This is a genomic window from Aliiroseovarius sp. B-4 (assembly GCF_056857795.1).
Genome location: NZ_JBSXNV010000037.1, coordinates 57672 through 114537, shown reverse-complemented (window position 1 = coordinate 114537; position 56866 = coordinate 57672). Strand labels below are relative to the sequence as shown.

Genomic DNA, 56866 nt, shown 5'->3' with positions numbered 1-56866 from the left:
CCACGCATTTTCATCTGGATGAAGCGCTTGAATGGATCGACCGCGTCGGTGCAAAACAAGGTGTCCTGACCAATATGCATATCGATCTTGACCATGCCGCGGTCAATGCTGAAACCCCGCCTCATATCACCCCGGCCTATGACGGAATGACCATCAACGTTCGGGTTGAATGAGCACGCTTGTCAATATTGTCCTGCCGGTCTTCCTGGTGATCGGGTTTGGCTATTTTGTGCGTTGGCGGCGGATACTCGACGACGGGGCAGTTGATGGTTTGATGCGCTTTGCGCAATCTGTTGCGATCCCTTGCCTTCTGTTTCTGGCGATTGCCCGGCTGGACCTGAGCGCCGAGTTTGATCTGGCGTTGCTCAGCAGTTTCTATACGGGTGCCGTGTCGGGGTTCTTTGCGGGCCTGTTGGGCGCGCGGCTGTTGTTTGGACGTCCATGGCCAGATGCGGTGGCGTTTGGTTTCGTGACATTGTTTTCAAACTCACTCCTCCTCGGCTTGGTAATCACTGAACGCGCGTTCGGGCCAGGCGCGCTGGCCGGCAACTACGCCATTATCTCGATCCACGCACCGATCTGCTATGGTATCGGGATTTCGGCGATGGAGATCGCCCGCGCCCAAGGCGCCGGACCGCGAGAAACCATTCGTCAGATCGTGCGGGCAATGACACGCAACATACTTGTGCTGGCGATTGCCGCTGGTTTTGTGGTGAACCTTCTTCAAGTTCCGATGCCCGTTGTGCTGGATGATGCCCTGAGCCTGATTGGTCGTGCAGCTTTGCCGACCGCCCTCTTTGCGCTTGGCGGTGTTCTTTATCGTTACCGGCCCGAAGGGGATCTGCGGATCGTCAGCTATCTCTGCCTGATTTCGCTTGTCGTGCATCCCGCGATTACTTGGGGTCTGGGCCGCGCACTCGGCCTGAACGTGGATCAGTTCCGATCGGCGATCATAACGGCGGCATCTGCGCCGGGTATCAATGCCTATATCTTCGCCAATCTCTATGGCGTGGGCAAACGCGTGGCGGCGACCACCGTATTGGTGGCGACCGGATTGTCGGTGCTGACAGTCTGGGCCTGGTTGGCGTTATTGGCTGCCGCGGGGTTCTGAGGTCGGGCTGCGCCATGCGCATCCCGAACACGTTACAGTATCAATCAGGCGATCCACGATCTCGTAACGTATCCTCTTGCTCCGAATCGTCGTCACTCGTATTATCGACCACACGGTCAGCTTTAGTTGAGCGTGCTTTCGGGTCAGGGAGGACCACATGGACGCATTGATTTGCGACGCCGTTCGCACCCCCATCGGGCGCTACGGTGGTGCTTTGTCGCAAGTGCGGGCCGATGATCTGGCCGCGCTGCCCATCGCGGCCCTGTTGGAACGCAACCCTGATGTGAACTGGGCAACCGTGGACGACGTGATCTTCGGATCGGCAAACCAGGCAGGGGAAGACAACCGCAACGTGGCGCGCATGGCGGCCCTTTTGGCGGGACTTCCAGTTGACGTTCCCGGCACGACGATCAACCGCCTGTGTGCTTCGGGCATGGATGCGGTCGGTATGGCCGCACGCGGGATCAGGGCGGGCGACTATGAACTGTGCATCGCCGGCGGCGTTGAAAGCATGAGCCGCGCACCCTTCGTGATGCCGAAGGCCACATCGGCCTTCACCCGCGCCAACGCAGTTTATGACACCACCATCGGCTGGCGTTTCGTGAACCCGAAGATGGACAAGATGCACGGCACCCATTCAATGCCGCAAACGGCTGATAATGTGGCGGAAGACTATGCTGTAAGCCGCGAGGATCAGGATATTTTTGCCGCGCGCAGCCAAGCCCGTTGGGCGGCCGCACACAAGGCTGGAACCTTCGGTGATGAAATCATTCCCGTAACAATCCCGCAGCGCAAGGGCGACCCCGTCGTGGTCGATACAGACGAACACCCGCGACCCGGCACAACTGCCGAAAAGCTGTCGCAGTTAAGCGGCGTGAATGGCCCAGACCTGACGGTGACTGCGGGCAATGCCTCGGGCGTGAATGATGGCGCGGCGGCGATGTTGATCGCATCGGAAGCTGCCGCTGCAACGAACAATCTGACCCCAATGGCGCGCGTTGTCGGAATGGCTGCTGCCGGTGTCGCTCCACGCGTGATGGGTATTGGCCCTGTGCCCGCCTGCCGCAAGGTGTTGGCGAAAGCGGGGCTCACCATCGACGAGATGGATGTGATAGAATTGAACGAAGCCTTCGCAGCCCAAGGTCTTGCCACCTTGCGCGAATTGGGCGTTGCGGATGATGACCCGCGCGTGAACCCCAACGGTGGTGCCATCGCACTTGGCCACCCGCTTGGCATGTCTGGTGCGCGCCTTGTCCTGACAGCCGCTTACCAACTGAAACGCACAAGCGGGCGCTATGCGCTGTGCACCATGTGCGTGGGCGTAGGCCAAGGTGTCGCCCTTATTCTGGAAAGGATCTGACGATGTATGCTCAATTGGTGAAAACCGCAGGCACAGGCGTGAAGAGCCGCGAGGAAATGTCTGACGAAGAACGGAACTTTCAGGATCGCGTTGACCGGGATGAGAAGATCGAACCAAAGGATTGGATGCCGGATGACTACCGCGCGACGCTGATCCGCCAAATCGGACAGCATGCCCATTCCGAGATCGTCGGTCAGCTGCCCGAAGGCAACTGGATCACCCGCGCACCGACCCTGGAGCGCAAAGCCATCCTTCTGGCGAAAGTGCAGGACGAGGCTGGGCATGGCCTGTATCTTTACTGCGCGGCTGAAACACTGGGGGTCACACGTGACGAACTGACCCAGGAGCTTTTGTCAGGCCGCATGAAATATTCCTCGATCTTCAACTACCCCACCTTGAACTGGGCTGATATTGGTGCGGTGGGCTGGTTGGTGGATGGTGCTGCGATCATGAACCAGGTGCCGCTGCAACGCACATCCTATGGCCCTTATTCACGTGCTATGATCCGCATTTGCAAGGAAGAAAGTTTCCACCAACGCCAAGGCTACGACATCATGATGAAGATGGCGCAAGGCACCGAAGCCCAGCGCCGTATGGCGCAGGACGCGCTGAACCGCTTCTGGTATCCGTCCCTGATGATGTTCGGCCCGTCCGACAAGGACAGTGTGCATTCAACGCAATCGCTGGCATGGAAAATCAAGATCGACACCAATGACGAGTTGCGTCAGCGTTTTGTCGATCAGACCGTTCCGCAGGCAAATTACCTTGGCCTGACAATCCCGGACGAAAACCTGAAATGGAACGAGGAACGCGGCGCGCACGATTTTTCGGAACCCGACTGGACCGAGTTTTTCAACGTCATCAAGGGCAAAGGCCCCTGCAATGTTGAACGGATGGAGGCCCGCGTCAAAGCTTGGGAAGACGGTGCATGGGTGCGCGACGGGCTGTTGGCCCACGCCCGCAAGAAAACCGCTGCCCGAACAGCCGCTGAATAAGGAAAGATCAGATGTCCAAAGAATGGCCCCTCTGGGAAGTATTCATCCGTGGTCAACACGGGCTGAGCCACCGTCACGTGGGCAGTCTGCACGCCCCGGACGAAGAAATGGCAATCAGGAACGCGCGCGACGTCTATACCCGCCGCAACGAAGGCGTGTCGATCTGGGTGGTTGAAGCGCGCCACATCGCGGCCTCTAGCCCCGAAGAAAAAGGCCCGCTTTACGAGCCGTCGAACGCGAAAGTTTACCGCCACCCGACCTTCTTCGACATCCCAGATGACGTGGGGCATATGTAATGGAAGACCAGAACGCTCGCTTCGAATTTCTGCTCAGGATGGGTGACAACAGCCTGATCCTTGGCCACCGGATCAGCGAATGGTGCGGCCATGCGCCCGTGCTGGAAGAAGATATTGCGCTGGCCAACACGGCACTGGATCTGATCGGCCAGACGCAGATGTGGCTGGGGCTTGCCGGCGAGGTTGAAGGCAAGGGGCGCTCGGCCGATGATCTCGCTTTTCTGCGCGACGCCTGGGACTTCCGCAATGTTCTGTTGGTTGAACTGCCGAACGGAGACTTCGGCCAGACCTTGTTGCGCCAATTTCTTTATGATGCGTGGTCGTCGATCACGTTGGGGCGTCTGACGGCAAGCGCGGATGCACGTGTCGCTGAAATTGCGGCGAAAGCCGCGAAAGAGGTCGCCTATCACGTCGAACGGTCGGGCGACACGGTGGTTGGCCTTGGTGACGGCACCGAGGAAAGCCATGCCCGGATGCAGGCTGCGCTGGATCACCTCTGGCCCTATGTGGGCGAGATGTTTGACGGTGACGACGTGGATGCGGCCATGGTCGACGCGGGCATTGCCCCCGACCCCGCATCCTTGCGCACCGAGTATGACGTGTTTGTCAGCAAGGTCTTGACCCATGCCACGCTGACCATCCCCACGGATGTGTTCCACCACAAAGGCGGACGCACAGGCTACATGCACACCGAGCATCTGGGGCACCTGTTGACCAGCATGCAATGGCTGCAACGTGCTTATCCAGGTGCGACCTGGTAATGGGACAGCCGTCGGTTGATACGATCTGGGACTGGCTGGACCAAGTGCCTGATCCCGAGATTCCCGTGATCTCACTGGTCGATCTAGGCATCATTCGGGACGTCAAGTGGGAGGGCGACGTGCTGAACATCGCTGTCACTCCGACTTACTCCGGCTGTCCGGCAACCACGATCATCAACCTCGATATCGAAACCGCCCTGCGCGCACACGGGATCGAAAAGTTGGCATTGCATAAACAATTGTCCCCTCCGTGGACCACCGACTGGCTGACCGACAAGGGTAAGGCGGCGCTTGAGAAATTCGGCATCGCCCCCCCGTCCGTCAAAGGCGAACCTGATCGCTGCCCCAACTGCGGCGGCCACGATCTGGAACGCACAAGCCAGTTCGGTTCGACCCCCTGCAAGGCGCTGTGGCGATGCCGCGACTGCCTGGAACCATTCGATTATTTCAAGTGCATCTGACTGCATCGAGGAGACCCAACATGGCGCGCTTCCACAGCCTGACCGTGACCGACATCCAGAAAACCATCCGCGACGCGGTAGTGGTGACGCTGACCCCGGACGATCCTGAGGCCTTCAACTATACCCAAGGGCAATACCTGACCTTTCGCCGCGACTTCGACGGGCAGGAATTGCGCCGGTCCTATTCGATCTGTTCAGGGCTGGACGATGGCAAGCTGCAAGTTGGCATCAAGCGGGTCGATGGCGGCGCGTTCTCAACCTGGGCGAACGAGGACTTGAAGCCGGGCGACACCGTTGAGGCCATGTCCCCCATGGGCAATTTCTTTGTGTCTTTGGCACCCGATCAGGACCGTCATTATCTGGGTTTTGCGGGCGGGTCAGGCATCACACCGGTGCTGTCGATCATCAGGACGACACTTTCCCGCGAACCGAATGCCCAGTTCACGCTGGTCTATGCCAACAGGGCGATCACCACCATCATGTTCCGCGAAGAACTCGAAGACCTCAAGAACCGCTATATGGGGCGCTTCAACGTGATCCATATTCTTGAAAGCGACGCACAGGACATCGACCTGTTTACCGGGCTGGTGGACGAAGCGAAATGCGCGCAGTTGTTCAAGCATTGGATCGACATCAGGGCCGTCGACACGGCCTTCATCTGCGGTCCGGAACCGATGATGTTGGGCATCGCCCGCGCACTTCGCGACCACGGGCTGGATGACGCGCAGATCAAATTCGAGCTGTTCGCCTCTGGCCAACCCGGTCGGGCGGCCAGGAAGGCTGCCAGCAAGACCGCCGTCAAGGGCGACGGGATCGAAGCGGTGATTGCCTTGGATGGCTCCAGTCGGACCTTCACGATGGACTCCGAAACCTCGATCCTTGACGCGGCCTTGGCCAACGACATCGACGCACCTTATGCTTGCAAGGCCGGGGTCTGTTCGACCTGTCGCTGCAAGGTCATCGAAGGCGAGGTCGAAATGCTGACCAACCACGCTCTTGAAGATTACGAGGTCGAGAAGGGCTATGTCCTGTCCTGCCAATCCTACGCCAAATCGGCGCGCGTCGTCATCGACTACGACCAGTAACCCCCAATGGAACGGAGACCGCTATGTCTGAGATGAGCATCACCGATTATCTGGCCCAAGGGGGCGTATTGACCGCACCGGGCAACGTGCCCGCGCGCTATCGGGCCGAACTTATGCGCCTGATGGCCACCTTCGTGGACAGCGCGCTGGCGGGGGCAGCGGGCTTTGCCGATATCGTCAATCAAGGACCCGGCATCAAGGAACGCATCGCAGCCTCAAAAATCGTGCTGGAAAAGACCGACAATGCCGACAAGGTGCTGTCGATCATGGGCGAATTTGGCGCTGATACTGCCCGCTATGCCAACCACCACCCTTGGACGGATCGCTTGGCCCGCGACGCCGACATCGGCACCTCGCGCACGGATACGGACATGCGGCTGGCCGTCTTCAACTACCCGCTGGAAGGCTGGTCGGATGCAGTGGTGATGAACCTTCTGATGGGGCTGGCCGTCGGTGTGCAAATGGGTGAATTCAAGCGGGTGTCCTATGCGCCGTTGGCTGATGTTTTCCGCGCCATCGCCCCCATCGAGGCGCGCCACGCTGAATTGGCCGCCGAAGGAATTGCCCGACTGATCGAGAGCGGCACCGACATCGCGACACTGCAAGCGAGCGTCGATTACTGGTGGCCCCGTGTGGCGGCCAGTTTCGGCAAGGACATCTCGACCCGCGCGACGCAATTGCAGGCTTTTGGATTGCGCAATTCGACCAATGCAGAACTGCGCGAAGAATGGGAAGCAACAGCCGCGACAGAGCTTTCAAAACTTGGCCTAAGCGCGCCCTGAGCCGCCCGCCCCTGACATTTCCGACGAAGGACAGAGCATGACCCTGATGAAAGTCTCCAGCTTCGCGGCTGGCAAATGGATTGCCCCCGGCACCAATGCGCGCCCGATCGCCTCGGCCATCACCGGCGCGAAAATCGCCGAGGCCGGTGGGGCGGATATCAACAAGCAGGCGATGCTGGATTATGGGCGCAATGTGGGTGGCCCGGCCCTGCGTGCAATGGGATTTCACGACCGCGCCAAGATGTTAAAAGCGCTGGCCGCCCATCTGGGCGAGCACAAGCAGGCGCTTTATGACCTGAGCTTCGACACCGGCGCGACGCAGTCCGATCACATGATCGACATTGATGGCGGCGTCGGCACGATGTTTGTGTTCGCCTCCAAGGGCCGTCGCGAAATGCCGGACGGCCAGATCTATCTGGACGGCGAGATCGAACAACTTAGCCGCAATGGCACCTTCCTTGGCATGCACATTGCAACGCCTCTGCAAGGCGTGGCCGTGCACATCAACGCGTTCAATTTTCCGGTCTGGGGGATGCTTGAAAAACTCGCCCCGACCCTGTTGGCGGGCGTGCCTGCCATCGTGAAGCCTGCGACCTCGACGTGCTACGTAACCGAAGCCGCAGTGCGCATCATGCTGGACAGTGGCATTCTGCCCGATGGCGCGTTGCAGTTGATTTCCGGTGGCACGGGCGATTTGCTGGATCGGCTTGGCCCGCAAGATATCGTCAGCTTCACCGGCTCGGCGAAAACTGCCAGCATGTTGCGATCAAACCCGAACATCCTGAAGAACTCTGTGCGGTTCGTGGCAGAGCAAGACAGCTTGAACGCCTCGATCCTTGGCCCGGATGTCACGCCGGACACCCCGGAATTTGACCTTTTCATCAAAGAGGTGCACCGCGAGATGACCACGAAGGCGGGTCAGAAATGCACTGCCATCCGCCGGATCATTGCCCCCGGCGCACAGGTTCAAAACGTAATCGAAGCGTTGTCGGCCCGGTTGGACAAGACCGTGATCGGCGACCCGCGCGATGAAACGACCCGTATGGGCGCGCTGGTCTCGGCTGGACAAAAAACCGACGTGTTGGAAAAAGCCGCGGCCATCGGATCAGAGTGCAAACTGGTCTATGGCGACCCGGACGACAATAACTTTGCGGGCGATGTGGATGCAAGCGCCTTCGTCAAGCCGATGCTGTTCCACTGCGAAGCCCCCGACACCGCGACGGTGGTGCACGAGACCGAAGCGTTCGGCCCTGTCTCGACCATCATGGGCTATCGGGATATTGCCCATGCCATCGCACTTGCCAACAGGGGCGAAGGATCGCTCGTGGCTTCGGTCATCACAGCCTCCGGCGACGTGGCGCGCGATGTGGCGATGGGTGCAGGCGCGTTCCACGGACGCCTTTATTTCAACAATGCGACCTCGATGAAGGAAAGCACCGGCCACGGCTCTCCCCTGCCCCATATGGTCCACGGCGGTCCCGGCCGCGCGGGCGGCGGCGAGGAAATGGGCGGCGTGCGTGGCGTTCTGCATTACATGCAACGCACCGCCATTCAGGGCAGCCCCGACATCCTGACCGCCATTGGCGGCAAATGGGTGCCCGGCGCGACCGAAATCAAAGGCCCCGCCCACCCCTTCACCCGCACGTTCGGCGCGCTTTCGATCGGAGAGACGTTACATTCCAAGTCGCGCGAAATCTCGACCGATGACATCGAGCATTTCGCGCATTTCACCGGCGACACCTTCTATGCGCATATGGACAGCGACGCGGCGAAGCGGAACCCGTTTTTCCCGGATCGCGTAGCGCATGGCTATCTGCTCCTGAGTTTTGCAGCGGGTCTGTTCGTCGAACCCAACGAAGGCCCGGTTCTGGCCAACACGGGGCTGGACAACCTGCGCTTCATGAAACCGGTCGAGGCGGGCGACAGCATCAAGGTTCGGCTGACGGTCAAGGCCAAGACCCGTCGCACGGATAAGTATGGCGAAGTGCGCTGGCACGTCACGCTTACCAATCAGAATGACGAGTTGGTGGCGGAATACGAACTTCTGACCATGAACGCCTATTGACGCCCCATGGACCCGCCCACGATCCCTGATGATGTCCAAAGCGTCCTGTCCCATATCCGGGGCGATGGAGACTTGCGCGTCTGGTCAGTGATCGTGTCCATTATGGGGGACATGGCACGTGGTCCCGGCGACGTTGTTTCCGGCACCACATTGGGCGTGTTGATGGGTGCGCTCGGCATTCGGCCAGAGGCGACACGGGTCGCACTTCACCGGCTGAGGAAAGATGGCTGGATCACCAGCCAGCGCGCTGGTCGCGGATCGCTTTATTCGCTGACAGACCACGGGCGCACGCAGACCAATGCTGTCGCTGACCGGATATATGGGCCCGGTCTGCCCGGTCCTGTCCAGTTGCACATGGCCGTGTCGCTGCTGGCACCAGACCGACAGGGCTGCGAACAAGCGCTGATGGCGCAAGGGTTTACGGAACTCACGCCGGGTGTCTTTCTTGGCCCCAACCATCCGATCAACACTGAGGGGTTGGTGCTTTTTTCAGACAGCGCCCCCACTCTGCCCGACAATATCCTCCAACTGTTGCTACCAGACGCTGTTCGAATGGAAGCGCGTTGCTTTGCAAAAGCTTTGGATGGTGCGCGAAATCTGGTTCACGCCGATCTGGCACCTCTTTCACGCGCTGCGCTGCGTCTTCTTATCCTCCACCGCTGGCGCCGTATCGCCTTGCGTCTGCCCCCCCTGCCACTGACAGCCCTTTGGCCAAATGCGCAATTGCGAACCGAAGTGCAAATGCAGTTGAAAAAGCTCGGCCCAATTGATGTGAACGCTCTGCCTGTTTAGCAAACGCCACGGACTGCACAGTCCAATATTGTCGCCAGATGGGTAAATGGGTTGTGCTGGCATCATTAATTCATTAATTCTCGAATTATGGAAATACTGATTCCCCATCGCTTATCCACTCTCGGCCATCCTCAGCGACTGGCCGTATTCCGGCTTCTCATGCGTCGCTATCCCGACCGGGTTCCGGCGACCGAAATCGCACAATCGCTCGATCTGAAACCGAACACGCTGTCGGCCTATGTCAACGCGCTCATGCAGGCCGGTCTGGTCACGCAAACACGCGTTGGCACCTCGCTGCGCTATGCTGTCGATACCGAGGCTGTACGCGAGACCTTCGATTATCTGCTGCTGGATTGTTGCCGTGGCCGCCCGGATATCTGCTTGCCCGACCATGATCCCGACCGCCAACGGGAACCTGCTGTCGCTGACCGCAAATACAACGTCCTGTTCATCTGCACCGGCAATTCCGCCCGTTCGGTCTTTGCCGAAACGATACTGACTTCGTTGGCTGGTGATCGCTTTGTCGCTTACTCCGCAGGCACTGCGCCGCGCTCTGACCTGAACCCGTTTGCAATCGCCCTCCTGAAGCAGAAAGGGCACGACGTGTCCAAGCTCAGGTCCAAGAATATCGCCGAATTCCAGACTGGCGATGCGCCGACATTCGACTTCGTGTTCACGGTTTGCGATCAGGCCGCAAACGAAGACTGCCCAGCCTGGTCAGGTCAGCCCGTCAGCGGCCATTGGGGGATGCCTGATCCGGTAAAGACAGCAGGGTCCGACGCCGAAAAAAACCTGGCCTTTCAACAGGCTTATGGCGCGCTATACAACCGGATTACGGCCTTCGCCGCGCTGCCGATGGCGTCTTTGGACCGGATTTCGTTGCAAAAGGCCGTCGATGACCTCGGACACATGGATTAAGGAATCACAGAATGACCGTATATGCGTTGAATGGGCTTGGCCGGATCGGCAAGCTGGCGCTCAGACCGCTTCTTGAACGAGGTGCGGAAATCGCTTGGATCAACGATGCGATCGGCGACCCCGAAATGCACGCTCATTTGCTTGAATTCGATACAGTGCATGGCCGTTGGCAGGCCGAGTTTTCCCATGATGCGGACAGTGTCACCATTGACGGGCTGCGACTGCCATTCATCGGAACGCGCAATATTGCCGAACTGCCCCTTGATGGTGTCGATGTCGTGATTGACTGCACCGGGGCTTTCAAAACGCACGCAAAACTCACACCGTTCTTTGAAGCGGGCGTGAAGAAGGTGGTGGTGTCGGCCCCGGTCAAGGACGCCGACGCCGCGAACATCGTCTATGGCGTAAACGAACAGACATATGACCCTGACCGCCACCGCATCGTGACGGCGGCAAGTTGCACCACGAATTGTCTGGCGCCGGTCGTAAAGGTCATCCATGAAAACCTGCGCATCAAACATGGGTCAATCACAACGATCCATGATGTGACCAACACGCAAACCATCGTGGACCGACCTGCGAAAGATTTGCGGCGGGCAAGGTCAGCGCTGAACTCTCTTATCCCGACGACGACCGGCAGCGCCACGGCAATCACGCTGATCTATCCAGAACTTAAAGGACGTTTGAATGGCCATGCGGTTCGGGTGCCGCTTTTGAACGCCTCGCTTACCGATTGCGTGTTCGAAGTCGAAAGGGCAACCACCGCCGACGAGGTCAACGCGTTGTTCAAAGCGGCGGCAGATGGCCCGCTCAACGGTATTCTGGGCTATGAAGAACGCCCGCTCGTGTCGGCCGACTACACCAATGATGAAAGGTCCGGCATCGTCGACGCCCCTTCAACCATGGTGGTGAATGGCACACAGGTGAAGATCTATGTCTGGTATGACAACGAGATGGGGTATGCCCATCGTTTGGTCGACGTGGCCGTGATGGTTGGGGAATCGGTGTGACCGACGCCCCTTCCCGCCCAGAGGGGTTGTCGGCCTATATCGTGGTCACGGTAGCCTATTGGGCCTTTATGCTCACCGATGGTGCGCTCCGAATGCTGGTGCTTCTGCATTTCCATGGGCTGGGGTTTTCACCCGTGCAATTGGCCTATCTGTTCGTGCTATATGAAATCGCGGGCATGGTGACAAATCTGGGCGCAGGATGGATCGCTGCCCGGTTCGGACTGACTTCGACTCTCTTTGCGGGGCTTGGCCTTCAGGTGCTTGCGCTTTTGGCACTGGCGCTGCTTGATCCAAACTGGGCAATTGGCCTGTCTGTGACATATGTCATGGCGGTTCAGGGTGCGAGCGGAGTCGCCAAGGATCTTGCCAAGATGTCGTCGAAATCGGCGGTCAAACTGCTGGCGCCGGCCAAGGCGGGCGGATTGTTCCGCTGGGTCGCGCTGCTGACCGGTTCAAAAAACATGGTCAAAGGGGTCGGCTTCTTGTTGGGCGCCAGTTTGCTGGCCACCTTTGGGTTCGTCCCGGCCGTGCTCGGCATGGCTGCAATTCTGGCAATCATCCTTGTTGCTGCGCAAACGGCCATGCCACCCGGCCTGCCGAAAGGACGAAAGGGCGCGAAATTTTCCGAAGTATTCTCGAAATCATCAAATGTGAACTGGCTATCTTTGGCGCGGGTCTTTCTGTTTGGCGCACGCGACGTCTGGTTCGTGGTCGGTATCCCCATTTATTTCTACGCGGTGCTGTCAGATGGCAGCGAGCAAGGCAACCGCGCGGCGTTCTTCCTGATCGGCTCGTTCATGGCGCTGTGGACCATCCTCTATGGCGCTGTTCAAACCGCGGCACCCAAACTGCTTCGGGCAACCGAACGCTCCGAGGCATACCTGATCAGCGGCGCACGGCACTGGGCATGGGGGCTTTCGGTTGTTCCTGCTTTCCTGACATTGATGGCCTTTGCCTTTCCACATCCCCAACCGTGGCTGACCGCCATCTTGATTACGGGGCTGCTTCTGTTCGGCGCCATCTTTGCCGTCAATTCATCGCTTCATTCCTATCTGATCCTGACGTTCACCCGGACCGAGCGGGTCACGATGGATGTCGGCTTTTACTACATGGCCAATGCCGCCGGACGCCTGCTGGGAACCGTCTTATCTGGTCTGACCTTTCAGATCGGTGGGCTTGTGATGATGCTGGGCACGGCAACCGTGATGATTTCTTTCTCAGCCATTGCGGTCAGCTTTCTGAAGCCACCATCGAAGCCGGGGCGTGATTTAGCGGGCACCTGATCCCTACCAACTCTTGGAAGTTTTTTCCGGGCTTACGCCACTCTTTGCTTTTTCTGAACCGGCTCACGACGTGGGACGACATGCAGACGATGGCCGATTTCCCCGATGGAAATCCCGACTACGAAAGAACCGTTTGGCCTGTTCGCGCGGGTGCATGGCACGCGGCGCAGGCAGCGATTTCGGCGCGTTGTCGGTTTGCTATGTCATGTGCCCCGCAACGTCCCCATCGGATGACCGAGCTTGCCAAACAGGTGCGAGACATCCTCGATCTTCTATGCAATCAAGTGAACGACAATGCCTTCGCGTTGGAGTTGCGCGTGACGCGCATCTCGTTGGCAAATCGGCATCCTGGAACGCGGTGGCGGCAAACCAGACCGCGAGGGCCGCGACTGCTGCATCAAACCGCTGCGTGAACTGGGCGGGGTCGAGGCGATCACCATCTGCCGATCTTCCGACGACACATACGCGGTCAGACTGGCCTTGGGGTTGTCAAAGGCAATGATGCGTTCGGGCGTGGATTGGGCGTGTTGGTCATAAAGGTATCCCGATCGTTGATTATTCGTGGCCGCGAAGGCCGTCACGCTTTCGCACAGGGGACGCACAGGGGACGCACAGGGGAAGCGCACAGGGGCAAAGATCATTCCCTTTTAGCCCAGCGCCACGCCCTTGCGCCCGGCCAGATCGACAAAATACTGCCACGCCACGCGGCCAGATCGTGCCCCGCGCGTTGCTTGCCATTCAATCGCTTCTGCCCGCAACGTGTCGTCGTCGATCGACACCCCATAGGCATCGCAATAGCCCCGGATCATGGTCAGATATTCATCCTGATCACAGGGATGGAAGCCCAGCCACAAGCCGAACCGGTCCGACAGTGACACCTTCTCTTCGACCGCCTCGGACGGGTTGATTGCCGAGGACCGCTCGTTCTCGATCATGTCGCGCGGCATCAGGTGGCGGCGGTTTGACGTGGCGTAAAACACCACGTTGTCGGGCCGCCCCTCGATCCCGCCATCCAGCACCGCTTTCAGGCTTTTGTAATGCTGGTCGTCATGGCTGAAGCTCAGATCGTCACAAAACAACAGGAACCGATGCGGCGCAATTCGCAGCAGACCCAGCAGGCGACTGATCGAGGGCAGGTCTTCGCGCTGCACCTCGACAATCTTCAACGCCTCGCCTCGGTTCAACACCTCGGCATGAACCGCTTTCACGAGCGAGGATTTCCCCATCCCCCGCGCGCCCCACAGAAGAGCATTGTTGGCGGGTAAACCACGGGCGAATTGCAGCGTATTCTCAAGCAGCGTATCGCGTGAACGATTGACCCCAATCAGAAGTTCAAGGGCAACGCGGTTGACATTGACCACAGGCTCCAGCCGGTCAGGAGACGTATGCCAGACAAACGCGTCAGCCGTCGAGAAATCGGGGACAGACAACGGCGCGGGCGACATTCGCTCCAACGCATTGGCAATGCGGGTCATGGCGTCCGCGTCATTCACTCGCCCTTCTCCACCTGACCCGGAACGTCTTCTTCATCAGCGTCAAACTCGGCCATCATCTCGTCTTCGCTGGCCTCGTCTTCGTCATCTTCGAACCACAGACCCTGCGCGCGCAAATCGGCTTCGCGCTTCTTTTCGACCCGTTTCACCAGTTGGATCGAAACTTCGTAAAGGCCATAGACGACGACAAACAGAATCACCTGCGTGATGACATCGGGGGGTGTCACCAGTGCGGCCAGCACAAGAATGCCAACAACCGCGTATTTGCGCATATCCGCCAGACCTTGCGAACTGACCAATCCCGCCTTGCCCATCAGAGTCAGCAAAACCGGAAGCTGAAAACACAGACCAAAGGCGACGATAAACTTGATCGTTAGACGCAGGTATTCCTGCACCGACCCCTGAAAGTCGATCGAGGCCGCCACATTGGTGTCGCCCACGGTCCCGGCTTGCTGGAAGCCCAGGAAAAAGTCAAAAGCCAAGGGCATGACCACATAAAATGCGAAGGAGGCACCGATAAGGAACATCGCAGGCGAGGCGATCATGAAAGGCAGAAAGGCGTTCTTTTCCGACTTGTACAGTCCCGGCGCCACGAACCGCCACAACTGATAGCTGATGAACGGAAAAGACAACACCAACCCGCCAAACAACGAGATCGAGATTGCCACGAAGAAACCTTCTTGCAGCTTGATCAGGATCAGCCCGCATTCGTCCTGGCCGCGTTCGGCCATTGTCGTACAGAGCGGTTCGGTCAGGAAATTGAAGATCGGGTTCCACACGGTGAAGCTAATCACCATGGCGACGATGAAAGCCAACGCCGAACGGATCAGGCGCGTGCGCAGCTCGGTCAGATGCTCGATCAGCGGGGCCGAGCTGTCTTCGATCTCGTCAGTATCGCTCATGCGTCAGATGTGTCCGTGGGTTTGCGCTTCGGGGCGGCCTTTGCTTTGGCTTTGACTTTGGACGTCGCCGCCGATGTCTTGGCAGGTTTCTTTGCCGCAGGTTTCTTCGCAGCGGTTTTCTTTGCGACGGGTTTCGACGCGGGTTTCTTGACGGGGACTTTTGCTACAGCCGGTTCGCCAACCGTCCGTTCCGAGGGGCGTTTCGACGGAGGTCGCTTGACCTTCAACATCTCGGCCTTGCGGGCCTCGTCAGCCGCTTTGCGATCCGCCGCCGATGTGGCGGTGGTGGTCTGGATTTTGCGTCCGGCAGCATCGCCGGCCTTGTCAGCCACCGATTTCTCGTCGCTGTCCTTTCCGTCCGCCTTCGCATCGGTCTTCTTTTGATCGCGAAGGGACTTGGCAGGATCCCACTTCTCGAACCCGTCTGCCGCCTTGTTCAGCGCATCCAGCCCCATCGCCTTTGGCGACGTGGCGGATTTGAAGGTCTCGGCAATGTCCTTGGCCCCGGCTTCGTCGGCGGCTTCATTCATCGCCTGACTGAATTCCCGGCCCATCTGGCGGGCACGCGCAGTGAAACGACCCAGCGTGCGGAACATGCCCGGCAGGTCCTTGGGACCAACCACAATCAGGGCCACAACCCCGATCACCAGAAGTTCGGAAAACCCGATATCAAACATGGGCAGCGCCCCCTAGCGGTCGGGCTTACGCCTTTTCCTTGTCTTTTTCTTCTTTCGGGGTGACATCCTTGGCGACATCAGCGGCCTGATCTTCGATCTCTTTCTTGCCGTCATCCACGCCCTTTTTGAACGCGGTGATGCCTTTGCCAACTTCTCCCATCAGCGAAGATATCTTGCCGCGGCCAAACAGAACCAGCACCACGATCGCGATCAGCAGAAGGCCCGGAAGGCCGATATTGTTGAGCATATTGTTCTCCCATTCGGAGGGGCGACCCGCCCGTCCACATCAATAACGCCTGCAACATTTATTGCTTCGCGGGCCAAGTTCAAAGCCCCAAAGCGCAAAACTGGCGGGAAAATGATGCGCGAAATGCGCGCAGGCGCGCTTTATCGCCCATCCGCGGCACTTCTGATCGCGCATTTCCAAGACTTGACGCCCGAGCGTTGCCGAAACGGCTATGGGCTGGGCGCGTCCGGTCCCGGCTTGTCGCTGTGTCGAAAGACAAAGCACCTGTCGCGCCGAATCGCAATCCAAAGTGGTGTGCCTGGTTGGGGCAGAAACACCGATGGGACTGAAGCAGTCAGGATGGAACCGTCGCCCTCCATGCGGAAATCCACCAGACTTTCCTTGCCGATGAACCGCGCACGATCCACAAGCGCGCGGGCCCAAACGCCGTGGTCATGGGTCGGGCTTGGCCCTTTGCCACCACGATCAAAGTCGATTTTCAGATGCTGTGGGCGGATCACGATGTCCACCTTGGCACCATCCGGCACGCCTGGGGCGAGAAACTGGCCAAAGGCCGTATCGGTCAACGCGCCTTCGACCACTCCGGTAATCACATTCACATCCGAAAAAAACGCCGCCGCATTCAAATCCACCGGGGCGTTGTAAATGTTGTAGGGGGCACCGCTTTGAACGATTTGGCCGTCCCGCATCAATGCGATCTCGTCCGCCATGCGCATGGCTTCTTCCGGTTCGTGCGTCACCAGAAGCACTGCCGCGCCTTCCTCTTTCAGGATACCAAGCGTTTCGTCTCGAATGCCGTCACGCAGTCGGTTGTCCAGCCCGGAAAACGGCTCGTCCATCAGCATGATCGACGGGCGCGGTGCCAAGGCGCGGGCCAGCGCCACCCGCTGTTGTTCGCCACCCGACAACTCATGCGGGAAGCTGTCTATGAACCGGGCCAGGCCGACTTTTTCAAGCAATTCGCGCACGCGCAGTCGTTTTTCCGTGCGCGAACCTTTCAACCCGAACGCCACGTTGTCTGCGACCGACAGATGTGGGAAAAGCGCAAAATCCTGAAACATAAGGCCAATCTGACGCTTCTCAGGGGGCACGAATACGCCCGGACCGGCGACCTGCTGGCCATCAATCCATACTTCGCCTGATGTCTGCTGATCCACACCTGCGATGATCCTGAGCGTTGTGGATTTCCCGCAGCCGGATGGGCCAAGCAGCCCTGTCACCTGCCCGGCCTGCAAAGACAGGGATACGCCACGCACGACGGGTCGCCCACCGAAATCTCGGCACAGATCGCGGATCTCCAGTCGCGCAGTGGTCAAATTGGCACCATCCATCGTCGCAAGGTCTTTCCTTTGCAGTTCCCGCAAGTGCGGGCTGATACCCGATGAATTCCATCAGGCTTTCAACCGGGCATATCAGCCCATTTTTTGCCCCGCAAGCCCAACGCGGTTTTGTCGCAGATACGACACAGCCCAAGGTCAGACCGTCGCTTTCGGCCTAGCCTTGGCAGGCAAAACCCCGATGCTGGTCAAAACCCCCGAGGTCCTGATGCGTTTTCTGATTTCCTTTGCGCCGCTACTTTTGTCGGTCATTCTGCTGCAACTGAGTTCGGGGGGCGTGGGGCCGCTGGATGCGCTGTCCGGGCTGAAGCTTGGCTTTACAAAGGCAGAGATCGGGATGCTCGGCTCGGCGCATTTTGTCGGTTTTTTCGTCGGCTGCTGGTGGGCACCGCGCCTGATGGGCAGCGTCGGCCACGCCCGCGCGTTTGCCGGGTTTACCGCGATGGGCGCCATTGGGCTGTTGGCGCACATGCTGTGGGTTGATCCCGTGCCTTGGGCGGTCATGCGCATCGCGACGGGGCTCAGCATCGCCGGTGCCTATACGGTGATCGAGGCGTGGATGAATGCGAGCATCACCAATGAAACCCGCGGCCGCGCGATGGGGGGCTATCGCGCGGTTGATCTGGGTGGATCGCTGGCCGCGCAGCTTCTGATCGGCGTGTTGGAGCCTGCGCATTACGTATCCTACAACGTGCTGGCGCTAACCTGTTGCGCCGCGATCCTGCCCTTGGCCCTGACACGCGCACCACAGCCCGAAACCCCCAGCACACCACGTCTGCGTCCAATCCTGGCGTGGACCTGCTCGCCCTTGGCCGTGGCGGGTGTGATCGTGGCGGGTATCACCTCGGCCGCCTTTCGGATGGTTGGCCCCGTTTACGGGCAAGAGGTCGGTCTGGCCACCGGACAACTGGCCTGGTTTCTGGCCAGTTTCGTCCTGGGCGGCGCATTGGCGCAGCTTCCCGTGGGCTGGCTTGCGGACCGATATGACCGGCGCTGGGTGCTGATCTGGTTGTCGGCGGCGGCCATCCTAAGCAGTGGGATAACGGTCATGGCCTCGGACATGGGACAAAGCGTGGCCTTTGTGACGGCAGGGCTGTTCGGCTTCACCACGTTCCCGATCTTCTCGATCTCGGCCGCCCATGCCAACGATTTTGCGACCAGCGAACAAAGGGTCGAGCTGTCGGCGGCGCTGATGTTTTTCTATGCAGTCGGCGCCATTGCCTCGCCCCTGGTGGCGTCTGGCCTGATCGAACGCTTCGGCCCCCCGGCCTTGTTTGCATTTATTGCCGTCGGGCATCTTGGCCTGATCGTGTTTGGTCTGGCCCGCAGCCGCCAACGCCCGACACGCGAGGTGCGGACGCCTTACACCTATACGCCGCGCACGTCGTTCTCGATGGGGCGGATGTTTGGCAAACTGCGCGACCGTAGCTAGTCAAACCGGATGGGTCGTCACGTGGGCCGAAGCTCTGGCATTGCTGAAAGGCTTGGCGTATACGGCCCGCAAACCAACAAGACGACCGCAGAACCGGAGCTCACATGAACCGCGTCCTTATCACCTCGGCGATTCCCTATATTAACGGGATCAAGCACCTCGGCAATCTGGTCGGCTCGCAATTGCCTGCTGACCTTTACGCCCGCTATAACCGTGGTCGGGGCCGCGAAGTCATGTTCATATGCGCCACCGACGAACACGGCACCCCCGCGGAACTGGCCGCCGCAAAGGCGGGCAAACCCGTGGCCGAGTTCTGCGCCGAAATGCACGCCGTTCAGTCCCGGATCGCCGACGGGTTCCAGCTTTCATTCGACAATTTCGGTCGATCTTCGTCCGAGCGAAACCGCAAGCTGACCCAGCATTTCGCTGGCAAGCTGGCAGAGAATGGCTTGATCGAGGAAGTGTCGGAAAAGCAGGTCTATTCCCACGCCGATGGCCGTTTCCTGCCGGATCGGTATATCGAGGGCACCTGCCCTAATTGCGGTTATGATGGCGCGCGCGGCGACCAGTGTGAAAACTGCACAAAGCAGTTGGACCCGACCGACCTGATCGAGCCGCGTTCGGCCATTTCCGGGTCGACCGACCTTGAGGTGCGCGAGACCAAGCACCTGTATCTGCGTCAGTCGAAGCTGAAAGATAGGCTGGACGCGTGGATCGACACCAAGACGGATTGGCCTGTTCTGACCACCTCGATCGCCAAGAAATGGCTGCATGACGGCGACGGGCTGCAAGACCGGGGCATCACCCGCGATCTGGACTGGGGCGTGCCGGTGAAAAGGGGCGACGAAGATTGGCCCGGCATGGAAGGCAAGGTGTTCTATGTCTGGTTTGACGCGCCGATCGAATACATCGCCGCCACCGCCGAACTGGCCGACAAGCTGGGCGCAGGCGATGATTTCTGGCAGCGCTGGTGGCGCACCGACAAGGGTGCGGATGACGTGCGTTACGTGCAGTTCATGGGCAAGGACAACGTGCCCTTCCACACATTGAGCTTCCCCGCCACAATCATGGGGTCGGGCGAGCCGTGGAAGCTGGTCGATTATATCAAGTCATTCAACTATCTGAACTATGATGGCGGGCAATTCTCGACCTCCAAGGGACGCGGCGTGTTCATGGATCAGGCGCTGTCGATCTTGCCCGCGGATTACTGGCGTTGGTGGCTCTTGAGCCACGCGCCCGAAAACTCGGACAGTGAATTCACGTGGGAAAACTTCCAGACCAGCGTCAACAAGGATCTGGCCGATGTGCTGGGCAACTTCGTCAGCCGTGTGACCAAGTTCTGTCGCTCGAAGTTTTCGGAAGCCGTGCCGGAAGGTGGCACCTATGGTGATCTGGAAAACGCCCTGATTGCCGATCTGACCGCCAAGACCCGCGCTTATGAAGGCCACATGGAAGCCATCGACGTGCGCAAGGCCGCGCAGGAGCTTCGGGGTATCTGGGTTGCAGGCAACGAATATCTGCAAACTGCCGCGCCCTGGACGACTTTCAAGACCGACCCGGACCAAGCCGCCGCACAGATCCGTCTGGCCCTTAACCTGATCCGGTTCTATGCGGTGCTGTCAGCGCCCTTCATTCCCGATGCCGCGAAAACGATGCTTGAGGCGATGAACTCGGAAGACGACAGCTGGCCCGACGACGTGCCCGCAGCCCTTGGCACACTGCCCGCCGGGCACAGTTTCACGGTACCCGAGAACGTATTCGCCAAGATCACGGACGAGGATCGGGAAAACTGGCAGGACCGGTTCGCAGGCACCCGCGACTGATCGTGCCAACACCCGGCCATGGCAGTCCCGAAAACCACGATGCCGACATACCTGATGTGGCGGGTGCATGACGGGTTCGCACCACATCTGGATTTTCGCTTTATTTTCCACCCAAACGGGCTATCTTTAACAAAACATAACAATAACCGGATATCCGCACCGGCAAGATGGGCATCAAGGGCAGCAAGACAGTGACGATCGCGAAGGGTAAGCCACGGCCAATACGGCTTTCACTTAGTGACAAACGATCCGTTCGCACGCAATTCGGCGCGCTTCCTTATCGTCTGAGAGACGGCAAGGTCGAGGTGCTGCTGATCACAACGCGCGGTTCAGGCCGCTGGATCATTCCGAAAGGCTGGCCGATGGACGGCGAAACGCCCGCCGGATCCGCCGCCAAGGAAGCATTCGAAGAAGCCGGTGTGGAAGGCAAGCTGAGCCATGATGTGCTGGGGTTCTATTCCTATTCGAAATCGCATGACGGCGGACGGTTGCCCTGTGTCGTTGCGGTCTTTCCCTTGAAGGTCAAAAAACAGCACAAATCCTTTCCGGAACAAGGCCAAAGGCGGCGCAAATGGGTGTCGCAGAAGAAAGCCGCGCAACTGGTTTGGGAACCTGAACTGCGCCGTATTCTCCGCGGTTTCGACCCGTCGGGTGCCAAACAAACCCAATAAAACCAGTCGGATCATCTGCCGCGGCTTGCACAGGCCCTGGCGGATCGCCATATATAATCGGTCAGGTAACTTCGGAAGACAAGATGATCCGCTACGCCTTGAAATGCGACCAGAACCACATGTTCGAAAGCTGGTTCCAGAACGCCGCAGCCTATGACGGGTTGCGCGCGGCGGGGCATGTTACCTGCCCGGAGTGCGGATCGGCCAAAGTGGAAAAAAGCCTGATGGCCCCCAAAGTGCGCCCGGCTCGTTCTGTGGCGACCGCGCCGGTTGCCGCCAATCCCGCGACGCCAACCACACTTGCCGCACCCAGTTCCGAAATCGAGGCCGAGATCGCCCGCCTGCGCGCCAGGGTTGAGGCCGAAAGCGAGTATGTTGGCGGATCGTTTGCCCGCGAAGCACGCGCCATGCATTTGGGCGACGCGCCTGAACGTTCGATCTATGGCGAGGCGAAACTGGCCGACGCCAGGGAATTGTTGGAGGATGGCGTGCCAGTGATGCCCTTGCCCTTCACCCCGACACGCAAATCGAACTGAGCCGCACGCACCCTGCCGCACCACGCGCAGTCTTGCGCTTTCCGCCTCCGCGCCCTAAACACGCGCGAACACGGGAAAACGGACGGGATTTGAGGCCAAGATGCCTATTCTGGTGATGAAATTCGGCGGCACCTCGGTCGCTACGCTGGACCGGATCCACCGGGCCTCGAAACGGGTCGCGCGCGAAGTGGCCAATGGCTATGACGTGATCGTCATCGTGTCGGCCATGTCCGGGCGCACGAACGAGCTTGTCGGCTGGGTCGAAGAAACCTCGCCACTGTTTGACGCCCGCGAATATGACGCCGTTGTCAGTTCGGGCGAGAATGTGACCGCCGGTCTGATGGCGCTGCGCTTGCAGGAAATGGATGTGCCCGCCCGCAGCTGGCAAGGTTGGCAAGTGCCGGTCAAAACCTCTGGTGTGCATTCGGCAGCACGAATACAGGACATCCCCAACGACAACATCATGGCGAAGTTTGGCGAAGGCATGCGCGTGGCCGTCGTGGCCGGGTTTCAGGGCATTGCCGATGATGGCCGGATCACCACACTGGGGCGCGGCGGATCGGACACCACCGCCGTGGCCTTCGCCGCCGCCTTTGGGGCCGAACGCTGCGACATTTATACCGACGTGGACGGGGTTTACACCACCGACCCACGCATTTCAGACAAGGCGCGCAAGCTGGACCGCATCGCATTTGAAGAAATGCTGGAGCTTGCCTCGCTGGGCGCAAAAGTTCTGCAAACCCGCTCGGTCGAACTGGCAATGCGCTATAAGGTAAAACTGCGGGTGCTCTCGAGCTTCGAGGAATATGACCCGGAAGCAGGCACGCTGGTCTGCGACGAGGAGGATATCGTGGAAAGTAAAGTTGTTGCAGGCGTCGCCTATCAACGCGACGAAGCGAAAATGACGCTGATCTCGGTGGCGGACCGCCCCGGCATCGCCTCGGCCATTTTCACCCCGCTGGCAGAAGCCGGCGTGAATGTCGACATGATCGTTCAGAACATCTCGGAGGAAGGTCGCACGGATATGACCTTCTCATGCCCCGTCGATCAGGTGGCACGCGCCGAAAAGGCGATGACGGATGCCAAAGCGCGCGGTGATATCAATTTTCACGACATCGTGGCCGACAAGGATGTAGCCAAGGTCTCGGTCGTCGGCATCGGGATGCGCAGCCACACGGGGATCGCCGCCAAGATGTTCGACGTGCTGTCGAAAGAGGGCATCAACATCAAGGTCATCACCACCTCCGAGATCAAGATCTCGGTGTTGATCGACCGCAAATACATGGAGTTGGCCGTGCAGGCGCTGCACGACGCGTTCGAGCTGGAAAAAGCTTGATCCGGCTCAGGGCCACCTGCGCAACCATCATGGTAAGAACACTTTCAGACACGGCCCGCCACACTTGGCGGGCCATCCTTTTCCGGTGCCGCCGGCTCGCGCGATCCAATCCGCGCACAGACACAAATTGCCGATCCCATTGGCAAATTGCTGAAATGACGGGCAATTGCGCGATATGTCGCCGCCTGCCAGAACCTGGCGCAAAAGAACGCAAGTAGTTTCTGGAAAACATGGCGTGCTACCATTACGGTAGGGGTCGCCCAAGTGGTTCGCGTTTCCGCCCGAATTCGGTTGGATCAATGACGCCCACAGGAACAGGGAACGGTAAGAATGGCAGAAAGCCAGCAAAGTGACAGTCGCAAACTTCTGGTCAAACTGCGCGAAACCCTCGCCTCGGCGTCGCAGGGGCAGGAGCGACTGGACAGAATCACGTCTCTGATTGCCGAGAGCTTGGGCGTCGAAGTGTGTTCAATCTATTTGTTTCGCGACAGCGAAACATTGGAGCTTTGTGCGACAGAGGGCTTGAAAGCCGAAGCGGTTCACCAAACCCGGCTGCGAGTCGGCGAGGGTCTTGTGGGGCGGGTGGCCCGTCGCGGACGCCCGATCAATACAAAAAACGCCCCATCCGAACGCGGGTTCCGCTATATGCCTGAGACCGGAGAAGAAATTTACTCCAGCTTCCTTGGTGTGCCGATCCAGCGTCTGGGTGAAAACCTTGGCGTCCTGGTCATCCAGTCCAAGGATGAACGCGAATATTCGGCGGACGAGCTTTACGGGCTGGAAGTCGTCGCCATGGTGCTGGCCGAAATGACCGAGCTGGGCGCGTTTGTAGGCGAAGGCGAGGCAATGGGAGCCCTGCACCAGCGCGCTACCACTTTCACGGGTGGCGTCGGACAAGAAGGCGCTGCCGAAGGCCATGTCTGGCTGCATGACCCACGCGTCGTCGTGACCAACCCGGTCGCCGATGACCCAGACGCGGAAAAAGAACGTCTGCACGACGGGATCGAGCAATTGCGGGTGTCGGTGGACGAGCTTCTGGCCAACACGCTGACCAAGGACAAAGACCAGATGCAGGTCCTTGAAGCCTATCGGATGTTTGCCAACTCGAAGGGCTGGCAACGCCGGATGGAAGAAGACATTGATCGTGGCCTGTCCGCCGAGGCTGCGGTTGAGAAAGAACAATCCGCCGCCCGTGCCCGAATGAGCCAGGTGCCCGACGCCTATCTGCGTGAACGCCTGCATGATCTGGACGACCTGTCCAACCGCTTGTTGCGGATCCTGACCGGCCAAGGCAAGGAAACCGGCGCGGAAATGCCCGAAAACCCGATCCTGATCGCCACCAATATCGGCCCCGGCGAATTGCTGGAATATGGGCGTGGTCTGCGCGGGATCGTGCTTGAGGAAGGCTCGATTGCCAGCCACGCCGCCATTGTTGCACGCGCGCTGGCTATTCCGTTGATCGTTCAGGCGGGTCGTATATCGACCGAGGCGCTGAACGGCGATCACATCCTTGTGGATGGTGAAAACGGGATCGTCCACCTGCGCCCGGAGGAAACCGTGGTCAATGCGTTTCGCGACAAGATGGCGATGGAAGCCGCGCAGCAGGAACGCTATCGCAGTCTGCGCGACAAACCGGCGATGGGTCTGTGTGGCACCGAAGTGCAATTGCACATGAACGCGGGGCTGATGGCCGATCTTCCGTCGCTTGAAAACTCGGGCGCGGCCGGGGTGGGTCTGTTCCGCACCGAGCTTCAGTTTCTGACCGTTGACCGCGTTCCGCGGCGCGGCGATCTGGCCGCCACCTATGCCCGCGTTCTGGACGCCGCCAAGGGCAAGAGGGTGGTGTTTCGCACGCTGGATATCGGGTCGGACAAGGTGCTGCCTTATATGAACCCGCTGGACGAACCCAACCCCGCACTTGGCTGGCGCGCGATCCGGGTCGGGCTGGACAAGCCCGGCGTCATGCGGATGCAATTGCAGGCGCTGATCCGGGCTGCGGCGGGGCGCAAACTCAGTGTCATGTTTCCCTTCATCGCCCAAACCGATGAATTTCGCGATGCCCGTGAAATGGTGTTGGCCGAGATCGAACGTGAGCGCGCGCTGGGTCATATTCTGCCAGAAAAGACCGAGATCGGGGCGATGCTGGAAACTCCATCCATGGTATTTGCCCCACAGCAGTTCTTTGAAATGGCGGATTTCATCTCGATCGGCGGGAACGATCTGAAGCAGTTCTTCTTCGCAGCCGATCGCGAGAACGAGCGTGTGCGCCGCCGCTATGACACGCTGAACGTTTCATTTCTGAACCTGATCGAAGAAATCGTGACTCGATGCGAGGCGGCCCGCACGCCCCTGAGCTTTTGTGGCGAAGATGCGGGCCGCCCCATCGAAGCGATCTGCTTCGCGGCGTTGGGGGTTCGGCATTTGTCCATGCGCCCTGCGTCAATCGGACCGGTCAAACATCTGATACGGCGCACAAATATCCTTGAACTTCGCGATGTCATCGACGAAGCCCGCCTGTCCGGTGCGCAATCTGTCCGCCCGGCGGTGCTTAAGCGACTGACCCGAAAAAAACCGGCGCAATCCTCGGTCGCTGTCTAGAGGTTGATGAAAATTTTCAGCAGTTATCACTTTGTTCACCAGTTTGGAACAAAACTGGAACAGAACAAGGAGAATCCTCATGCCGATCAGTTTTATCATCACCGGAATTTTCACTGGAACCGCCGCCGCAGCGCTCGCAATCAGCTTTGATATAGGGGCAATCTGGGCGTTCTTGTCATACGCTCTGTCTGGTGCCCTTGCGGTGCTGGGCGCGGCGGTCATCACGTCGGTTCGGCGTAACACATGGCCGCGCAAAATCTGGCATGACAGGCTGAACCGGATGGCCAGTCAATCCGGTGGCACCCATCAGGTGGATCTGTTTGCCGCGGTCAAGCGGGATCGACAGGTGCGGATGTAACCCGCGTGACTGATCCAGTGATGCCGTCCCAACTGCCGTCCTGAAGACGATAGGCCAACACGCGATCCGGGTTGGTCGGGGGCGGCATCACCACATTTTCAAGCTTTGAGAATCCAAACCGCGAGTAATACGGCGCATCGCCAACCAACATCACCCGATCCATCCCCAGATCCCGCGCCACCAGAAGGCTTTCACGGATCAGATGCCCGCCCAAGCCTTCGCCCTGACGGGTGGGGTGAACCGCGACGGGACCAAGAAGCAAAGCGTCGTGTGACCCGTTATCGCCGACAATCGAAACGGGCCAAAATCGGATGGCTCCCGCCAATATGCCCGCATCATCGCGCGCGACCAAAGACAGGTGCGCCACAGGTTCAACCCCATCGCGCAAACGATAGGATGACAAGGCTTCGCGTCCTGGCGCAAAGCACAGATCGTAAAGCGCCTCGACCTCCCACCAGTCTTTTTCGGTTTCTGCTGTCAGGTGGTACACCCGCTGCCCCTCGCCTTCTGTCGTTCTTTGCTGCTATCACGGCAACACGCAGAAAAGGAAGGGAGAAGCGGGTGTTCTATGAGCCGAAAGACGGGCACGGGCTGCCCCATAATCCGTTCAACGCGTTAATTGTGCCGCGCCCTATCGCGTGGATATCCACGCGCGGGGTGGATGGGGTTGAGAACCTTGCACCCTATTCCTTTTTCAACGGCGTCGCCTATGACCCGCCCCAGGTGATGTTCGCTTCGACCTCGGGCAAGGGCGACCGCGATCTTGGCAAGGACACGTTGGACAATATCAACACAACCGGTGTGTTTTGCATTCACATGGTCGGCGAAGATCAGACGGACGCGATGAACACCACATCAGGCAGCTATGCGCGCGATGTGGACGAGATTGCATTGGCAGAACTGGAGCGGGTCGAATGCACAACGATCCCCGCCTCGCGCCTACCCGCAGCCCCCGCTGCCCTGGAATGCCGGTTGACCCAGATCACCCGCCTGCCGGGCGATGAGAACCTTGTGTGCTTCGGTGAGGTCACGGGCATTCATCTGCGCGATGACTGCATGGTGGACGGGATGTTTGACATCACGCGGGCCCGCCCCCTGGCGCGGCTGGGCTATCGTGACTACACTGTTGTTACGGACAAATTCACCCTGAACCGTCCGGGTGAATAGACGCAAGCTCACCCGCCTGCTAAACTGATGCCACAACCATGGGGGGTGACATGAACAATTCGGCCTGATGTCTTCATTTCCGCTTTCAAGGAGGTCACATGCCGTTTTCCATGCCGGACGCCACGCGCGTCTACCCCGTTACCCTGCCCGATGGGTCGATCCATGCAGGCACGGTTTTCCTGTCCAATGTCATAGATCAGCCTAACATTGACATAGGCGCGTTCAGCTATGCCTCGGATTTCGATCCGCCGCCGCCCGATGGCTGGGCGACGCGGTTGGCTCCCTATCATTTCCCGAAGTCCGAGGGGCGGTTGAGCATCGGCAAGTTCTGCCAAATCGCCCATGGGGTGCGCTTCATCACCGCCGCCGCAAACCATGCCTTTGCCGGGCTGACCAGCTTTCCCTTTGGCATCTTCGCGCTGGACCAGGAACTCATGGCGCAACCAGACAGCCGCGACACAATGATCGGTCACGATGTCTGGTTGGGCTATGGCGCGATTGTCTGCCCCGCCGTCACCATCGGCAATGGTGCCATCATCGGCGCAGGCGCCGTGGTGCGCGCGGATGTTCCGGATTACGCCATTGTCACGGGCAACCCGGCGCACGTGGTCAAGATGCGCCTGTCACCCGATGATATCACGCGGATGAACCGTCTGGCATGGTGGGACTGGCCGGTTGAGCATATCGCCCGCGCGCGCGCGGCGCTGGAGGCGGGCGATGTGGATGGGTTGGAGGCGCTGGCACCTGACGCCTAGTGACTGCCCAGAATACCCGTGCGCACCGAATAATCGGCGGCCACCTCATAGTCGGGGTCATCATCACTGTCGACGATCAGGTGGCCCGCTTTTGTCAGCAACTTGTGACAATCCCGGCTCAGATGGCGCAGTTGAATTTTCTTACCCTCGGCCTCATATTTCAGGGCCACCGCCTCGATCGCTTGCAGAGCGGATTGGTCGACCACGCGCGAGCGGGCGAACTCGATCACCACAAGATCGGGGTCGTTCTTGACGTCAAACAGCTCAATAAATCCGTCGGACGATCCGAAGAACAGGGGGCCTTCCACGTCATAGACCTTGGCGCCGTCTTCTTCGCGCGTCACCGCGTGAATGCGCGCCGCCGCGTTCCACGCATATGCCAGCGCCGAGACGATCACACCGACGACCACAGCGACCGCAAGGTCTTCATAAACCGTCACTGCGGTCACCAGCAGGATGACGAACGCGTCGGTCTTGGGCACGCGGCGCAGGATGGTCAGCGAATTCCACGCAAATGTGCCGATCACAACCATGAACATGACGCCAACAAGTGCGGCCAGCGGGATCATCTCGATCCACGAGGACGCCGCAACGATGAACAGCAGCAGGAAAATCGCCGCCGCGATCCCCGCGATCCGGGTGCGCCCGCCAGATTTCACATTGATCATCGACTGCCCGATCATGGCACAACCGCCCATGCCGCCAAAAAAGCCGGTGACGACATTCGCCGTTCCCTGCGCAATACATTCCTGCGAAGCGCCACCACGATGACCAGTCATCTCGCCCACAAGGTTCAGGGTCAGAAGGCTTTCGATCAGACCGATTGCGGCAAGGATCACCGCGTAGGGCAGGATGATCCAAAGCGTCTCAAGCGTGAAGGGGGCCAGCATCGCCGGGGGATAGATCCCCTCGCCCGTGCCAAAAGGGTTGTGAAAGCTGGGCAAACCACCCTTGATTGACGCCAAATCGCCCACGGTGGGCACATTGATCCCAAAGGCGATCACGATGCCCGCGACGATCCCGATCCCCGCCAGAGGAGCGGGAATGACCTTGGTAAGCTTCGGCATACCCCAAATGATCAGCATGGTCAGGCCGACCAGGCCCAACATGCTGTAAAGCCGCAGGCCCGTCAGCCATTGCTCCGGGTTGTCCGGGTTCTTGAACTGCGTCAGCTGCGCCAGGAAAATCACGATCGCCAATCCATTCACGAAACCCAGCATCACCGGGTGTGGCACCAGCCGGATGAACTTTCCCCAGTGCATGACACCGGCAAAGACCTGCAAGATCCCCATCAGGACGACCGTGGCAAAAAGGTATTCCACCCCGTGCTTGGCCACCAGCGCGACCATCACCACCGCCAGCGCGCCCGTCGCCCCCGAAATCATGCCGGGCCGCCCCCCGATCACCGCGGTGATCAGCCCAACAAGAAACGCCGCATAAAGCCCGACGAGCGGGTGAACGCCAGCCACGAAGGCAAAGGCCACGGCTTCCGGCACAAGGGCCAAAGCCACGGTCAGGCCTGACAAGACCTCGATTTTGATGCGGTTGGGCGTCAGCTCTTCGGATTGCGACAGGCGCAGGTCGGGGCGTTCAATACGGGCGGCATAACGTGCCAAAAGGGCTCGGGGCATCGGGTTACCTCGTTTGGGGAAATCTGTTCGCGATGTGCGCTGACTACAGGCATTCGGTAGCGTAAACAATGCCCCATGCAGGATACTGCCTTGCATTTGCCGCATGGCAACAGGAGCATCGGCACGATAATCTGGCCACAAAAGCGCAAGGAGACAGGCATGGACATGCATATCGGGATCATCGGCGGCTCGGGTATTTACGAGATTGACGGGCTGGACGGTGCGCGTTGGCACCGTGTGGACAGCCCTTGGGGCACGCCATCCGATCAGGTTCTGACAGGACGACTGGGCGGGATGAAAATGTCCTTCCTGCCGCGGCACGGGCGCGGACATGTGCATGCGCCGTCGCACGTGCCCTATCGTGCCAATATCGACGCGCTGAAACGGCTGGGCGTCACGGATGTGATCAGCGTGTCGGCCTGTGGGTCGTTCCGTGAAAACATGGCGCCGGGCGATTTTGTCATTGTCGATCAATTCATTGACCGGACGTTCGCGCGCGCCACAAGCTTTTTCGGATCGGGTTGTGTGGCGCATGTGGGCTTTGCCCATCCAACCTGCGCGCGCCTGTCCACAGCCTGTGCCAAAGCGGCGCGGGCGGCGGGTGTCACCGTGCATGAGGGCGGCACCTATCTGGCGATGGAAGGCCCGCAGTTTTCGACCCTTGCTGAAAGCCGTCTCTATCGTGACCAATGGGGCGCGGATGTGATCGGCATGACCAACATGCCCGAGGCCAAACTCGCCCGCGAGGCAGAAATTTGCTATGCCTCGGTCGCGATGGTCACGGATTACGACTGTTGGCATCCAGACCATGATGAGGTCGACGTGGCGCAGGTGATCGCCACCCTGACCGGCAATGGCGACAAGGCGAAGCGCATGGTGGCGGGGCTGCCCGATCTGCTGGGGGTCAACCGTGAATCCTGCCCGCACGGATGTGACCGGGCGCTGGACAAGGCGATCATGACGGCCCCCGACAAACGCGATCCCGCGTTTTTGGCGAAGTTGAACGCCGTTGCGGGGCGGGTGCTGTGACCACGGGCCTCTTGCGTCAGTGCCGGGATTGCGCCAAACCGATGCCGATCAATTTGCGAAAGGCGTTCCCATGAACAAGGGCAAGACCGTCAAGGACTACATCCGCACCATCGTTGACTTCCCGCATGAAGGCATCCTGTTTCGCGATGTGACCACCCTGTTTGCCGACCCGCGCGGGTTTCGCATGGCGATAGACCAGATGCTGCACCCCTATGCGGGCGAGGAAATCGACAAGGTGATCGGGCTAGAGGCGCGCGGCTTTATTCTGGGCGGCGCGATTGCGCATCAACTGACCCTTGGTTTCGTGCCGATCCGCAAGAAGGGCAAGTTGCCAGGTGCCACGCTGTCTCAATCTTACACGCTGGAATACGGTGAAGCGGTTGTGGAAATCCATGATGACGCGATCCAGCCCGGCGAGAAGGTCCTGTTGGTCGATGATCTGCTGGCGACCGGAGGCACGGCTGAAGCGGGCATCAAATTGATCGAGCGGTTAGGCGGCGAGATTGTGGGATGTGCCTTCATTGTCGATCTGCCCGAATTGGGCGGTCGCAAGCTGCTTGAGGAAATGGGCATGGATGTCCATGTTCTGTGCGAATTCGAAGGGGCGTGAACCTCTTGTTAACGTCGATACGCTAATCCTATCATTGCCTGACAGGAGTTCAGGCGCTGCTTGCTGGCATGACATATCGTGCAACGCCCCGCCCCACCCTGGCGGGGCGTTTTCTTTTGCGGGTTGAAGCTTGTCTTTTGAAACTAATTGGCCGGAAAGATCACACCGGGGTTCATGATCCCTGAAGGATCAAGCGCATCCTTGATCCTGCGCATCGCGGCCAGCCGCGCGGGATCGCCATAGCGTTGCAATTCGTTTGGCTTCAAACGGCCAATGCCGTGCTCGGCGCTGAACGACCCGTCAAACTGCTGCACCAGACCATAGACAACATCGCGGACCTGCTTCCGCCAGGCGGTGAAATCTGACGCCGCCTGGCCGTCGGGCGGAAACACGTTGTAATGCAGATTGCCGTCGCCCAGATGCCCGAAAGCGTTGACCCGAAACGGACCAAGGCACGCAATGGCGGCATCAGCCTCGTCCAAAAAATCAGCGATGGCAGACAGGGGCAATGAAATATCGTGCGAGCTGATTGCTCCTATGGTCTTGTTGGCCAGCGGTATCTCTTCGCGCAGTTTCCACAAGGCGGCGCGCTGCCTGTCGCTTTGCGCGATCACCCCGTCGTCGCTTAGCCCCGCGCGTTCGGCCCCGCTAAACAATTGGGCCAGCTCCTCCTCGGGATCTTGGGTTGGACCCAGACCAAGATCAATCAACACCGACCAGTCCGGCCGTGTGACAAAGGGTTGTCGACCGCCCAAGCCAGAGGCTTGCAGGAAATCCAACCCAGTGCCCTTGATCAACTCGAACGCGCTGATCCCCTGCCCCAGCCGGGCCTGCGCAAGCGCCAATAACTCCAACGCCGCAGCCGGATCACTCACTTTCAGAAGTGCGGTGCCGTTGCGAGCCGGTTTTGGAAAAAGCCGCAGGCTGGCGGCGGTGATGACGCCCAATGTCCCCTCGGCGCCGCAAAGCAGCGCCCGCAGATCAAACCCGGTATTGTCCTTGCGCAACCGTTTCAGCCCGTGATGGATTGACCCGTCGGGCAACACCGCCTCGATCCCAAGGCACAGATCGCGGGCCGAACCATAACGCAGCACATTCACCCCCCCTGCATTGGTAGACAGACATCCGCCAATCCGGCACGACCCCTCTGATGCCAGCGACAGGGGGAAAAGCCGTTCCTCGGACGCGGCGGCGGCCTGAACATCGGCCAATATCGCCCCAGCCTCGGCCACCAACACATTCTCGGACGGATGCACGGCGCGGATGCGCGTCATCCTCTCAAGGCTCAGGATCACAGGCGTTGCATCCGGCATGACCTGCCCGCCGACCAGACCTGTGCCGCCGCCGAAGGGCACCACCGGCACGCGGGCCGCTGCGCACTCTCTTATGATCAGAGACACGTGATCGGTTGAGGATGGTGCCAGCACCAATCCACCCCCGCCGTGAAACAAACCGCGCGGCTCTTGTTGATAGGTTGGGTCTAGGGGACGAAACACCTTATCGGGCAACAGGGCACGCAGCCGGGTTTCAAATGCACCGTCCACTGACTTCAGATCGCCCATCATCGCCCCGTTGCTGTCTTATCCCGCCTGCGTCCGCCCGCGCCGGTCTGATCGAAGGTTGGCATAGAGCACGTGATTGCGCCAGCGCCCGTTGATTTGCAGATAACTTTGGGCCACACCCTCGTATTTGTAGCCGACCTTTTCCAACACCCCGCGCGAGGCGGCGTTTTCCGGCAGACAGCCCGCTTCCAGTCGTGACAGATCAAGTTCGTTGAACGCGTAGTGGACCACGGCCTCGAGTCCTTCACGCATGTAGCCCTGACGGGCAAAGCGTTCGCCGACCCAATATCCGGTTGTTCCCGCCTGCGACGGACCGCGCCGGATATGGTCGAGCGTGACCGCGCCGACCAATGCGTTATCAGCCCGTCGAAACATGAAAAGTGGAAGCGCAGTGCCCCCCTGGATCGAACGGTTGGCCCAATACACGCGATTTGTGAAACTTTTTCGGCTTAGATGATCCTGCGCCCAAGTCGGTTCCCATGGGGTCAGAAAGTCGCGGCTGGCGGTGCGCAACGCTGACCAACCGCGAAAGTCGCCATGCGTGGGTGGTCGCAGGGTCAGTCGTTCGGTTTCGATCCTGACCTTCTTGGACCGACCCAGCATCAAGCGACACGCCTGTCTTGCAAGACCTCAAACGGAAGCGCATCTTCCGCCGGGCCATAAACGGCCATCGCCATTTCACCCCGGGTCAAGCTCGTCCCAAAGTCGCGCAAATCGGCCAGCGTCACCGCGTCAATCTTCTCGACCGTTTCGGAAAGGGACGGCACACGGCCCCAGATGGCGACCAGGCGGGCCATCCGTTCGGCGCGCGACGATGGGCTTTCCAGCCCCATCAGCAGCCCCGCCTTCATCTGAACGCGCGCACGCTCCAACTCGCGTTCCGTGATATCGGTGCCAGCCCGTTTCATCTCGTCAATGCACAGGCGGGACAGATCAGCAATATCATCGCCCGAGGTGCCCGCATAAATCGTCATCATTCCTGTGTCGTCATAGGCACCAAGCTGTGAGAAGACCGAATAGCAAAGACCGCGCTTTTCGCGCGCTTCCTGAAACAGACGCGAGGACATCCCCCCACCAAGGACGGAACTGAACAGTTGAGCCGCATAAAACGCATCGTCGCGATAGCTGGGCGCTTCCAACCCAAGCGTGAAATGCACCTGTTCCAACCCGTTGCGAACTTCGACACGCGACCCGCTGGACCACCGTGCGGCATCTGTCATGCGTGGTTTGCTGGGTGCCAGATGCCCAAATGCGGCCTCGGCAAGGCGCAGAATCTGGTCATGATCGACCGCTCCCGCGGCAGACAGGATCAACTGATCCGGACCATAATGCTGGTCCACAAACGATGACAGATCGCTTTTGCCAAATGACCGCACCCGGTCGGCTGGGCCAAGGATGGTGCGGCCCATCGGTTGATCCGGAAATGCGGCTTCTTGCAACCAGTCGAACACTACATCATCGGGCGTATCCAATGCCTGACCGATTTCCTGCAAGATCACACCGCGCTCAACCTCGATCTCGCTGGTGTCAAACACCGGGTTCAGCACGATGTCCGATATGACATCAAGCCCCAGCGCCACATCGTTCTTCAAGACACGCACGTAGTAAGCTGTCACTTCGCGCGAGGTATAAGCGTTGATGTAGCCGCCTACATCCTCGATCGCCTCGGCGATCTCAAGTGCCGAGCGCCGTTCGGTGCCTTTGAACGCCATATGTTCCAGAAAATGCGCGATGCCGTTTTGCGCAGGTGTTTCATGGCGGCCACCCGCCGTCACCCATACGCCAACCGAGGCGCTTTCCAGCCCCGGCATATACTCGGTTACGACACTGACGCCGTTGGGAAGTCGGTCCAGACGCACACTCATGCAGGGATGGCCTTTCCGGTGCGTTCGCAGATCAGGGTTTTCAATGCGTCCAGATCATTCGCCACGCGGGTCATGCGTTCGTCACGGTCAAACAGGTCTGCCATGTGGGGTGGCAGCGGCGCGTCCTGCCCGCATGCGTCTTTGACCGCTGCCGGGAATTTTGCAGGATGTGCTGTGGCCAGCGTGACCATCGGGCTCGTGCCCAAATGCTCGTTCGCGACCTTCACTCCGACGGCAGAATGGGGGCACAGCACTTCGCCCGCGCGGGCAAACGAGGTCTTGATCTGCGCCATGGTCTCATCCTCGGACGCGCGCCCGCTTTTGAAACTTTCGCGCAGGAACTCCATCGCGCCCTGGCTGATCTTGAAACCGCCCTTTGACAGGTCGGCCATCTGGTCGGCCACCACTTTGCCGTCACGCCCGTAGGCATCAAACAGCACACGCTCGAAATTCGATGATACCTGAATATCCATCGACGGGCTGATCGACGGCGTGACCCCCGCCTTGGTATAGGCGCCGGTTTCCAACGTGCGGTGCAAGATGTCGTTCTGGTTGGTGGCAATCACCAGTTGGTCAATCGGCAGCCCCATCTGTTTGGCAATGTAACCAGCGAAGATGTCTCCGAAATTGCCCGTGGGCACCGTGAAGCTGACCCTGCGGTGCGGCGCACCCAGCGCGACCGCCGAGGTAAAGTAATATACCACCTGCGCCAGCACGCGCGCCCAGTTGATCGAGTTCACCCCCGCCAATTTCACCGCATCGCGGAAAACGAAGTCATTGAACATGTCTTTCAGCCGGGCTTGGCAATCGTCGAAATCGCCGTCCATGGCCAGCGCATGGACATTCGCCTCGGACGGCGTCGTCATCTGACGGCGCTGCACCTCAGACACTCGCCCATGTGGAAACAGGATGAACACATCGACCGCATCCAGCCCCTTGAAGGCTTCTATGGCCGCAGATCCGGTATCGCCCGAGGTCGCGCCGACGATGGTCACTTTTTCCCCCCGGCGGCTCAGTGCCACTTGGAACAGCTGACCGATCAACTGCATTGCAAAGTCTTTGAAGGCCAAGGTCGGGCCGTGAAACAGTTCCAGCAGGAAATGGTTGGGACCGAGTTGCACCAGGGGCGCGCGTGCGTCGTGTTTGAACCCGGCATAGGCCCTGGCAATGATCTCGTGAAACTCGTTATCCGTGAACGTGTCGCCGACGAAGGGGCGCATCACGCGAAAGGCGACCTCTTCATAAGGCAGCCCGGCCATAGCCGCGATGTCGCCTGCGCTGATGGTTGGCACGGTTTCGGGCACATAAAGGCCACCGTCGCGGGCCAGACCCGTCAGCATGGCATCTTCAAAGCTCAGAACCGGGGCCTCACCACGGGTAGAGATATAGCGCATTTCAGTCGCTCCTTGGGGCGAGAGTGTCACGTGTCCGGCGTTTCATACGCCAAAGCGCCAAGCCTGTCATCACCACCCATGTTGCTGCCATCAAAAACCATGTGACGGCATATTCAAGGTGGTCATTGGGGATGCCCACGCTGGTTACTGGCATCGGCAAAACGTCCGGCTCGGCAGGGGTCGTCTGACGCGCAATAATAAGGATCGGACGCGTGTTCAAGACCTCGGCCATCTGGTCGATGTCGCGGGCAAACCACGTGTTGGTGGACAGCTCGTTTTCAGGCGTGGCGCTGTTGCGATCATCGGGCCAATGCAGGTTGCCCAGAACTGTGATTTGCCCTTCAGATGTGGGTGGCATCGGGTCGGCCACACGGATGAAGCCCCGATCAACCAAAACCGAACCATCTTCCGTCATGAACGGAGAAATCAGACGATACCCAGCCCCCAAGTCCCGGCTGCTGACCAGCACCCGCAGCGTGCCCGCCCCCATCATACCCGTCACCTTCACTGGCAGATACTTGTCTCGTTTCGGATCGGGCTGCGAGGGTATACCGACCGGGGCGGCAGCGATCCGGCGGTCAATCTCGGTCAGCACATCTTCTTTCCACTTCAAACGGTCGAGCTGCCATTTCCCAAGGCCCAGGAACAGGACCAGAATGGCCATACTAAGGATTGCGGTCAGGATCAGGCGAAAACTCATCAGCGGGTCCAAAGCGGGTCAAGTCAAAGGGGCGCGAAGGTTTCCCCTCGCGCCCCGAATAGGACTATTTTCGGGTCAGGTTCAACCGCCCCAGATGTAGACGGCGGCAAACAGGAACAACCACACAACGTCAACAAAGTGCCAGTACCAAGCCGCGGCTTCAAAGCCCACGTGGCTTTCCGGGGTGAACTGCCCCTTCATCGCCCGCAGCAGGCAGACAAACAGAAAGATCGTGCCGACAATCACGTGGAAGCCGTGGAAACCTGTCGCCATGAAGAAGTTCACGCCATAGATATTTCCTGCAAAATCAAAGGTCGCGTGGCTGTATTCATACGCCTGAAACATGGTGAACAGCACGCCAAGGATCACTGCCAGCGCCAGCCCAGTAATCAGGTCTTTGCGGTTGTTTTCATGCGCGATGGCGTGGTGTGCCCAGGTTACAGCAGCACCTGACAGAAGCAGGATCAGGGTATTGATCAGTGGCAGGTGCCATGGATCAAAGGTCTCGATCCCTTCGGGTGGCCAAACACCGTCAATCGCCGGTGAGCCTTCGGTCATCGGGTAAAGCGCGTGCTTGAAGAAGCTCCAGAACCACGCCACAAAGAACATGACCTCGGACATGATGAACAGGATCACACCATAGCGCAGGCCGATCTTCACGACCGAGGTGTGGTCGCCGGTTTCGCCTTCATGGACAACGTCGGACCACCAGGCAAACATGACGTAAAGAACGCCAGCCAATCCGATGAAAAAGATCCATGGAACGTCGTTGGCCATCCATTGCACCGCCCCGAACAGCATGATGAACCCTGAAACGGCCCCGAGGAACGGATTCACCGAAGGCGGCAGGATGTGATAATCGTGGTTTTTTGCATGTGCCATAATCGTATAGTCCCTGTTCTTCTGGCCGTCAGTTTTGCACTGCCGAAGTGGTCGGCGCAAGCTGCGCCAGATCATCCGGCAATTCTGTTTCGTGGAATGTGTAAGACAGCGTGATGGCTTTAAGGTATTTCGCCTCGCGGTCATCAAGGATTTCCGGGTCGACATAGAATGTAACCGGCATGGACACACGTTCGCCCGGTTGCAACACCTGCATCTCAAAGCAGAAACAGTCGATCTTGGTGAAATAACCACCAGCCGCGAATGGCGCGACATTATAGCTGGCTGTGCCGGCGACCGGACGGTCCGTCGGGTTGTAAGCCTCGTAAAAGGCCAGTCCGGTTTCGCCCAGCCTGATCTCCATCTCGCGCTGAACGGGCTTGAACTCCCACGGCATTCCGCGCTCTTTCGAGGCGTCGAAGCGCACCAACACTTTCTGATCCAGCACCACGTCCGATCCGCGCTCTGCCACGGCGGTTTCCCCGCCAAAGCCGGTCACGCGGCAGAACCAGTCGTAGAACGGCACCGCCGCCCAGCTGAGTGACCCCATCAGGATCACCACGCCCACCATCTTGGCAGCTGTTTTCTGCTGGCGGGTCAGGCTCATTTGCTGACCTCCGTGGCCGCGGGTGCTGGTTTGTACAGGTCGCCGACTTTAGCAACCGTCACCCCGTAAACCAACCCGACAAACAGGATCAGCGTGACACCCACGCCGACATTGCGACTCAGGCGGCGCTTATGCAATTCGTGACCAACCTTGATCGCCATCAGCCCCATCCCCCAAGTCCGAACGGTTTCAGAGAGGCTTCAACAAGAAGCGCTCCGTAATGTAGGAACAGATAGGCCAGCGACAGTTTGAACAACCCACGCTCGGCCTTGTGTTTGTCGGCGTCCGAGGCGACATCATCGCGACGGAACACGTCCCACGCGCCTTTGATAAACATGCCGTTCAGAATCAACGCCACGACCATGTAGACCGGCCCACCGATTGACGTCAGGCCCAGCGCAATCGCCACGACGGCAAGCACCAGTGAATAGCCCAGAATGTGCGCCCGTGTCGCGCGGCGCCCATGGGTCACGGTCAGCATGGGAACACCCGCATTGGCATAATCACCCTTGGTAAACAGTGCCAATGCCCAGAAATGCGGTGGGGTCCATGCAAAGGTCAGGGCGAACATCAAGACGCTTTCAATGCTGATCCCACCGGTTGCCACCGCCCAGCCGATCATCGGGGGGAACGCCCCTGCCGCGCCGCCAATGACGATATTCTGCGGCGTCCAGCGTTTCAGCCACATGGTATAGATCACCACATAGAAGAAGATGGTAAAGGCCAGAAGGGCAGCCGCCACAAGATTCGCCGCCAGTCCCAGCATGACAACAGCCATCGCCGACAAGGTCATACCGATTGCGAACGCCTCGCCCTCGGCCACTTTACCTGACGGAATGGGCCGCGACTGGGTTCGACGCATCTTGCGGTCGATATCGGCATCCCACCACATGTTCAGCGCGCCGGAGGCTCCGCCGCCTACCGCGATAAACAGAATTGAGGCAAGTCCGATGACTGGGTTTACCCCGACCGGCGCGACCAAAAGGCCGACAAATGCAGTAAACACGACCAGCGACATCACGCGCGGCTTCAAAAGCGCGAAATAGTCGCCAAACCCGGCTTCGCGGGTGTCGGTGTTGGTTTGAATGCTGGCGTCGCTCATTGGGTTTTACGCGCTCTGGCTAGTAGGGTTTTCAGTTAACAATCACCGCCCCCGCAAGGCCGGTCGGGTTGGGGCGCAGACTTGGGTCCGCTCCCCGGTCTTGATTACTCGGCTGCGGCGACCTGAACCGTCGGAAGCGAGTCTACGTTGCCCGCATATTCTTCGACCGCACCTTTCAGCCAGGAATCGTAATCTGACTGGCTGACAGCCTTGACGGTGATTGGCATATAGGCGTGGTCCTTGCCGCACAATTCGGAACACTGACCGAAGTAGATGCCTTCCTTGCCTTCATCGACTTCAAACCACAACTCGGCCAGACGACCGGGAACGGCATCCTGCTTCACACCAAAGGCCGGAATGGTCCAGGAATGGATCACGTCGGCGCCTGTGACCTGAATGACGACCTTTTTGCCTGTCGGAACGACCAAGGCAGTGTCGGTGGCCAGCAAATACTCGCTTTCGCTATAGCCGTATTCTTCCAGTTCATCCTTGGCCAACAGGAAGCTGTCAAATCCGAACTCGTGCTCGGGATATTCATAACCCCAATACCACTGATACCCGGTTGCCTTGATCACCACGTCACCCTTGGGGATCACTTGTTGCTGGAACAGAACTGGCAGTGAAAACGCCCCGATAAAGACAAGTATAACGACCGGCACCAGCGTCCAGATAATCTCGATCGGCGTGTTGTGGGTGAATGTTGAGGGTTCGGGGTTGGCGCGACGATTGAAGCGCACGATGACGATGGCCAACAGCAGGGTCACGAAAATCGTGATGGCAATAATGATGTAGTTGATCATGCCGTCCAGCCCATGCGCCGCTTGTGCGACACTGGTCGCAGACGGTTGAAAACCCATGGCACCATCGACCGGCTTGCCGATGATTTCCAAATTTTCCTGCGCGATCGCCTGACCGGTGGTCAGAATTGCAGTTGCCGTGGCGAAAAGGCTGCTAAAACGCATCATGTTCGTCTTTCTCTTCCCTGTGCGACGCGACGCGATCGCGGGCCCTCGGGCTGGCGCGACAGCGGTTCGCTCATTCCTCTCCCGTGCGCTGGCGCGGGATTCCTTGTTTCTCTTTGACGAGAAACCATATTAGAAAGCTGGGAACAAGGAAAAACCTTCTCAGGTTAAGCAACAAAATCCACCTTTAGCGCTATTTCGAGGCCCCCATGACAGATGCCAAATCGTTTCGCCCGTTTGAGACCCATCTGGACGCTGACCGCGCCCGGAGCCTGCTGGCGGACGTGACCGCCGGAGCCGACGACGGTGAACTGTTTCTGGAAAGAATGCGGTCCGAGGCGCTGGTCTTCGACGATGGACGGCTCAGAACCGCGAGCTATGACGCATCCGAGGGGTTCGGACTGCGCGCGGTCCGCGGGGAAACAACGGGTTATGCCCATTCGACCGAAATCAGCGACGCCGCATTGCAACGCGCGGCGGCAACCGGTCGATTGGCCGTGGGCGATGGCGGCGGCACATGGGCCGATGCACCTGCTCGCACCAATCAGAAGCTCTATACAGATGCCGACCCGATGGCAGACGCAGGCTTTGGTCTGAAGATCGAGACCTTGCGCGAGATTGACGCTTTCACCCGCGAGCTTGACCCACGCGTTGTGCAAGTCTCGGCCACCATCGCTGCCAGCTTGCAAGAGGTGCACATCCTGCGCCCCGATGGCGCGCTGGTCTCGGACACGCGCCCCATGACACGACTGAATGTCTCGGTCATCGTGGAAAAGGACGGCCGGCGCGAAAGCGGATCATCCGGCGGCGGTGGGCGCGCTGGTCTGACCGGCTTGATGGCTTCTGACACATGGCAATCAACGGCCCGCGAGGCGCTGCGCATCGCGCTGGTGAATCTTGATGCGGTCCCTGCCCCGGCGGGTGTTATGGACGTGGTTCTGGGCAATGGTTGGCCCGGCATCCTGCTGCACGAAGCGGTGGGCCACGGGCTGGAAGGCGATTTCAACCGCAAGGGTACGTCCGCCTTCTCGGGCTTGATCGGCACTCAAGTCGCCGCGAAAGGTGTGACCGTGGTCGATGACGGCACCCTGCCCGACCGGCGCGGGTCTTTGTCGGTTGACGACGAAGGCACGCCAACAGGACGCGCGGTGTTGATCGAGGACGGCGTGCTGGTGGGATACATGCAGGACCGCCAGAACGCCCGCCTGATGGGGGTCGCGCCCACCGGCAACGGGCGGCGGCAAAGCTTTGCGCACGCGCCCATGCCGCGCATGACCAACACGATCATGGAAAGCGGCACCGCAACGCCAAAAGAGGTGCTGGGAGAGCTGAAAGACGGTATTTACGCGGTTGGTTTCGGGGGCGGACAGGTGGACATAACCAACGGCAAGTTCGTGTTTTCCTGCACCGAGGCCTACCGCGTTGAAAACGGTAAGGTCGGCGCACCGGTCAAGGGGGCCACCCTGATCGGCGACGGCCCTGCGGCAATGAAACAAATCCGCGCCATTGGCAATGACATGGCGATGGACCCCGGCATCGGCACCTGCGGCAAGGCAGGCCAATCGGTGCCTGTGGGCGTCGGCCAACCCTCGTTATTGATTGGCGGGCTGACGGTTGGGGGATCGGCGGCATGATCCGGCCCCGACGGCATTTCACCACACGCGTATCGCCAAATTCACATCTGTTAGGGGGGCGTTAACCATTGGCACGGCAAGGTTAATCCGCAAGAGACGGAATCAATCATGCCTATGGACCTTTCACCTTCCCTGCATCACCCCACCCCCTCCCCTCAGTCTGAGGAAGATGAATTGGCGTGGATCCGTCTCTTGCGCTCTCGTCGTGTTGGGGTTGCAACCTTCTATCGCTTGTTGTCCGAGCATGGTTCGGCGCAGGCCGCATTGGCCGCGCTACCGGATGTCGCAGCCGAAGCAGGGGTAAAAGACTATGCCCCCTGCCCGCCTGAGGTTGCCGAGGCGGAGCATCGCCGCGCGCGGTTTACCGGAGCCAAGATGGTAACATGGGGCACGCCAGCCTATCCTGAACTTCTGTCAGAGATTGCCGACCCGCCGCCGTTTTTCTGGGCAATAGGCGATATTTCCCTGCTGCACCGCCCGATGGTCGCGCTGATCGGCGCGCGCAATGCATCCTCGATCGGGTTGCGCATGACCCGTAAACTGTCCCGCGACCTCAGCGAAGCCGGGTTTACCATCGTGTCCGGGCTGGCGCGCGGCGTGGACACCGTGGCGCACGAAGTCGCGCTGGACGCTGGCAACACCGTGGCCGTGATGGCGGGTGGCGTCGATGTGATTTATCCTAAGGAAAACACGGTTCTGGCCGAAGATATTGCCCGCAATGGGCTTCGGCTGTCTGAACAGCCGCCGGGCCTGCCCCCGCAGGCGCGCCATTTTCCCCGCCGCAACCGTTTGATCTCGGGGTTGGCGCGCGCTGTTGTTGTTGTTGAAGCCGCCGCCAAGTCAGGATCGCTGATCACCGCGCGCAATGCGTTGGATCAGGGGCGCGATGTGCTGGCAGTGCCCGGCCACCCGTTCGATGCCCGTGCGTCGGGCTGCAATTTCCTGATCCGCGATGGCGCTGCCCTTGTGCGTGGCGCGCAAGACGTGATCGACGCGATTGGCCCGGCCGTCGCAACAGACAAAGATGGCGCAAATGCCACCATGCCTGTCGCATCACCGCCAGTAGAGCCGCGCAAATCGCAAGACAAAAGAACCCTGTCCCAAACGGCCGAATTGCACAGCCAGATCCTGACCCGGCTGGGTCCAAGCCCCCTGGCAGAGGACCAGTTGATCCGGGATCTGGGCGATCAAACAGGCGCGGGTTCGGGCGATATCCTGCCCGAACTGGTCAATCTGGAGCTTGAGGGCCGAATCATACGCCAGCCCGGCGGCTTGCTTGCTCGATCACAGTAGGTCGGCATTTAACCTGTGTAGATTTGGTAAAATAATCTTACCAATTATGAAAAAATCCTTGCCGAATTCTTACAAACCCTATTGCGCTGCGATGCAGCACGCCCTACGACTTTCACCCAAATCGGCATAATGGGCCTGATAAGGGGGAGAGTGAGATGCGGGACTTTCAGAAAATCCTGATCGCCAACCGGGGTGAAATCGCCATTCGCGTGATGCGCGCTGCCAACGAAATGGGCAAGAAGACCGTCGCGGTCTATGCCGAAGAAGACAAGCTGGGCCTGCACCGCTTCAAGTCGGACGAAGCTTATCGCATCGGTGAAGGTCTTGGTCCGGTCGCCGCCTATCTGTCGATTGACGAGATCATTCGCGTCGCAAAGGAATGCGGCGCTGATGCGATCCATCCCGGTTATGGTCTGCTGTCAGAAAACCCAGATTTCGTGGATGCCTGCGACGCCAACGGGATCACCTTTATCGGCCCCAAGGCAGCCACAATGCGCGCGCTGGGTGACAAGGCATCAGCCCGCAAGGTCGCGGTCGAAGCGGGTGTGCCCGTTATCCCCGCCACCGAGGTGCTGGGCGACGATATGGATGCCATCCGCAGGGAAGCCAAGAGTGTCGGTTATCCCCTGATGCTGAAAGCCAGCTGGGGCGGTGGCGGCCGCGGGATGCGCCCGATCCACGGCCCGGACGAGCTGGAAGAAAAAGTGCTGGAAGGCCGCCGCGAGGCCGAAGCCGCCTTCGGCAATGGCGAGGGGTATCTGGAAAAGATGATCACCCGCGCCCGTCATGTCGAGGTGCAGATTCTGGGCGACAGCCACGGCAACATCTATCATCTGTATGAACGCGACTGCTCGGTCCAGCGCCGCAACCAGAAGGTCGTGGAACGCGCACCCGCCCCCTATCTGTCCGAAGCGCAACGCGAAGAGCTGTGCGAACTGGGTCGCAAGATCTGCGCCCATGTGAATTATGAATGCGCGGGCACCGTCGAATTCCTGATGGATATGGAAACCGGCAAGTTCTATTTCATCGAGGTAAATCCGCGCGTTCAGGTCGAGCATACCGTGACCGAGGAGGTCACTGGCATCGACATCGTTCAGGCGCAAATCCTGATCGCCGAAGGCAAGTCGCTGTCCGAAGCGACCGGCAAGGCGTCACAATACGACATCCGTCTGAATGGTCACGCCCTGCAAACCCGCGTCACCACCGAAGACCCGCAAAACAACTTCATCCCAGATTATGGCCGCATCACCGCCTATCGCTCGGCCACCGGCATGGGTATCCGACTGGACGGCGGCACGGCCTATGCGGGCGGGGTGATCACGCGATATTATGACAGCCTTCTGACGAAAGTGACGGCTTGGGCGCAGACGCCCGAAAAAGCCATCGCCCGGATGGACCGCGCCCTGCGTGAATTCCGCGTGCGCGGCGTGTCGACCAACATCGCCTTTGTCGAAAACCTGTTGAAACACCCGACCTTCCTGAACAACCAGTACACAACGAAGTTCATCGACGAGACACCCGAACTGTTCCAGTTCAAGAAGCGACGGGACCGGGGCACCAAGGTGTTGACTTATATCGCGGACATTACCGTGAATGGGCATCCCGAAACGCAAGGTCGCGCCGCACCGGCCAGCGATTTGAAGCCACCGAAGCCTCCTGCCTCGCGCGCTGAACCCGCAGCAGGCACCCGCAACCTGCTGGACGCCGAAGGGCCGCAGGCGGTCGCCGATTGGATGAAGGCGCAGAAAAAGCTGTTGATCACCGACACGACGATGCGTGATGGGCACCAATCGCTTCTGGCCACGCGGATGCGATCGATTGACATGATCAAGGTCGCACCCGCTTATGCGGCCAACCTGCCCGAGCTTTTCTCGGTCGAATGTTGGGGCGGGGCGACGTTCGACGTCGCGTATCGTTTCTTGCAGGAATGCCCGTGGCAACGTCTGCGCAACCTGCGCGAAGCTATGCCCAACGTGATGACGCAGATGCTTTTGCGCGCGTCCAATGGCGTGGGCTACACCAACTACCCCGACAACGTGGTGCAGGCCTTTGTCAAACAGGCCGCGTTGACCGGTGTTGACCTATTCCGCGTGTTTGACTCGCTCAACTGGGTCGAGAACATGCGCATCGCGATGGACGCTGTGGTCGCATCGGGCAAGATCTGCGAGGGCACGATCTGCTATACTGGCGATATCCTTGACCCCGATCGCGCCAAGTATGACCTGAAATACTACGTGGGCATGGCGAAAGAGCTTGAGGCCGCAGGCGCCCATGTGCTGGGCCTGAAAGACATGGCGGGGCTTCTGAAACCTGCCGCCGCCCGCGTTCTGATCAAGGCGTTGAAGGACGAAGTCGATCTGCCGATTCATTTCCACACCCACGACACCTCGGGCATTGCGGGCGCAACAATCCTTGCGGCCGCCGATGCTGGCGTCGATGCTGTTGACGCTGCGATGGACGCGTTCAGTGGCGGCACGTCGCAAGCCTGTCTGGGATCCATCGTGGAAGCACTGGACAACACCGAGCGTGATACCGGGCTGGACATCGGGTCCATCCGCGAGATCTCGAACTATTGGGAAGGCGTTCGCGCACAATATACGGCCTTTGAAAGTGGGCTGGCCGCACCTGCCTCTGAGGTCTATTTGCACGAGATGCCCGGCGGACAATTCACCAATCTAAAGGCGCAGGCGCGGTCGCTGGGTCTGGAAGAACGCTGGCACGAGGTGGCGCAGACCTATGCGGATGTGAACCAGATGTTTGGTGATATCGTGAAGGTCACGCCATCTTCCAAAGTTGTTGGTGACATGGCGTTGATGATGGTCAGCCAGGGCCTGACCCGGGCAGAAGTCGAAGACCCCAAGACGGATGTCGCCTTTCCCGACAGCGTTGTGGACATGATGCGCGGCAATTTGGGCCAGCCCCCCGGCGGGTTCCCCGAAACGATTGTCAAAAAGGTGCTGAAGGACGAAAAGCCAAACACCGAGCGCCCCGGCAAGCACTTGAAACCCGTCGATCTGGAGGCCGCACGCACAAGCCTGTCGAACGAGCTAGAAGGGCTGAAAATCGACGACGAGGATCTGAACGGATACCTCATGTATCCCAAGGTGTTTCTGGACTACATGGGGCGCCATCGCCAATATGGTCCGGTGCGCACCCTGCCCACCAGAACCTTCTTTTATGGGATGGAACCGGGCGAAGAAATCTCGACCGAGATCGACCCCGGCAAGACGCTGGAAATTCGCCTGCAAGCCGTGGGTGAAACCAACGAGGACGGCGAGGTCAAAGTGTTCTTTGAACTCAACGGTCAACCGCGTGTTATTCGCGTGCCGAACCGGCTTGTCAAAGCCTCGACCGCCAAACGCCCCAAGGCCGAGGACGGCAACGCAAACCATGTGGGCGCACCAATGCCCGGCGTGGTGGCAACCATTTCGGTCAGCGCGGGCCAACCCGTGCGCGAAGGCGATCTTTTGCTGACCATCGAGGCGATGAAGATGGAAACCGGCATCCATGCCGAACGCGATGCCACGGTCAAAACCGTGCATGTGCAACCCGGTGGTCAGATCGACGCCAAGGATCTGATGATCGAACTGGATTAGACGCTTCGAATGTCGGTATTGGGGTCGCCATAGTTGGTGGCCCCTTTTTTTTGCCACAATGCAACGGCACGTCAGCTTGGCTATAAAAGGCGATAAGAACCCCCTTCTGGTGCGAATTTCGCCGTTTGGTGTGATTTTCCCCTTGCAGCCATGCGTTGGATTTCATATCTCACGGCTCACCGAAGGATGCGGGCGTAGCTCAGGGGTAGAGCATAACCTTGCCAAGGTTAGGGTCGGGCGTTCGAATCGCCTCGCCCGCTCCAATCGGTTCCCCGGTTCGGCCACTGGCCGGACAAACCCATCAGGATGCGGGCGTAGCTCAGGGGTAGAGCATAACCTTGCCAAGGTTAGGGTCGGGCGTTCGAATCGCCTCGCCCGCTCCAATGGGACAATTAAAGCACGGGCTCGCAGTCAGAATGCTGGCCGTTGACCTGCCAATGATCAACTTTCGTTCACAACAGCTGCCCAATCGTGTGATTGGGTTTGTGTTGCTTTTAGAGGTTTGAACTGCCTAGGGCTTGGCAAGATGCGCAAAGCAGGTGTGACGTTGCTCAGGCTCCCGTGGTGACGCTGCGGGTTGTAATGGACGGCGAAGGCCTCGACCTGGGTTACGAGATCGCCTGGCAGAACGAAGTTTTCCAACAGGATGCGGTTCGTCAGGGCTTGCTGCCGCGGTCGATCTAGCATTGGGTTTGAGGGTGATCCGGTGCACAACGGGAGCAATTCATCCCCTTGAAGCCGACGATGCGGTGCCCGGGGCATGTTCACGATTGCGCACATTCAATGCCAGTCCTCCGACACCACAGGCGCAGGCCAACCCAGGCCCTTGCTTGTCGTCCTCAATGTGGCGAACCATACGGTTCAAAGCGGATACGGTCATCTCGCCCGCAGAGTGTCTGGGCATATCGGTACTTTACGGTTAGGTAGCTATGGGATCTTCAAGGCGTCCTGTAGCTTCCGTTTTTTCACTTCTTGGAAAGTCCTGTCCTCTTGGCGCACAGAAGAAGCCTAAATAACAGATCTGGCTTACTTCGGTGGTCCGGTACTCGCCACCAATGGTATTTACCATCGGGCAGACCTTTACCGCACACTACATGAGTGTTTAGACCGTTTGCGGTGTTGTTTTTGCTTGCTGGCCGATGACCCGTCTGCCTGACTGCGAACCGACATGCGCCACCTCGGCGAAGGTCGACCCATGGAAAACCGGCCATTCAATCCCCATCTTATGCACACCTACAACGCCGAACAGGGGGTAAAGATTTGAGCACATATGAAAAATCCGCTGACGCCATCGCCAAACTGTCACCCGAGCAGTTTCGCGTAACCCAGGAAAATGGCACCGAACGCCCTGGAAGTGGCGAATATCTTGGCAACAAGGCGCCGGGCATCTACGTGGATATTGTCTCGGGCGAACCGCTGTTTGCTTCTTCGGATAAATATGAAAGCGGATGCGGGTGGCCCAGTTTTACAAAGCCGATCGAGCCTGCCCATATCACCGAGCTGCGGGATGCAACACTTGGCATGGTGCGGACCGAGGTGCGATCAACCAATGGCGACAGCCATCTGGGTCACGTGTTTCCGGACGGGCCAACAGACCGGGGCGGTTTACGGTATTGCATCAACTCGGCCTCGCTTCGCTTCGTGCATCGTGATGATATGGAGGCGGAAGGCTATGGTGCCTATCTCAACCAAGTGGAGGATATCTGATGACACAAGAACGTGCGGTTCTGGCAGGCGGGTGTTTTTGGGGCATGCAGGACTTGATCCGCAAACTGCCCGGCGTGATCTCGACCCGCGTGGGATACACGGGCGGCGATGTGCCCAACGCGACCTATCGCAACCACGGCACCCACGCCGAAGGGATCGAGATCATTTTTGACCCCGACCGGATCACCTATCGCCGGTTGTTGGAGTTCTTTTTTCAAATCCATGACCCGACCACCCCCATGCGGCAGGGTAATGACATAGGTGCCTCGTATCGGTCCGCGATCTATTACGTGGGCGAGGCGCAGAAGGCGGAGGCCTTGAACACCATCGCGGATGTCGATGCTTCGGGTCTGTGGCCCGGCAAGGTCGTGACCGAGGTCGAACCTGCGGGCGATTTCTGGGAAGCCGAGCCAGAGCATCAGGATTACCTGCAACGTATCCCAAACGGGTATACCTGCCATTTCGTGCGCCCTGATTGGGTTTTGCCAAAGCGCGACGCGGCCGAATAACACCATGATCAGGTGCGCCGGTCGGGAATGTCCCGTCTGCGCACCTGAACCGTCGCAGCAAAAGACCTTGCCGCTGTTGGCTGCATGTCGTTATCTGCTCTGCGATCATGTTTGTCTCTTGCGCCCTCTTTCGTACCGGTTCGTTTGTTTGCACCTCGTTCGCGCAAGCGATCGGTGTTTGTTCAGTCGGCATCTTGGCTATCTTTATGGGCACCGATACGGCACGGGCGGATGATATCACCGTCTTTGCCGCTGCAAGCCTGAAGAACGCATTGGATACGGTCGTTCGGGGTTACGAGGCCGAGACCGGGAACAAGGTCCACCTGTCTTATGCTGGATCATCCGTGCTTGCGCGGCAGATTTCGCTAGGCGCGCCTGCGGATGTCTTCATTTCGGCCAACACCGAATGGATGGATGTGCTGGAGGAGGCAGGTCAAATCATTCCCGGCACGCGCGTCGATCTTTTCAGCAATGACCTGGTTTTGATCGCCCCGGCCAAGGGCGCATCTCCAACCTCGGAAGAATTGGCAAATCTTGCCGGATATCTCGCAGGTCGGCGTATGGCCATGGGGCTGGTTGAAGCCGTTCCCGCCGGTATCTATGGCAAAGCGGCACTTGAGGCGTTGGGCCAATGGCAGGCTGTTGCCCCAATGGTTGCACAAACCGACAATGTCCGCGCGGCGCTGGCACTGGTCGCGCTCGGGCAGACGCCGCTTGGGATCGTCTATGGCAGTGACGCGAAAGCCGAACCAAGGGTGCAGGTGGTCATGCGCTTTCCCGCCGACAGCCACCCGGCTATTCGCTATCCGGCGGCAATTGTCGATGGGGACAATGCAGACACGGCAAGCGGTTTTCTGGACTGGCTGCAACAAGACACGGCGACCCAAATTTTTCTGAACAACGGTTTCACCATGTTGGAGGGGTCATGACCGACTGGCTAGGCCCACAGGAATGGCAGGCAGTCACGCTGTCGTTGAAGGTGGCGTTCTGGGCAACGCTGCTGTCCCTGCCGTTGGCCGTCTTCGTCTCACACGCCTTGGCGCGATGGAAATTTCCGGGCAAGCAGATCGCCAATGGGCTGGTGCACCTGCCCTTGATCTTGCCCCCGGTCGTCACCGGCTATCTGCTTTTATTGATCTTTGGTGTAAATGGCCCAGGTGGGCGGGTGCTGGATACGTTGGGCGTGGGCATTGCGTTTCAATGGACCGGGGCGGCCCTTGCGGCAGCGATCATGGGGTTTCCGCTAATGGTCCGGGCGATTCGCCTGTCAATTGAAGCGGTCGATCAACGGTTGGAACAAGCTGCAGCGACCCTTGGTGCCAGCCAGTTGCGTGTCTTTGCGACCGTCACCCTGCCCCTGGCCCTGCCCGGCATTCTGACCGGGACCATTCTGGGGTTTGCCAAGGCAATGGGCGAGTTCGGGGCGACGATCACATTCGTATCGAACATTCCGGGGCAGACTCAGACCTTGCCATCGGCAATTTATAGCTTTTTGCAAGTGCCCGGTGGTGAAGCGCAAGCATTGCGACTGGTCATCGTTTCAATCCTTATCGCCATGGCGGCGCTGATCCTCTCTGAAATCTTTGCGCGCCGCCTTGCCCAACGGATGGAGGGCGCATGACCCTTCCTGCGCTTTCCGTTCATCTGCGGCAGAGGATGGAGGGGTTCAGCTTGGACGTGGATTTCGAGGTTCCGACAGGTTTGACCGTTCTGTTTGGCGCTTCGGGGTCTGGCAAGACCTCGGTCATTGATGCCGTTGCGGGGCTGAGCCACGCTGCTACGGGGCACATCGCTGTTGGGGATCGGGTCTTGATGGACAGTGCGCGCGATCTGCATCTGCCGCCCCACAAGCGGCAGTTGGGTTATATCTTTCAGGACGCGCGGCTGTTTCCCCACATGAGCGTCGCGCGGAATCTGGACTATGCCCGATGGGTCACACGCCGGCCCAGCGACCAACCCGCCTTTGATCGCGTGGTTGAGATGTTGGGGATTGGCCCCCTTTTGTCCCGTCGTCCCGCCCGGCTGTCTGGTGGTGAAAAGCAGCGCGTTGCCATCGGTCGCGCCCTGCTGGCCCGTCCCAAACTGATCCTCGCAGATGAACCACTGGCGGCCCTGGACGACGCACGCAAGGGCGAAATTCTTCCTTATTTCGAACGGCTGCGTGATGAAAGCGATGTGCCGATCCTTTATGTCACCCACGCAGCGACCGAGGTGGCGCGGCTGGCCACAACGGTCGTGGCGTTGGAGGCTGGCCGGGTGATCCGTCAAGGCACCGCCGCCGAAGTGTTGGGCGACCCCGGCTTTACGCCCGGCGGGGTGCGCGACATCGGTGCGGTGATCGAAGCGCGAGTGGCAACCCATCATCCAGATGGTTTGACCGAGTTGGAGGCCGGTGGCCTGCCCCTGTTTTTGCCGCATGTTGAACGCTCTATCGGCGACAAACTGCGCCTTCGTATCGCGGCGCAGGACGTGATCTTGTCAAAGGCCCTGCCCGCAGGACTGTCTGCGCTGAACATCCTGCCGGGCACCATCGCTGATATCAGACAAGGTGATGGGCCGGGTGCTGTCATTTCGCTTGATACCGCCGCGGGCCGGGTGCTGGCGCGGGTCACGAAACGATCCGTTCAGTCCATGGCACTGCATCCGGGAACAGCGATCTTTGCCGTGGTCAAATCGGTTGCGGTGGCACCGGGCGATGTTGGCGCTGCGTCCCGTTAGAACTTGTCGCGCAACGAAAACCAGAACATCGCCGCGACCAGCAATGGCCAGCGCATCGCAACGCCGCCCGGAAAGCGCGGGGTCGGAACCGATGCCATCAGGTCAAACCGCTCGGCCTGACCGGCAATCGCATCGGACGCCATCTTGCCGCCCAGCGTCGCCATCGACACCCCGTGCCCCGAATATCCCGACGCCGACAACACATTGCCCTGCAAACGGGCGAAATGCGGCATCCGATTCAAGGTGATCCCCAAGGTGCCACCCCAGGCATAATCGATCTTGGTGCCATTCAGTTGCGGATAGATCTCCAACATCGGCTTGGACACCAGTTTCACGATATCTTTCGGGAAGCGGTATCCATAACTTTCGGCCCCGCCAAACAGCATCCGGTTATCCTCGGACAGACGGAAATAGTTGATGACGAACTTGCTGTCGGCCACGGCATGACGGTCGCGGATCAGGGATTTGGCGAAACGGTCCTCAAGCGGTTCGGTCGCGATGATGTAATTGTTGATCGGCATGACACGCGCGGCGACTTTGCCTTCTGCATCACCAAGATATCCGTTGCAGGCCCATAGAACATGACTGGCAGTGATCTGCGACGCGTCTGTTTTTACGACCACATTCGAGCCGTCCGTCACCCCTGTCACACGGCTGGTTTCAAAGATCCGCGCGCCAGATATGACCGCGGCGCGTGCCATCCCGAAAGCCAATCGCAGCGGGTGAGTATGCCCGCCCCCCATGTCCAAAGACCCGCCGTGATAGGCGGGCGATCCGCACAGCGCGCGCATCTCATCCCGATCTACTGCGCGGATCAGGTCGTAGCCATATTCCTCGTTCAGCTTGCGCACATAGGCGTGATCTTCTGGCACGTAGCGGGGGCGGTGCATGGCGTGCAGAATGCCGTTGGTGAACCCGGCATCGGGCGCGTGCTTGGCCACGATATCGCGCACCAGCTGGACACTTTCCAGGGACATATCCCAGAGCTTGCGGGCATCATCGCGCCCGACCATCTTTTCCAGCGCATCCTGTTCCAGCCGCTGCCCGGTGCCAACCTGCCCGCCGTTGCGGCCAGAAGCCCCGAAGCCAACCCGCTGCGCCTCAAGCAGCACCACGTCATAGCCCCTCTCGGCCAGATGAAGGGCTGCCGACAACCCCGTGAACCCGCCGCCAATGATGCACACATCGCAGGTCAGATCGCCAGACGCCGCCGGATAGGGTCCGGGCGCATCTGCTGTGGCGGCATACCATGATTGCGGGTATTCCCCGTGCCGGTCGTTGGCAGTTAACAGATCCATCGAAGCCTCATGAAAAATGGGCCGGGATTGCCACGGCCCGCCTTGGATCAGCCTGCGACCAGCAGACCTTTTTCCTTCGCAATTTCATACGCTTCGTCCAACGACGTGCGGGCGCGTTCGATAAAGATGTCAATCTCGGCCTTGGTGATCACCAGCGGGGGCGAGATGATCATCCGGTCGCCTGTGTGACGCATGACCAGATTGTTTGCAAAGCAGCGCTCGCGGGTGATGTAGCCAACAGTTCCCGCATCCGCCGCAAAGGGCGCACGCTTGGACTTGTCAGGCGTCAGAGCCAGCGACCCCATCATGCCAACAATCTTGGTTTCCCCAACCATTGGGTGATCGGCCAGCGAATGCCATTTCTCGGCCAGGTAAGGGGCTGTTTCATCGCGCACCCGGTCAATGATGCCTTCTTCTTCCAGAATACGCAGGTTTTCCAAGGCCAAGGCACAGGCGACGGGGTGGCCTGAATAGGTGTAGCCGTGATTGAATTCGGTCGCGGCCAGCACTTTGGCAATTTCGTCGGATACGATTGACGCACCGATCGGGACGTAACCAGAGCTTAGCCCTTTGGCGACAGTCATGATGTCAGGCTGGATATTCAACGTCTGGCAACCGAACCAATTGCCGGTACGACCAAATCCTGTGATAACCTCGTCCGCGATCAGCAGGATATCGTATTTCTTGCAAATGCGCTGAATCTCGGCCCAATACCCTTCGGGCGCCACGATCACACCCCCCGCCCCTTGTATCGGTTCCCCGATGAAGGCCGCGACTTTATCCGGGCCAACCTCTTTGATCTTGGCTTCCAGTTGTTGGGCGCGTTCCAGGCCGAATGCTTCGGGATCGGTGTCGCCGCCTTCGGCATACCAGTTGGGCTGGTCAATGAACTCGATACCGGGAATGGGCAGGCTGCCCTGTTCGTGCATTCCCTTCATGCCGCCCAGTGACGTGCCGCCTATGGTCGACCCGTGATAGGCGTTCCAGCGAGAAATGATCACCTGCCGCTCGGGCTGACCCTTCTCGGCCCAATAGGTGCGCACCATGCGGATGTTCGTGTCATTCGCGTCCGACCCGCCATTGGCAAAGAACACGTGGTTCAGATCGCCCGGTGCAAGCTCAGCCAGTTTCTGGGCCAAGGCAATGGCCGGCACATGCGTTGTCTGGAAGAAAGTGTTGTAGAATGGAAGCTCGCGAATTTGGCGGGCAGCCACATCTGCCATTTCGCTGCGACCGTAACCGATGTTCATACACCAAAGACCCGCCATCGCATCAAGTATCCGCTCGCCTTCGCTGTCGGTCAGCCACACGCCTTCGGCAGAGGTGATGATCCGGGCGCCTTTTGCCTTCAACTCGTCATCCGTGGTGAACGGATGCATGTGGTGGGCGGCGTCAATCGCCTGCAACTCGGCGGTGGGCAGGTGGTTTGTGATCTTATTCATGTCAGGAACTCCTAGAAACAGTCCGGCGCAGAAGACCTTGCACAGAATCAGTGGTGCTGCGGTCCTGCGAAAAGCTGCGGTCAGAATATGATCAAAAAATCTACTGTCAACGGCAGGACTGCAATCTGATCAAATCTTCTCGGTCAGCAAGGTTTCCCGAACCTGAGCGATTCCCTGTTCAATGTCACCCTGGACAGCGGCAGCAACGCGGTCGGCGTCACCGGATTTCAACGCCTCTAGCGCCTCGGCATGTTTGTCGGGCAGGTTTGCCGTACCATAGCGCCCCAGCACGACCCGCAGAGATGGGCCGGCACGCAGCCACAGCATGTTGGCGATAGACGATAACACCTCGGTGCCGGCCTGATCATACAGATAGGCATGGAACCGATAATTGTGCTCCAGATAGCCGCGCACGTCTCCACGGTCGATCGCAGCGTTGAGCAGATCATCATAGCCAATCAAGCGCTCAAGCTCGACCGGACCAATGTTTTTCGTAGCCATTCGAGCTAACTCTGGCTCGATGCTCAGACGAGCGAATGCGATTTCATTCCATTGCGCCATGTCGGGTTGTGGCACGGACACGCGGCGGTTCCCCTTGAAGATCAGCGCCCCTTCCGAAGTCAACCTGCGGATCGCCTCGCGCACCGGAGTCATGCCGACATCCAACACCTGAACCAAACCCTGAATGGTGACAGGTTGACCGGGGGCAAGTTCGCCGAACAGAATCATCTCGCGCAGTTTACGGTAAACGCGTTGATGATCTGGCAATTTCGCGGGTTTTTCGGACATGGGCGCCCCCTTCATCACAATTGTTTTGCCAATTCCGGCTGCAAAGATAATCTTTGAAAGCAATCTACTATGCTATCAGCAATATTACCATATTGCGCGAACGGCATTTTTTTGATCAAATGTTGCAAATCGAGGCTTTGGCCTCAAACAGGGAGAAAACTGAAGATGAAAAATACTTGGGTGATGTTGGGTATCGCATTGGCAATGGGGGCAAGCGCTGCCACGGCTGAAGAGGTGCGCGTTTATAACTGGTCCGACTATATTGACGAAGACCTGCTGGCAAAGTTCGAGGAAGAGACTGGGATCGATCTTATCTATGACGTGTTCGATTCCAACGAAGTGCTTGAGACAAAGATGCTCGCCGGCGGCTCGGGGTATGACGTTGTCGTTCCGACTGCGGACTTCCTACAACGCCAGATCACCGCAGGCGCATTCCAAAAGCTGGACAAGTCCAAACTGCCGAACATTTCCAATATGTGGGATGTGATCGAAGCGCGCACGGCGCAGTATGATCCTGGCAACGAATACTCCATCAACTATATGTGGGGCACCACCGGATTGGGCGTCAACGTTGGCAAAGTGACCGAAATACTTGGCGAAGACGCCCCCATCGACAGTATGGAACTGGTGCTCAACCCTGAAAACATGGAAAAACTGGCGGAATGCGGCGTGCAATTCCTGGATGCCCCGACCGAAATCATTCCCATGGTGCTGAAATATCTGGGTGAAGACCCCGATAGCGCCGACCCGGATGTCATCGCAAAGGTCGAGCCCGTTCTGATGGCGGTTCGCCCGTACATTCAGAAATTCCACAGCTCGGAATACATCAACGCGCTGGCCAATGGCGATATCTGTGTGGCCGTCGGCTGGTCTGGTGACGTGTTGCAGGCCCGCGATCGTGCCGCTGAGGCAGATAACGGCGTTGAAATCGCCTATAATGCGTTCGCTGAAGGCTCGCTGATGTGGTTCGACCAGATGGCGATCCCGGTAGACGCGCCAAACCCGGAAGCCGCACACACATTCCTGAACTTCATCATGGATGCCGAGAATATGGCTGCCGCCTCGAACTACGTCTATTACGCCAACGGCAACAAGGCGAGCCAGGAATACCTGGTCGAAGATGTCATTGGCGACCCGGCGATCTATCCCGGCGAAGAGACGGTCAAGAACCTTTACACCAAGTCGCCATACGAGGCGAAGGTGCAGCGCGTGTTGACTCGTCTGTGGACGAAGATCAAATCGGGCACCTAAAGTCGCCCCTTCGCGCCCTCCGCTGATTGCCACTTGC

55 protein-coding genes, 2 tRNA genes and 1 pseudogene (1 of these 58 running past the window's edge) are annotated in these 56866 nt (G+C 59.2%); 36 read left to right on the top strand and 22 right to left on the bottom strand.

The window, feature by feature from the left end; translation table 11 throughout:
* From AC13C8_RS10440 to arsJ, 14 genes are all read left to right on the top strand, one after another.
* Positions 1-173, top strand: the end of a protein-coding gene (locus AC13C8_RS10440; protein WP_482847256.1) for an MBL fold metallo-hydrolase. It extends 640 nt beyond the left edge of the window; 173 of the gene's 813 nt are visible here — the last part of the coding sequence; the start codon falls outside the window, past its left edge; the stop codon is at positions 171-173.
* Positions 170-1111: an AEC family transporter gene (locus tag AC13C8_RS10435; RefSeq protein WP_482847255.1), complete on the top strand. Its 942-nt coding sequence runs from the start codon at positions 170-172 to the stop codon at positions 1109-1111. Before AC13C8_RS10440 ends, AC13C8_RS10435 begins: the two co-directional genes overlap by 4 nt.
* Positions 1112-1268: 157 nt before the next feature.
* Positions 1269-2471, top strand: coding sequence for a 3-oxoadipyl-CoA thiolase (gene pcaF, locus AC13C8_RS10430; protein ID WP_482847254.1), 1203 nt, complete (start codon positions 1269-1271; stop codon positions 2469-2471).
* A 2-nt stretch (positions 2472-2473) separates the two neighbouring features.
* Complete coding sequence (paaA, locus tag AC13C8_RS10425; protein ID WP_482847253.1) at positions 2474-3466, top strand: 1,2-phenylacetyl-CoA epoxidase subunit PaaA; 993 nt, start codon at positions 2474-2476, stop codon at positions 3464-3466.
* Between the two features lie 11 nt (positions 3467-3477).
* Positions 3478-3762, top strand: coding sequence for a 1,2-phenylacetyl-CoA epoxidase subunit PaaB (paaB, locus tag AC13C8_RS10420; protein WP_091430849.1), 285 nt, complete (start codon positions 3478-3480; stop codon positions 3760-3762).
* Positions 3762-4523, top strand: coding sequence for a 1,2-phenylacetyl-CoA epoxidase subunit PaaC (paaC, locus tag AC13C8_RS10415; protein ID WP_482847252.1), 762 nt, complete (start codon positions 3762-3764; stop codon positions 4521-4523). The genes paaB and paaC overlap by 1 nt, the downstream gene beginning before the upstream one ends.
* Entirely contained in the window at positions 4523-4984 is a 462-nt protein-coding gene (paaD, locus tag AC13C8_RS10410; RefSeq protein ID WP_091430853.1) for a 1,2-phenylacetyl-CoA epoxidase subunit PaaD, read from the top strand. Before paaC ends, paaD begins: the two co-directional genes overlap by 1 nt.
* A 20-nt stretch (positions 4985-5004) precedes the next feature.
* Positions 5005-6069, top strand: coding sequence for a 2Fe-2S iron-sulfur cluster-binding protein (locus AC13C8_RS10405; RefSeq protein WP_482847251.1), 1065 nt, complete (start codon positions 5005-5007; stop codon positions 6067-6069).
* A gap of 23 nt (positions 6070-6092) precedes the next feature.
* Complete coding sequence (locus tag AC13C8_RS10400; RefSeq protein WP_218142243.1) at positions 6093-6851, top strand: Phenylacetic acid catabolic protein; 759 nt, start codon at positions 6093-6095, stop codon at positions 6849-6851.
* Positions 6852-6888: 37 nt separating this feature from the next.
* Positions 6889-8916 carry a phenylacetic acid degradation bifunctional protein PaaZ gene (gene paaZ, locus AC13C8_RS10395; protein ID WP_482847250.1) on the top strand — a complete coding sequence of 676 codons (2028 nt, stop codon included), beginning with the start codon at positions 6889-6891 and terminating at the stop codon, positions 8914-8916.
* Positions 8917-8922: 6 nt separating this feature from the next.
* Positions 8923-9708: a PaaX family transcriptional regulator C-terminal domain-containing protein gene (locus tag AC13C8_RS10390; protein WP_482847249.1), complete on the top strand. Its 786-nt coding sequence runs from the start codon at positions 8923-8925 to the stop codon at positions 9706-9708.
* A gap of 87 nt (positions 9709-9795) precedes the next feature.
* On the top strand, positions 9796-10626 hold the full coding sequence (locus AC13C8_RS10385) for an arsenate reductase/protein-tyrosine-phosphatase family protein (protein ID WP_482847248.1): 831 nt from the start codon (positions 9796-9798) through the stop codon (positions 10624-10626).
* 11 nt (positions 10627-10637) lie between these two features.
* Positions 10638-11636: an ArsJ-associated glyceraldehyde-3-phosphate dehydrogenase gene (locus tag AC13C8_RS10380; protein ID WP_482847247.1), complete on the top strand. Its 999-nt coding sequence runs from the start codon at positions 10638-10640 to the stop codon at positions 11634-11636.
* Positions 11633-12919: an organoarsenical effux MFS transporter ArsJ gene (gene arsJ, locus AC13C8_RS10375; protein WP_482847246.1), complete on the top strand. Its 1287-nt coding sequence runs from the start codon at positions 11633-11635 to the stop codon at positions 12917-12919. The genes AC13C8_RS10380 and arsJ overlap by 4 nt, the downstream gene beginning before the upstream one ends.
* A 272-nt stretch (positions 12920-13191) precedes the next feature.
* Here arsJ and AC13C8_RS10370 read toward each other — a convergent pair whose 3' ends face one another.
* The 6 genes from AC13C8_RS10370 to AC13C8_RS10345 all read right to left on the bottom strand — a co-directional run bounded on the left by AC13C8_RS10370 (position 13192) and on the right by AC13C8_RS10345 (position 17569).
* On the bottom strand, positions 13192-13560 hold the full coding sequence (locus tag AC13C8_RS10370) for a hypothetical protein (RefSeq protein WP_482847245.1): 369 nt from the start codon (positions 13558-13560) through the stop codon (positions 13192-13194).
* A gap of 6 nt (positions 13561-13566) precedes the next feature.
* Positions 13567-14394 carry an ATP-binding protein gene (locus AC13C8_RS10365; protein ID WP_091432461.1) on the bottom strand — a complete coding sequence of 276 codons (828 nt, stop codon included), beginning with the start codon at positions 14392-14394 and terminating at the stop codon, positions 13567-13569.
* Positions 14395-14408: 14 nt separating this feature from the next.
* Positions 14409-15314: a twin-arginine translocase subunit TatC gene (gene tatC / locus AC13C8_RS10360; RefSeq protein WP_091430867.1), complete on the bottom strand. Its 906-nt coding sequence runs from the start codon at positions 15312-15314 to the stop codon at positions 14409-14411.
* The gene (gene tatB, locus AC13C8_RS10355) at positions 15311-15991 is read right to left on the bottom strand and encodes a Sec-independent protein translocase protein TatB (protein ID WP_482847244.1); all 681 of its coding nucleotides are present in this window, start codon (positions 15989-15991) and stop codon (positions 15311-15313) included. The genes tatC and tatB overlap by 4 nt, the downstream gene beginning before the upstream one ends.
* A 25-nt stretch (positions 15992-16016) precedes the next feature.
* Positions 16017-16238 (bottom strand): twin-arginine translocase TatA/TatE family subunit, encoded by a 222-nt coding sequence (locus AC13C8_RS10350; protein WP_091430870.1) that lies wholly within the window; start codon positions 16236-16238, stop codon positions 16017-16019.
* 209 nt (positions 16239-16447) lie between these two features.
* Positions 16448-17569 (bottom strand): ABC transporter ATP-binding protein, encoded by a 1122-nt coding sequence (locus tag AC13C8_RS10345; protein ID WP_482847243.1) that lies wholly within the window; start codon positions 17567-17569, stop codon positions 16448-16450.
* 214 nt (positions 17570-17783) lie between these two features.
* Here AC13C8_RS10345 and AC13C8_RS10340 point away from each other — a divergent pair, with 214 nt between their 5' ends.
* The 7 genes from AC13C8_RS10340 to AC13C8_RS10310 all read left to right on the top strand — a co-directional run bounded on the left by AC13C8_RS10340 (position 17784) and on the right by AC13C8_RS10310 (position 26329).
* Positions 17784-19007 (top strand): MFS transporter, encoded by a 1224-nt coding sequence (locus AC13C8_RS10340; RefSeq protein ID WP_091432468.1) that lies wholly within the window; start codon positions 17784-17786, stop codon positions 19005-19007.
* A gap of 104 nt (positions 19008-19111) precedes the next feature.
* Positions 19112-20830: a methionine--tRNA ligase gene (gene metG / locus AC13C8_RS10335; RefSeq protein ID WP_482847242.1), complete on the top strand. Its 1719-nt coding sequence runs from the start codon at positions 19112-19114 to the stop codon at positions 20828-20830.
* Between the two features lie 167 nt (positions 20831-20997).
* Positions 20998-21501, top strand: a complete 504-nt coding sequence (locus tag AC13C8_RS10330) for an NUDIX hydrolase (protein WP_482847241.1) — start codon at positions 20998-21000, stop codon at positions 21499-21501.
* Positions 21502-21584: 83 nt separating this feature from the next.
* Entirely contained in the window at positions 21585-22037 is a 453-nt protein-coding gene (locus AC13C8_RS10325) for a DUF1178 family protein (RefSeq protein WP_091430877.1), read from the top strand.
* A 100-nt stretch (positions 22038-22137) separates the two neighbouring features.
* Entirely contained in the window at positions 22138-23373 is a 1236-nt protein-coding gene (locus tag AC13C8_RS10320; RefSeq protein ID WP_091430879.1) for an aspartate kinase, read from the top strand.
* A gap of 330 nt (positions 23374-23703) precedes the next feature.
* Positions 23704-25971, top strand: coding sequence for a phosphoenolpyruvate--protein phosphotransferase (gene ptsP, locus AC13C8_RS10315; RefSeq protein ID WP_091430881.1), 2268 nt, complete (start codon positions 23704-23706; stop codon positions 25969-25971).
* A gap of 79 nt (positions 25972-26050) precedes the next feature.
* Positions 26051-26329, top strand: coding sequence for a hypothetical protein (locus AC13C8_RS10310; protein WP_482847240.1), 279 nt, complete (start codon positions 26051-26053; stop codon positions 26327-26329).
* Here AC13C8_RS10310 and AC13C8_RS10305 read toward each other — a convergent pair.
* A complete protein-coding gene (locus tag AC13C8_RS10305; RefSeq protein ID WP_091430884.1) occupies positions 26301-26819 on the bottom strand; it encodes a GNAT family N-acetyltransferase in 519 nt (172 codons plus the stop codon). The genes AC13C8_RS10310 and AC13C8_RS10305 overlap by 29 nt on opposite strands.
* A 71-nt stretch (positions 26820-26890) precedes the next feature.
* Between AC13C8_RS10305 and AC13C8_RS10300 the strand changes: the two genes are divergently transcribed.
* Both AC13C8_RS10300 and AC13C8_RS10295 read left to right on the top strand, forming a co-directional pair.
* Positions 26891-27496: a flavin reductase family protein gene (locus AC13C8_RS10300; RefSeq protein ID WP_091430885.1), complete on the top strand. Its 606-nt coding sequence runs from the start codon at positions 26891-26893 to the stop codon at positions 27494-27496.
* Between the two features lie 98 nt (positions 27497-27594).
* A complete protein-coding gene (locus AC13C8_RS10295) occupies positions 27595-28251 on the top strand; it encodes a CatB-related O-acetyltransferase (protein WP_482847239.1) in 657 nt (218 codons plus the stop codon).
* On the opposite strand, the gene AC13C8_RS10290 is transcribed toward AC13C8_RS10295, so the two are convergent.
* Complete coding sequence (locus tag AC13C8_RS10290; RefSeq protein WP_091430889.1) at positions 28248-29882, bottom strand: SulP family inorganic anion transporter; 1635 nt, start codon at positions 29880-29882, stop codon at positions 28248-28250. The genes AC13C8_RS10295 and AC13C8_RS10290 overlap by 4 nt on opposite strands.
* A 159-nt stretch (positions 29883-30041) precedes the next feature.
* Here AC13C8_RS10290 and AC13C8_RS10285 point away from each other — a divergent pair, with 159 nt between their 5' ends.
* Both AC13C8_RS10285 and AC13C8_RS10280 read left to right on the top strand, forming a co-directional pair.
* Positions 30042-30911 carry an S-methyl-5'-thioadenosine phosphorylase gene (locus AC13C8_RS10285; RefSeq protein WP_482847238.1) on the top strand — a complete coding sequence of 290 codons (870 nt, stop codon included), beginning with the start codon at positions 30042-30044 and terminating at the stop codon, positions 30909-30911.
* 70 nt (positions 30912-30981) lie between these two features.
* Positions 30982-31521, top strand: coding sequence for an adenine phosphoribosyltransferase (locus tag AC13C8_RS10280; protein ID WP_091432475.1), 540 nt, complete (start codon positions 30982-30984; stop codon positions 31519-31521).
* Between the two features lie 143 nt (positions 31522-31664).
* Here AC13C8_RS10280 and AC13C8_RS10275 read toward each other — a convergent pair whose 3' ends face one another.
* From AC13C8_RS10275 to coxB, 10 genes are all read right to left on the bottom strand, one after another.
* Entirely contained in the window at positions 31665-33083 is a 1419-nt protein-coding gene (locus tag AC13C8_RS10275) for an FAD-binding oxidoreductase (protein ID WP_482847307.1), read from the bottom strand.
* Positions 33084-33101: 18 nt separating this feature from the next.
* The gene (locus AC13C8_RS10270; protein ID WP_091430890.1) at positions 33102-33686 is read right to left on the bottom strand and encodes a GNAT family N-acetyltransferase; all 585 of its coding nucleotides are present in this window, start codon (positions 33684-33686) and stop codon (positions 33102-33104) included.
* Positions 33686-34948: a M16 family metallopeptidase gene (locus tag AC13C8_RS10265; RefSeq protein WP_482847237.1), complete on the bottom strand. Its 1263-nt coding sequence runs from the start codon at positions 34946-34948 to the stop codon at positions 33686-33688. The genes AC13C8_RS10270 and AC13C8_RS10265 overlap by 1 nt, the downstream gene beginning before the upstream one ends.
* Complete coding sequence (gene thrC / locus AC13C8_RS10260; RefSeq protein ID WP_482847236.1) at positions 34945-36342, bottom strand: threonine synthase; 1398 nt, start codon at positions 36340-36342, stop codon at positions 34945-34947. Before thrC ends, AC13C8_RS10265 begins: the two co-directional genes overlap by 4 nt.
* Position 36343: 1 nt before the next feature.
* Positions 36344-37042 carry an SURF1 family protein gene (locus tag AC13C8_RS10255; RefSeq protein WP_091430895.1) on the bottom strand — a complete coding sequence of 233 codons (699 nt, stop codon included), beginning with the start codon at positions 37040-37042 and terminating at the stop codon, positions 36344-36346.
* Positions 37043-37123: 81 nt separating this feature from the next.
* A complete protein-coding gene (locus AC13C8_RS10250) occupies positions 37124-37924 on the bottom strand; it encodes a cytochrome c oxidase subunit 3 (RefSeq protein ID WP_091430896.1) in 801 nt (266 codons plus the stop codon).
* Positions 37925-37952: 28 nt separating this feature from the next.
* Entirely contained in the window at positions 37953-38528 is a 576-nt protein-coding gene (locus tag AC13C8_RS10245; RefSeq protein WP_482847235.1) for a cytochrome c oxidase assembly protein, read from the bottom strand.
* Positions 38525-38689, bottom strand: coding sequence for a hypothetical protein (locus AC13C8_RS10240; RefSeq protein WP_177179338.1), 165 nt, complete (start codon positions 38687-38689; stop codon positions 38525-38527). The genes AC13C8_RS10245 and AC13C8_RS10240 overlap by 4 nt, the downstream gene beginning before the upstream one ends.
* Positions 38689-39630 carry a heme o synthase gene (cyoE, locus tag AC13C8_RS10235; protein WP_482847234.1) on the bottom strand — a complete coding sequence of 314 codons (942 nt, stop codon included), beginning with the start codon at positions 39628-39630 and terminating at the stop codon, positions 38689-38691. The genes AC13C8_RS10240 and cyoE overlap by 1 nt, the downstream gene beginning before the upstream one ends.
* Positions 39631-39734: 104 nt before the next feature.
* Positions 39735-40595, bottom strand: coding sequence for a cytochrome c oxidase subunit II (gene coxB, locus AC13C8_RS10230; protein ID WP_482847233.1), 861 nt, complete (start codon positions 40593-40595; stop codon positions 39735-39737).
* A 206-nt stretch (positions 40596-40801) separates the two neighbouring features.
* Between coxB and tldD the strand changes: the two genes are divergently transcribed.
* From tldD to AC13C8_RS10205, 5 genes are all read left to right on the top strand, one after another.
* Positions 40802-42226 (top strand): metalloprotease TldD, encoded by a 1425-nt coding sequence (gene tldD, locus AC13C8_RS10225; RefSeq protein WP_482847232.1) that lies wholly within the window; start codon positions 40802-40804, stop codon positions 42224-42226.
* 174 nt (positions 42227-42400) lie between these two features.
* Complete coding sequence (dprA, locus tag AC13C8_RS10220; protein ID WP_407639033.1) at positions 42401-43519, top strand: DNA-processing protein DprA; 1119 nt, start codon at positions 42401-42403, stop codon at positions 43517-43519.
* Between the two features lie 155 nt (positions 43520-43674).
* Entirely contained in the window at positions 43675-47115 is a 3441-nt protein-coding gene (locus tag AC13C8_RS10215; RefSeq protein WP_091430908.1) for a pyruvate carboxylase, read from the top strand.
* A 188-nt stretch (positions 47116-47303) separates the two neighbouring features.
* Positions 47304-47378: transfer RNA gene (locus AC13C8_RS10210), tRNA-Gly, on the top strand.
* Positions 47379-47423: 45 nt separating this feature from the next.
* Positions 47424-47498 (top strand) — tRNA-Gly (locus AC13C8_RS10205).
* Positions 47499-47649: 151 nt separating this feature from the next.
* Here AC13C8_RS10205 and AC13C8_RS10200 read toward each other — a convergent pair.
* Positions 47650-47849 (bottom strand): annotated as a pseudogene (locus AC13C8_RS10200) (IS3 family transposase); the annotation flags it as partial.
* Positions 47850-48375: 526 nt separating this feature from the next.
* Between AC13C8_RS10200 and msrB the strand changes: the two are divergent.
* The 5 genes from msrB to modC all read left to right on the top strand — a co-directional run bounded on the left by msrB (position 48376) and on the right by modC (position 52049).
* Positions 48376-48822 carry a peptide-methionine (R)-S-oxide reductase MsrB gene (gene msrB / locus AC13C8_RS10195; RefSeq protein WP_091430910.1) on the top strand — a complete coding sequence of 149 codons (447 nt, stop codon included), beginning with the start codon at positions 48376-48378 and terminating at the stop codon, positions 48820-48822.
* Positions 48822-49331: a peptide-methionine (S)-S-oxide reductase MsrA gene (gene msrA, locus AC13C8_RS10190; RefSeq protein ID WP_091430911.1), complete on the top strand. Its 510-nt coding sequence runs from the start codon at positions 48822-48824 to the stop codon at positions 49329-49331. The genes msrB and msrA overlap by 1 nt, the downstream gene beginning before the upstream one ends.
* A 206-nt stretch (positions 49332-49537) precedes the next feature.
* Entirely contained in the window at positions 49538-50260 is a 723-nt protein-coding gene (gene modA, locus AC13C8_RS10185) for a molybdate ABC transporter substrate-binding protein (RefSeq protein WP_482847231.1), read from the top strand.
* On the top strand, positions 50257-50952 hold the full coding sequence (gene modB, locus AC13C8_RS10180) for a molybdate ABC transporter permease subunit (protein WP_482847230.1): 696 nt from the start codon (positions 50257-50259) through the stop codon (positions 50950-50952). The genes modA and modB overlap by 4 nt, the downstream gene beginning before the upstream one ends.
* Entirely contained in the window at positions 50949-52049 is a 1101-nt protein-coding gene (modC, locus tag AC13C8_RS10175) for a molybdenum ABC transporter ATP-binding protein (protein WP_482847229.1), read from the top strand. Before modB ends, modC begins: the two co-directional genes overlap by 4 nt.
* Here the strand turns inward: modC and AC13C8_RS10170 are convergent.
* The 3 genes from AC13C8_RS10170 to AC13C8_RS10160 form a co-directional block, all read right to left on the bottom strand.
* The gene (locus AC13C8_RS10170; RefSeq protein WP_091430916.1) at positions 52046-53347 is read right to left on the bottom strand and encodes an NAD(P)/FAD-dependent oxidoreductase; all 1302 of its coding nucleotides are present in this window, start codon (positions 53345-53347) and stop codon (positions 52046-52048) included. The genes modC and AC13C8_RS10170 overlap by 4 nt on opposite strands.
* 47 nt (positions 53348-53394) lie before the next feature.
* Positions 53395-54789, bottom strand: a complete 1395-nt coding sequence (locus tag AC13C8_RS10165; protein WP_482847228.1) for an aspartate aminotransferase family protein — start codon at positions 54787-54789, stop codon at positions 53395-53397.
* A 129-nt stretch (positions 54790-54918) separates the two neighbouring features.
* Positions 54919-55578, bottom strand: coding sequence for a GntR family transcriptional regulator (locus tag AC13C8_RS10160; protein ID WP_245744729.1), 660 nt, complete (start codon positions 55576-55578; stop codon positions 54919-54921).
* Between the two features lie 165 nt (positions 55579-55743).
* Here AC13C8_RS10160 and AC13C8_RS10155 point away from each other — a divergent pair, with 165 nt between their 5' ends.
* Positions 55744-56829, top strand: coding sequence for a polyamine ABC transporter substrate-binding protein (locus AC13C8_RS10155; RefSeq protein ID WP_091430920.1), 1086 nt, complete (start codon positions 55744-55746; stop codon positions 56827-56829).
* The last annotated feature ends 37 nt before the right edge of the window (positions 56830-56866 follow it).

What these genes read in the sequence shown, in the direction of transcription:
- paaA (WP_482847253.1), top strand. Translation starts at nt 2,474, where the DNA reads ATGTATGCTCAATTGGTGAAAACCGCAGGCACAGGCGTGAAGAGCCGC.
- AC13C8_RS10370 (WP_482847245.1), bottom strand. Translation starts at nt 13,560, where the DNA reads ATGATCTTTGCCCCTGTGCGCTTCCCCTGTGCGTCCCCTGTGCGTCCC.
- metG (WP_482847242.1), top strand. Translation starts at nt 19,112, where the DNA reads ATGAACCGCGTCCTTATCACCTCGGCGATTCCCTATATTAACGGGATC.
- cyoE (WP_482847234.1), bottom strand. Translation starts at nt 39,630, where the DNA reads ATGAGCGACGCCAGCATTCAAACCAACACCGACACCCGCGAAGCCGGG.
- AC13C8_RS10215 (WP_091430908.1), top strand. Translation starts at nt 43,675, where the DNA reads ATGCGGGACTTTCAGAAAATCCTGATCGCCAACCGGGGTGAAATCGCC.
- modA (WP_482847231.1), top strand. Translation starts at nt 49,538, where the DNA reads ATGGGCACCGATACGGCACGGGCGGATGATATCACCGTCTTTGCCGCT.
- AC13C8_RS10240 (WP_177179338.1), bottom strand. Translation starts at nt 38,689, where the DNA reads ATGGCGATCAAGGTTGGTCACGAATTGCATAAGCGCCGCCTGAGTCGC.
- paaB (WP_091430849.1), top strand. Translation starts at nt 3,478, where the DNA reads ATGTCCAAAGAATGGCCCCTCTGGGAAGTATTCATCCGTGGTCAACAC.
- paaD (WP_091430853.1), top strand. Translation starts at nt 4,523, where the DNA reads ATGGGACAGCCGTCGGTTGATACGATCTGGGACTGGCTGGACCAAGTG.
- modC (WP_482847229.1), top strand. Translation starts at nt 50,949, where the DNA reads ATGACCCTTCCTGCGCTTTCCGTTCATCTGCGGCAGAGGATGGAGGGG.
- tldD (WP_482847232.1), top strand. Translation starts at nt 40,802, where the DNA reads ATGACAGATGCCAAATCGTTTCGCCCGTTTGAGACCCATCTGGACGCT.
- AC13C8_RS10365 (WP_091432461.1), bottom strand. Translation starts at nt 14,394, where the DNA reads ATGACCCGCATTGCCAATGCGTTGGAGCGAATGTCGCCCGCGCCGTTG.
- AC13C8_RS10380 (WP_482847247.1), top strand. Translation starts at nt 10,638, where the DNA reads ATGACCGTATATGCGTTGAATGGGCTTGGCCGGATCGGCAAGCTGGCG.
- AC13C8_RS10320 (WP_091430879.1), top strand. Translation starts at nt 22,138, where the DNA reads ATGCCTATTCTGGTGATGAAATTCGGCGGCACCTCGGTCGCTACGCTG.
- AC13C8_RS10290 (WP_091430889.1), bottom strand. Translation starts at nt 29,882, where the DNA reads ATGCCCCGAGCCCTTTTGGCACGTTATGCCGCCCGTATTGAACGCCCC.
- AC13C8_RS10325 (WP_091430877.1), top strand. Translation starts at nt 21,585, where the DNA reads ATGATCCGCTACGCCTTGAAATGCGACCAGAACCACATGTTCGAAAGC.
- AC13C8_RS10385 (WP_482847248.1), top strand. Translation starts at nt 9,796, where the DNA reads ATGGAAATACTGATTCCCCATCGCTTATCCACTCTCGGCCATCCTCAG.
- AC13C8_RS10310 (WP_482847240.1), top strand. Translation starts at nt 26,051, where the DNA reads ATGCCGATCAGTTTTATCATCACCGGAATTTTCACTGGAACCGCCGCC.
- AC13C8_RS10390 (WP_482847249.1), top strand. Translation starts at nt 8,923, where the DNA reads ATGGACCCGCCCACGATCCCTGATGATGTCCAAAGCGTCCTGTCCCAT.
- AC13C8_RS10270 (WP_091430890.1), bottom strand. Translation starts at nt 33,686, where the DNA reads ATGCTGGGTCGGTCCAAGAAGGTCAGGATCGAAACCGAACGACTGACC.
- AC13C8_RS10255 (WP_091430895.1), bottom strand. Translation starts at nt 37,042, where the DNA reads ATGAGTTTTCGCCTGATCCTGACCGCAATCCTTAGTATGGCCATTCTG.
- AC13C8_RS10170 (WP_091430916.1), bottom strand. Translation starts at nt 53,347, where the DNA reads ATGGATCTGTTAACTGCCAACGACCGGCACGGGGAATACCCGCAATCA.
- msrA (WP_091430911.1), top strand. Translation starts at nt 48,822, where the DNA reads ATGACACAAGAACGTGCGGTTCTGGCAGGCGGGTGTTTTTGGGGCATG.
- AC13C8_RS10285 (WP_482847238.1), top strand. Translation starts at nt 30,042, where the DNA reads ATGGACATGCATATCGGGATCATCGGCGGCTCGGGTATTTACGAGATT.
- AC13C8_RS10165 (WP_482847228.1), bottom strand. Translation starts at nt 54,789, where the DNA reads ATGAATAAGATCACAAACCACCTGCCCACCGCCGAGTTGCAGGCGATT.
- AC13C8_RS10400 (WP_218142243.1), top strand. Translation starts at nt 6,093, where the DNA reads ATGTCTGAGATGAGCATCACCGATTATCTGGCCCAAGGGGGCGTATTG.
- AC13C8_RS10250 (WP_091430896.1), bottom strand. Translation starts at nt 37,924, where the DNA reads ATGGCACATGCAAAAAACCACGATTATCACATCCTGCCGCCTTCGGTG.
- AC13C8_RS10330 (WP_482847241.1), top strand. Translation starts at nt 20,998, where the DNA reads ATGGGCATCAAGGGCAGCAAGACAGTGACGATCGCGAAGGGTAAGCCA.
- AC13C8_RS10155 (WP_091430920.1), top strand. Translation starts at nt 55,744, where the DNA reads ATGAAAAATACTTGGGTGATGTTGGGTATCGCATTGGCAATGGGGGCA.
- paaC (WP_482847252.1), top strand. Translation starts at nt 3,762, where the DNA reads ATGGAAGACCAGAACGCTCGCTTCGAATTTCTGCTCAGGATGGGTGAC.
- pcaF (WP_482847254.1), top strand. Translation starts at nt 1,269, where the DNA reads ATGGACGCATTGATTTGCGACGCCGTTCGCACCCCCATCGGGCGCTAC.
- thrC (WP_482847236.1), bottom strand. Translation starts at nt 36,342, where the DNA reads ATGCGCTATATCTCTACCCGTGGTGAGGCCCCGGTTCTGAGCTTTGAA.
- AC13C8_RS10340 (WP_091432468.1), top strand. Translation starts at nt 17,784, where the DNA reads ATGCGTTTTCTGATTTCCTTTGCGCCGCTACTTTTGTCGGTCATTCTG.
- AC13C8_RS10245 (WP_482847235.1), bottom strand. Translation starts at nt 38,528, where the DNA reads ATGAGCCTGACCCGCCAGCAGAAAACAGCTGCCAAGATGGTGGGCGTG.
- modB (WP_482847230.1), top strand. Translation starts at nt 50,257, where the DNA reads ATGACCGACTGGCTAGGCCCACAGGAATGGCAGGCAGTCACGCTGTCG.
- AC13C8_RS10405 (WP_482847251.1), top strand. Translation starts at nt 5,005, where the DNA reads ATGGCGCGCTTCCACAGCCTGACCGTGACCGACATCCAGAAAACCATC.
- tatB (WP_482847244.1), bottom strand. Translation starts at nt 15,991, where the DNA reads ATGTTTGATATCGGGTTTTCCGAACTTCTGGTGATCGGGGTTGTGGCC.
- AC13C8_RS10265 (WP_482847237.1), bottom strand. Translation starts at nt 34,948, where the DNA reads ATGAGTGTGCGTCTGGACCGACTTCCCAACGGCGTCAGTGTCGTAACC.
- AC13C8_RS10280 (WP_091432475.1), top strand. Translation starts at nt 30,982, where the DNA reads ATGAACAAGGGCAAGACCGTCAAGGACTACATCCGCACCATCGTTGAC.
- coxB (WP_482847233.1), bottom strand. Translation starts at nt 40,595, where the DNA reads ATGATGCGTTTTAGCAGCCTTTTCGCCACGGCAACTGCAATTCTGACC.
- paaZ (WP_482847250.1), top strand. Translation starts at nt 6,889, where the DNA reads ATGACCCTGATGAAAGTCTCCAGCTTCGCGGCTGGCAAATGGATTGCC.
- ptsP (WP_091430881.1), top strand. Translation starts at nt 23,704, where the DNA reads ATGGCAGAAAGCCAGCAAAGTGACAGTCGCAAACTTCTGGTCAAACTG.
- AC13C8_RS10275 (WP_482847307.1), bottom strand. Translation starts at nt 33,083, where the DNA reads ATGGGCGATCTGAAGTCAGTGGACGGTGCATTTGAAACCCGGCTGCGT.
- AC13C8_RS10295 (WP_482847239.1), top strand. Translation starts at nt 27,595, where the DNA reads ATGCCGTTTTCCATGCCGGACGCCACGCGCGTCTACCCCGTTACCCTG.
- AC13C8_RS10435 (WP_482847255.1), top strand. Translation starts at nt 170, where the DNA reads ATGAGCACGCTTGTCAATATTGTCCTGCCGGTCTTCCTGGTGATCGGG.
- AC13C8_RS10160 (WP_245744729.1), bottom strand. Translation starts at nt 55,578, where the DNA reads ATGTCCGAAAAACCCGCGAAATTGCCAGATCATCAACGCGTTTACCGT.
- AC13C8_RS10345 (WP_482847243.1), bottom strand. Translation starts at nt 17,569, where the DNA reads ATGGATGGTGCCAATTTGACCACTGCGCGACTGGAGATCCGCGATCTG.
- tatC (WP_091430867.1), bottom strand. Translation starts at nt 15,314, where the DNA reads ATGAGCGATACTGACGAGATCGAAGACAGCTCGGCCCCGCTGATCGAG.
- AC13C8_RS10350 (WP_091430870.1), bottom strand. Translation starts at nt 16,238, where the DNA reads ATGCTCAACAATATCGGCCTTCCGGGCCTTCTGCTGATCGCGATCGTG.